The organism is Mycobacterium sp. TH-M82 (assembly GCF_057473605.1).
The window spans coordinates 1-56,253 of record NZ_JBYCKY010000239.1 but is presented as its reverse complement, the minus strand read 5'-3'; the positions used below and the strand labels follow the sequence as shown (position 1 = coordinate 56,253).

52 protein-coding genes, 1 pseudogene and 1 other annotated feature (1 of these 54 only partly in view) are annotated in these 56,253 nt (G+C 66.3%); of the genes and pseudogenes, 29 read left to right on the top strand and 24 right to left on the bottom strand.

Annotated elements, in window-relative coordinates:
• The 4 genes from AC2VON_RS07315 to AC2VON_RS07300 form a co-directional block, all read right to left on the bottom strand.
• A protein-coding gene (locus AC2VON_RS07315) for an IS3 family transposase (protein WP_486952342.1) occupies window positions 1-885 on the bottom strand; the annotation gives its coding sequence in 2 pieces (ribosomal slippage) (window positions 1-612 and window positions 612-885; 1,272 coding nt in all) (it extends 386 nt beyond the left edge of the window).
• Window positions 485-616, bottom strand: a sequence feature (AL1L pseudoknot). It overlaps the preceding gene by 132 nt.
• 51 nt (window positions 886-936) lie before the next feature.
• Entirely contained in the window at window positions 937-1,461 is a 525-nt protein-coding gene (locus AC2VON_RS07310; RefSeq protein WP_486952341.1) for a hypothetical protein, read from the bottom strand.
• Window positions 1,462-1,564: 103 nt separating this feature from the next.
• Window positions 1,565-1,963, bottom strand: coding sequence for a hypothetical protein (locus AC2VON_RS07305; protein ID WP_486952340.1), 399 nt, complete (start codon window positions 1,961-1,963; stop codon window positions 1,565-1,567).
• Window positions 1,960-2,934 (bottom strand): hypothetical protein, encoded by a 975-nt coding sequence (locus AC2VON_RS07300; protein ID WP_486952339.1) that lies wholly within the window; start codon window positions 2,932-2,934, stop codon window positions 1,960-1,962. The genes AC2VON_RS07305 and AC2VON_RS07300 overlap by 4 nt, the downstream gene beginning before the upstream one ends.
• A 400-nt stretch (window positions 2,935-3,334) precedes the next feature.
• Here AC2VON_RS07300 and AC2VON_RS07295 point away from each other — a divergent pair, with 400 nt between their 5' ends.
• From AC2VON_RS07295 to AC2VON_RS07280, 4 genes are read left to right on the top strand one after another with little or no spacing between them, the layout of a single operon-like run.
• Window positions 3,335-4,324: an ArdC-like ssDNA-binding domain-containing protein gene (locus tag AC2VON_RS07295; protein WP_486952338.1), complete on the top strand. Its 990-nt coding sequence runs from the start codon at window positions 3,335-3,337 to the stop codon at window positions 4,322-4,324.
• A 26-nt stretch (window positions 4,325-4,350) separates the two neighbouring features.
• A complete protein-coding gene (locus AC2VON_RS07290; protein ID WP_486952337.1) occupies window positions 4,351-4,500 on the top strand; it encodes a hypothetical protein in 150 nt (49 codons plus the stop codon).
• Window positions 4,481-5,086 carry a hypothetical protein gene (locus tag AC2VON_RS07285; RefSeq protein ID WP_486952336.1) on the top strand — a complete coding sequence of 202 codons (606 nt, stop codon included), beginning with the start codon at window positions 4,481-4,483 and terminating at the stop codon, window positions 5,084-5,086. Before AC2VON_RS07290 ends, AC2VON_RS07285 begins: the two co-directional genes overlap by 20 nt.
• A 5-nt stretch (window positions 5,087-5,091) precedes the next feature.
• Complete coding sequence (locus AC2VON_RS07280) at window positions 5,092-6,012, top strand: hypothetical protein (RefSeq protein WP_486952335.1); 921 nt, start codon at window positions 5,092-5,094, stop codon at window positions 6,010-6,012.
• Here the strand turns inward: AC2VON_RS07280 and AC2VON_RS07275 are convergent.
• From AC2VON_RS07275 to AC2VON_RS07265, 3 genes are all read right to left on the bottom strand, one after another.
• Entirely contained in the window at window positions 6,002-6,271 is a 270-nt protein-coding gene (locus AC2VON_RS07275; protein WP_486952334.1) for a helix-turn-helix domain-containing protein, read from the bottom strand. The genes AC2VON_RS07280 and AC2VON_RS07275 overlap by 11 nt on opposite strands.
• Before the next feature lie 175 nt (window positions 6,272-6,446).
• A complete protein-coding gene (locus AC2VON_RS07270) occupies window positions 6,447-7,121 on the bottom strand; it encodes a chymotrypsin family serine protease (RefSeq protein ID WP_486952333.1) in 675 nt (224 codons plus the stop codon).
• A complete protein-coding gene (locus tag AC2VON_RS07265; protein ID WP_486952332.1) occupies window positions 7,118-7,294 on the bottom strand; it encodes a hypothetical protein in 177 nt (58 codons plus the stop codon). Before AC2VON_RS07265 ends, AC2VON_RS07270 begins: the two co-directional genes overlap by 4 nt.
• 483 nt (window positions 7,295-7,777) lie before the next feature.
• Between AC2VON_RS07265 and AC2VON_RS07260 the strand changes: the two genes are divergently transcribed.
• Genes AC2VON_RS07260 through AC2VON_RS07245 form a run of 4 tightly spaced genes read left to right on the top strand, consistent with a single transcriptional unit; the run spans window position 7,778 to window position 12,468 of the window.
• Window positions 7,778-8,521 (top strand): TnsA-like heteromeric transposase endonuclease subunit, encoded by a 744-nt coding sequence (locus AC2VON_RS07260; protein ID WP_165757716.1) that lies wholly within the window; start codon window positions 7,778-7,780, stop codon window positions 8,519-8,521.
• Window positions 8,522-8,526: 5 nt separating this feature from the next.
• Window positions 8,527-10,602, top strand: a complete 2,076-nt coding sequence (locus AC2VON_RS07255) for a Mu transposase C-terminal domain-containing protein (protein WP_234807287.1) — start codon at window positions 8,527-8,529, stop codon at window positions 10,600-10,602.
• Window positions 10,590-11,615: a TniB family NTP-binding protein gene (locus AC2VON_RS07250; protein ID WP_013828995.1), complete on the top strand. Its 1,026-nt coding sequence runs from the start codon at window positions 10,590-10,592 to the stop codon at window positions 11,613-11,615. The genes AC2VON_RS07255 and AC2VON_RS07250 overlap by 13 nt, the downstream gene beginning before the upstream one ends.
• Before the next feature lie 34 nt (window positions 11,616-11,649).
• On the top strand, window positions 11,650-12,468 hold the full coding sequence (locus AC2VON_RS07245; RefSeq protein ID WP_163705330.1) for a TniQ family protein: 819 nt from the start codon (window positions 11,650-11,652) through the stop codon (window positions 12,466-12,468).
• Window positions 12,469-12,479: 11 nt separating this feature from the next.
• Here AC2VON_RS07245 and AC2VON_RS07240 read toward each other — a convergent pair whose 3' ends face one another.
• Window positions 12,480-13,259, bottom strand: a complete 780-nt coding sequence (locus AC2VON_RS07240) for a TetR/AcrR family transcriptional regulator (RefSeq protein WP_013828997.1) — start codon at window positions 13,257-13,259, stop codon at window positions 12,480-12,482.
• Window positions 13,260-13,474: 215 nt separating this feature from the next.
• Here AC2VON_RS07240 and AC2VON_RS07235 point away from each other — a divergent pair, with 215 nt between their 5' ends.
• The 4 genes from AC2VON_RS07235 (at window position 13,475) to AC2VON_RS07220 (ending at window position 20,536) form a co-directional block, all read left to right on the top strand.
• Window positions 13,475-13,909, top strand: a complete 435-nt coding sequence (locus AC2VON_RS07235) for a DUF6188 family protein (protein ID WP_041317922.1) — start codon at window positions 13,475-13,477, stop codon at window positions 13,907-13,909.
• Window positions 13,910-14,019: 110 nt separating this feature from the next.
• Window positions 14,020-17,097: an MMPL/RND family transporter gene (locus AC2VON_RS07230; RefSeq protein ID WP_407663421.1), complete on the top strand. Its 3,078-nt coding sequence runs from the start codon at window positions 14,020-14,022 to the stop codon at window positions 17,095-17,097.
• Window positions 17,098-17,678: 581 nt separating this feature from the next.
• A complete protein-coding gene (locus tag AC2VON_RS07225) occupies window positions 17,679-18,635 on the top strand; it encodes a hypothetical protein (protein ID WP_486952331.1) in 957 nt (318 codons plus the stop codon).
• 1,097 nt (window positions 18,636-19,732) lie between these two features.
• Complete coding sequence (locus AC2VON_RS07220; RefSeq protein WP_486952330.1) at window positions 19,733-20,536, top strand: ParA family protein; 804 nt, start codon at window positions 19,733-19,735, stop codon at window positions 20,534-20,536.
• A 175-nt stretch (window positions 20,537-20,711) separates the two neighbouring features.
• On the opposite strand, the gene AC2VON_RS07215 is transcribed toward AC2VON_RS07220, so the two are convergent.
• Entirely contained in the window at window positions 20,712-20,918 is a 207-nt protein-coding gene (locus AC2VON_RS07215) for a hypothetical protein (protein WP_486952329.1), read from the bottom strand.
• Between AC2VON_RS07215 and AC2VON_RS07210 the strand changes: the two genes are divergently transcribed.
• Complete coding sequence (locus AC2VON_RS07210) at window positions 20,917-21,072, top strand: hypothetical protein (protein ID WP_486952328.1); 156 nt, start codon at window positions 20,917-20,919, stop codon at window positions 21,070-21,072. The genes AC2VON_RS07215 and AC2VON_RS07210 overlap by 2 nt on opposite strands.
• 648 nt (window positions 21,073-21,720) lie before the next feature.
• Here AC2VON_RS07210 and AC2VON_RS07205 read toward each other — a convergent pair.
• The 14 genes from AC2VON_RS07205 to AC2VON_RS07140 form a co-directional block, all read right to left on the bottom strand.
• Window positions 21,721-22,962 carry a C40 family peptidase gene (locus AC2VON_RS07205; protein ID WP_486952327.1) on the bottom strand — a complete coding sequence of 414 codons (1,242 nt, stop codon included), beginning with the start codon at window positions 22,960-22,962 and terminating at the stop codon, window positions 21,721-21,723.
• A gap of 2 nt (window positions 22,963-22,964) precedes the next feature.
• Window positions 22,965-24,194 (bottom strand): transglycosylase SLT domain-containing protein, encoded by a 1,230-nt coding sequence (locus tag AC2VON_RS07200; protein ID WP_486952326.1) that lies wholly within the window; start codon window positions 24,192-24,194, stop codon window positions 22,965-22,967.
• Window positions 24,184-25,530 (bottom strand): hypothetical protein, encoded by a 1,347-nt coding sequence (locus AC2VON_RS07195; protein WP_486952325.1) that lies wholly within the window; start codon window positions 25,528-25,530, stop codon window positions 24,184-24,186. Before AC2VON_RS07195 ends, AC2VON_RS07200 begins: the two co-directional genes overlap by 11 nt.
• An 83-nt stretch (window positions 25,531-25,613) precedes the next feature.
• Window positions 25,614-27,890, bottom strand: coding sequence for an FtsK/SpoIIIE domain-containing protein (locus AC2VON_RS07190; protein WP_486952324.1), 2,277 nt, complete (start codon window positions 27,888-27,890; stop codon window positions 25,614-25,616).
• Entirely contained in the window at window positions 27,887-28,096 is a 210-nt protein-coding gene (locus AC2VON_RS07185; RefSeq protein WP_486952323.1) for a hypothetical protein, read from the bottom strand. The genes AC2VON_RS07190 and AC2VON_RS07185 overlap by 4 nt, the downstream gene beginning before the upstream one ends.
• Window positions 28,097-28,269: 173 nt before the next feature.
• Window positions 28,270-29,088 (bottom strand): ESX secretion-associated protein EspG, encoded by an 819-nt coding sequence (locus tag AC2VON_RS07180; protein WP_486952322.1) that lies wholly within the window; start codon window positions 29,086-29,088, stop codon window positions 28,270-28,272.
• A 43-nt stretch (window positions 29,089-29,131) separates the two neighbouring features.
• Window positions 29,132-30,541: a C40 family peptidase gene (locus AC2VON_RS07175; protein WP_486952321.1), complete on the bottom strand. Its 1,410-nt coding sequence runs from the start codon at window positions 30,539-30,541 to the stop codon at window positions 29,132-29,134.
• The gene (locus AC2VON_RS07170; RefSeq protein WP_486952320.1) at window positions 30,538-31,731 is read right to left on the bottom strand and encodes a hypothetical protein; all 1,194 of its coding nucleotides are present in this window, start codon (window positions 31,729-31,731) and stop codon (window positions 30,538-30,540) included. Before AC2VON_RS07170 ends, AC2VON_RS07175 begins: the two co-directional genes overlap by 4 nt.
• Window positions 31,731-33,776 (bottom strand): hypothetical protein, encoded by a 2,046-nt coding sequence (locus AC2VON_RS07165; protein WP_486952319.1) that lies wholly within the window; start codon window positions 33,774-33,776, stop codon window positions 31,731-31,733. Before AC2VON_RS07165 ends, AC2VON_RS07170 begins: the two co-directional genes overlap by 1 nt.
• On the bottom strand, window positions 33,773-36,286 hold the full coding sequence (locus AC2VON_RS07160; protein WP_486952318.1) for an ATP-binding protein: 2,514 nt from the start codon (window positions 36,284-36,286) through the stop codon (window positions 33,773-33,775). Before AC2VON_RS07160 ends, AC2VON_RS07165 begins: the two co-directional genes overlap by 4 nt.
• Window positions 36,283-36,699 carry a hypothetical protein gene (locus AC2VON_RS07155; protein WP_486952317.1) on the bottom strand — a complete coding sequence of 139 codons (417 nt, stop codon included), beginning with the start codon at window positions 36,697-36,699 and terminating at the stop codon, window positions 36,283-36,285. The genes AC2VON_RS07160 and AC2VON_RS07155 overlap by 4 nt, the downstream gene beginning before the upstream one ends.
• Window positions 36,700-36,733: 34 nt before the next feature.
• Window positions 36,734-36,985 carry a hypothetical protein gene (locus AC2VON_RS07150; protein WP_486952316.1) on the bottom strand — a complete coding sequence of 84 codons (252 nt, stop codon included), beginning with the start codon at window positions 36,983-36,985 and terminating at the stop codon, window positions 36,734-36,736.
• A gap of 42 nt (window positions 36,986-37,027) precedes the next feature.
• The gene (locus AC2VON_RS07145; protein WP_486952315.1) at window positions 37,028-37,810 is read right to left on the bottom strand and encodes a conjugal transfer protein; all 783 of its coding nucleotides are present in this window, start codon (window positions 37,808-37,810) and stop codon (window positions 37,028-37,030) included.
• A gap of 857 nt (window positions 37,811-38,667) precedes the next feature.
• Entirely contained in the window at window positions 38,668-39,843 is a 1,176-nt protein-coding gene (locus tag AC2VON_RS07140) for a hypothetical protein (RefSeq protein ID WP_486952314.1), read from the bottom strand.
• Between the two features lie 162 nt (window positions 39,844-40,005).
• Here AC2VON_RS07140 and AC2VON_RS07135 point away from each other — a divergent pair, with 162 nt between their 5' ends.
• The 14 genes and pseudogenes from AC2VON_RS07135 to AC2VON_RS07070 all read left to right on the top strand — a co-directional run bounded on the left by AC2VON_RS07135 (window position 40,006) and on the right by AC2VON_RS07070 (window position 54,443).
• Window positions 40,006-40,314, top strand: a complete 309-nt coding sequence (locus AC2VON_RS07135) for a type VII secretion target (RefSeq protein WP_486952313.1) — start codon at window positions 40,006-40,008, stop codon at window positions 40,312-40,314.
• Between the two features lie 101 nt (window positions 40,315-40,415).
• Window positions 40,416-41,165 carry a helix-turn-helix domain-containing protein gene (locus tag AC2VON_RS07130; protein ID WP_486952312.1) on the top strand — a complete coding sequence of 250 codons (750 nt, stop codon included), beginning with the start codon at window positions 40,416-40,418 and terminating at the stop codon, window positions 41,163-41,165.
• A 317-nt stretch (window positions 41,166-41,482) separates the two neighbouring features.
• Window positions 41,483-42,094, top strand: a complete 612-nt coding sequence (locus tag AC2VON_RS07125) for a WhiB family transcriptional regulator (RefSeq protein ID WP_486952311.1) — start codon at window positions 41,483-41,485, stop codon at window positions 42,092-42,094.
• Window positions 42,095-42,207: 113 nt separating this feature from the next.
• Window positions 42,208-42,471, top strand: a complete 264-nt coding sequence (locus tag AC2VON_RS07120) for a hypothetical protein (protein ID WP_486952310.1) — start codon at window positions 42,208-42,210, stop codon at window positions 42,469-42,471.
• The gene (locus AC2VON_RS07115; RefSeq protein ID WP_486952309.1) at window positions 42,468-43,049 is read left to right on the top strand and encodes a transcription elongation factor NusA; all 582 of its coding nucleotides are present in this window, start codon (window positions 42,468-42,470) and stop codon (window positions 43,047-43,049) included. Before AC2VON_RS07120 ends, AC2VON_RS07115 begins: the two co-directional genes overlap by 4 nt.
• Window positions 43,049-43,366, top strand: a complete 318-nt coding sequence (locus AC2VON_RS07110; RefSeq protein ID WP_486952308.1) for a WhiB family transcriptional regulator — start codon at window positions 43,049-43,051, stop codon at window positions 43,364-43,366. The genes AC2VON_RS07115 and AC2VON_RS07110 overlap by 1 nt, the downstream gene beginning before the upstream one ends.
• Complete coding sequence (locus tag AC2VON_RS07105; protein WP_486952307.1) at window positions 43,363-46,440, top strand: Helicase associated domain protein; 3,078 nt, start codon at window positions 43,363-43,365, stop codon at window positions 46,438-46,440. Before AC2VON_RS07110 ends, AC2VON_RS07105 begins: the two co-directional genes overlap by 4 nt.
• A gap of 251 nt (window positions 46,441-46,691) precedes the next feature.
• On the top strand, window positions 46,692-47,570 hold the full coding sequence (locus tag AC2VON_RS07100; RefSeq protein WP_486952383.1) for an alpha/beta fold hydrolase: 879 nt from the start codon (window positions 46,692-46,694) through the stop codon (window positions 47,568-47,570).
• A gap of 798 nt (window positions 47,571-48,368) precedes the next feature.
• Window positions 48,369-49,793, top strand: a complete 1,425-nt coding sequence (locus tag AC2VON_RS07095) for a hypothetical protein (protein WP_486952306.1) — start codon at window positions 48,369-48,371, stop codon at window positions 49,791-49,793.
• A gap of 53 nt (window positions 49,794-49,846) precedes the next feature.
• The gene (locus AC2VON_RS07090; protein WP_486952305.1) at window positions 49,847-50,077 is read left to right on the top strand and encodes a hypothetical protein; all 231 of its coding nucleotides are present in this window, start codon (window positions 49,847-49,849) and stop codon (window positions 50,075-50,077) included.
• Between the two features lie 59 nt (window positions 50,078-50,136).
• A pseudogene (gene dnaB, locus AC2VON_RS07085) lies at window positions 50,137-51,459 on the top strand (replicative DNA helicase); the annotation flags it as partial.
• Between the two features lie 85 nt (window positions 51,460-51,544).
• Window positions 51,545-51,844 (top strand): hypothetical protein, encoded by a 300-nt coding sequence (locus AC2VON_RS07080; protein ID WP_486952304.1) that lies wholly within the window; start codon window positions 51,545-51,547, stop codon window positions 51,842-51,844.
• Window positions 51,841-53,709 (top strand): hypothetical protein, encoded by a 1,869-nt coding sequence (locus AC2VON_RS07075; protein ID WP_486952303.1) that lies wholly within the window; start codon window positions 51,841-51,843, stop codon window positions 53,707-53,709. The genes AC2VON_RS07080 and AC2VON_RS07075 overlap by 4 nt, the downstream gene beginning before the upstream one ends.
• Before the next feature lie 2 nt (window positions 53,710-53,711).
• Window positions 53,712-54,443: a hypothetical protein gene (locus tag AC2VON_RS07070; RefSeq protein ID WP_486952382.1), complete on the top strand. Its 732-nt coding sequence runs from the start codon at window positions 53,712-53,714 to the stop codon at window positions 54,441-54,443.
• A gap of 49 nt (window positions 54,444-54,492) precedes the next feature.
• On the opposite strand, the gene AC2VON_RS07065 is transcribed toward AC2VON_RS07070, so the two are convergent.
• The gene (locus tag AC2VON_RS07065; RefSeq protein ID WP_486952302.1) at window positions 54,493-55,047 is read right to left on the bottom strand and encodes a hypothetical protein; all 555 of its coding nucleotides are present in this window, start codon (window positions 55,045-55,047) and stop codon (window positions 54,493-54,495) included.
• Between the two features lie 258 nt (window positions 55,048-55,305).
• Here AC2VON_RS07065 and AC2VON_RS07060 point away from each other — a divergent pair, with 258 nt between their 5' ends.
• A complete protein-coding gene (locus tag AC2VON_RS07060; protein ID WP_486952301.1) occupies window positions 55,306-55,494 on the top strand; it encodes a hypothetical protein in 189 nt (62 codons plus the stop codon).
• Window positions 55,495-55,524: 30 nt separating this feature from the next.
• Window positions 55,525-56,031, top strand: coding sequence for a hypothetical protein (locus AC2VON_RS07055; protein ID WP_486952300.1), 507 nt, complete (start codon window positions 55,525-55,527; stop codon window positions 56,029-56,031).
• The last annotated feature ends 222 nt before the right edge of the window (window positions 56,032-56,253 follow it).

Here is a 56,253-nt window from a genome sequence, read left to right as displayed (position 1 = left end):
GTGCGGCGTGGCGGATCGCTTGGCGCACGAAGCGGTCCTCCTTGCTTGCTGAGCACGTCCACCCGACGATCCGGCCCGCGAACGCGTCGATGGCGAATGCGGTGTACACGAACGCTCCGTTGGCTAGCCGGACGTAGGTGAAGTCCGCGACCAGCAGCAGGTTGGGGGCGGGTACCCGGAACTGGCGTTTGACCAGATCAGCTGCCCGTGCCGCGGCGGGATCTGCGATGGTGGTGCGGACCTTCTTGCGGCGGCGCACGCCCTGCCAGCCGTGGGCCCGCATGAGGCGTTCCACGGTGCAGCGGGCCACGGCGACGCCCTGTCGTTGCAGGTGGGCCCACATCTTGGTCGCACCGTACAACGCTTCGGGCTTGCGGCGTCCGTGCTCGTCGGGTTCGTAGTAGCCGGCCAGCACCTCGGTGATGACCGTGTCCCAGAGGGTTCGTGCGGACGGGGGTCGGGCCAGCCAGGCGTAGAAGGTTCTCGGGGCGATCTGGCAGCCGTGCTCGGTGAGCACGCGGCAGATCGGAGCGACCCCGAACCGAGCACGATGCTCGGCGATGAACGCACAGATCAATGGTGTCGCGGGTCGCTCTCCCGCACGAAGAAACTTGTTGCCGCCTTGAGGATTTCGATGGTTTCCTCAAGCTCACGGTTCTTGCGTTTGAGTTCGCGCAACTCCCGCACCGTATCGGTGGGCACCCCGTCACGCTGGCCGGCGTCGACCTCGGCCTGGTTGACCCAGCGGCGCAGCGATTCGTAGGACACTCCCAACCGCTTGGCCACCGCGGTGATGCAGGCCGTGCGGGTGTCGTACTCCTCGGCATGATCGGTGACCAGCCGCACCGCCCGGGCCTTGAACTCGTCGTCGTACTTCCTCGGCATGATGCGAACAACCTTCCCTCGAAAGAAGGTGTGCATCAAACCCGGGGTGGTTCAGACTTCGGTGATGGGGATGCTGGCCTCATTGTCGTTGTTCGAGGCGTAGATGGTTGCGGGGCCTGCGGCGGTTCGCAGGACCCATTCATTGCCGGCCGCGGAGTTCGGTGGGCCGAAGCGGTCGACCCAGGCGTGATAGGCAATACCGTCGAAGGTCACCCGGCGGTCGTGCAAGGTCGGCTGGTTGGCGTCTGCGATGACACCTCGCCATGACCCGGCGAAGCGTTGGCCCATCACAGCCTCCGGCGCGGCGATGGTGGCGGTGTCTTTGCCTTCGATGCCACGAAAGGAGTCGGCGGCGGACTTGAGCAGGTCGCGGGCCTTGCGGAGCAGGAGGTATAGCTCTGTGGTCGTCGTTTCGATGGTGTGGGTGGCGGCGGTGAGGTCGGGGGTTCGACCGGGTAGGTAGGCGGATTCGATCAGTGCGCTGCGGACGCCGTTGAGATCGTCCATGGCCTCGCGGATTCCGCTGCGCAGCCCGGCGAAATACGTGGCTCTGCTGATCTGCTGCGTGGTCGTCATTGTTCCTCCGGGCTCCGGCGGCACTGTGCCTTTTCGGCCTAGACATTTCAGGACGGACATTGGGTCTTCAAGAGGACCTGTGGGCACTGGTGCGGTGGTGTGTTCAGGGCGGTGGTGCCGTGGATCCGTCGTCGGTGTAGTCCGTCTCGTCGAGGTCCCACTCCTGGCCAGCAGCGTCGAGGACGGTGTCGTGGCCGCAGTCTGGGCACCGGAATGCCGACATGATCCCGACGAGGTGCTTGCCGCGGCGAAGCCGGGCTACGCCGATGGCCGGCGGAGCGGTCTGTGGATCGGTCCAGACGCGGCCGACGTTGAGCAGTCGGGGTCGGTGACTGCCGCACCGATCGCATCGTTGCGGTTTGGCCGGCGGGCACACGAACACCGCCCCGGTGTCGCTCCAATGGCCCCACTGCACCGGTAGTCCGTCCCAGCGTGGCGGCAGGTCATGGTCTCGTGGCCACAGTTCGAATTGGCCCTGTTCCGGCGCTCTGCCGCCCGTCATGGCGAGCGGTATCCCTCCAGCAGGGGGCGGGCAAGTTCTGATGCTTCGTCGACGATCGTTTGTACGCGTTCGATCAAGCCGGCAACGCTGATGCGGGTTGCGGCAGCGCCGGCGGGCAGTTCGGTACCGGCTGGCGTCCAGTCGGACTCCAGCCATTGGGTGACGTCGCGCAGATCGTGGCTGGCTTCGTCGAGCGCATACGTGATTTCGGACAGCACGTTGAATCCACCGTTGGGCGCATCCACTGACGAGATGCGTTCGCGCGTCTCGAACGGGACGTCGGGTGTCAGGGTGCATTCGAGGTGCCAGATCACTCTGTCGGCGTGGGCGCCGATGTTCCACGTAGTAGTTCCGCTGATCGAATTACCTTCCTCGGTGCCAGATTCCGTCCTGTAGATGGTTGCGGGGCCGGCTGTTGTTCGTAGGACCCACGCGGTGCCGCCGTTGGAGTTTGACGGGCCGAAGCGGTCGACCCAGGCCTGGTAGGGAACGCCGTCGAGCACCGCGAGCACGTCGCGCACAGCCGGCTGCGAAGAGTCCGCCAGGACCCCGTGCGGGGAGTCGCCGTAGCGTTCGCTAAAGGTGACCTGCGGGGCGGGGATCAGGACGTCGTCTTTGCCGGAGCTATCAGCGAAGGCGGTGGACGCTGCTCTGAGCTGCTCTCTGGCGTTCCTCAGCAGGAGCGATGCGTTCGCTATGTCGGAGCTGATCCTCCCGCAGCAGTCGTTGACCTCTGCGGTCACGTTCGGGATGTAGTAGGCCTTGTTCGACGCGATGCGCGCGTCGCCGAGGTTGTCTGCGGCGCACAGGATCGCGTGACCCAGGTCGGCGAAGTACCACCCTCGGCCGACTAGACGATCTGCGGCCGGCGTTGTGTGGGCGTTGGCGACGTGGCGGAGTGCTCGGGTGTAGGAAACTCCGGTATCCCGCTGGTGTTTGCGCGCGGCACTTTTTGCTGCGTTGTCGGTCATGGTGATCACAGTCCCTTCCAGAACTGCTGCGGCAGCCCACATCTGTCGTGCAGCGTCCTTGGTAGAGGCGGTGAGTGCGGGGCCCTGGGGGTCTTGTCCCGGATTGGTTGTCGAGTCGATGTGGGCGACTCGAGCGGTTCGGGAGTCTGGCCGCCGCAGCGATGGCCGCCACTGACTCTTCCGGGTCTCCTGAGCCTTTTCAAGTGGACTTACGTGCCGTGATCACGCGCAGGGTCAACTCCTCTTGAAGATGCCGGTGGCCGTGACTGATGCTGAGCCCGGATGTTGGTGACCAGACGGGAAGGGGCGTGCCGGGGTGTGTCGAGCTGAGAGTGAGCCGGGTGGGCCGCGGCGCTGCCCTGGTGACGCGCGGGCCTCCTATGGTCGGGCGGCCGCGGCGGTGGTTGACCTGGAGCAGGCCGAAGCGGCGCTGATGCAGGAGTTGGCCGATCTCGGCGGCGCCGACCCGATTGAGGCGGGATCTGGTGCGGGTCGGCAGGTGGTGAGCTTTCCGGACAAGGAAACGCGGACTGAGGATATTCGCAGGGAGATCGACGCCGCGCTCACCGATCTGAATACCGCGGAGAACTGGCGGGAGTGGCTGGAATTCTCGGGTCAGTTTCACCGGTATTCGTTGAACAACCAGTTGTTGATCTACATGCAGAAGCCCGATGCCACGCAGGTTGCGGGGTTCCGGAAGTGGCAGGAGGTCGGGCGCTCGGTTCAGAAGGGCGAGAAGGCGATCTGGATCTTCGCGCCGATGTCACGCAAGGTGCGTCAGGAGGATGGCAACGGCAAGCCGATCCTGGGTGCCGACGGCAAGCCGAAGTATGCGCAGCAGTTGATCGGGTTCAAGCCGGTGCCGGTGTTCGATGTGTCCTCAACCGATGGGGATCCCCTCCCCCGGCCGCCCGTTGTCTCCGTGGATCGTCTCAGTGGTGATGCGCCGGCGGGGATGCACGAGGATCTGTGTGCCCAGATCGCCGATCACGGCTATCGCGTTATCTACACCGATAACGGTGGAGGGCCCGGAATCCCGGATGGAAGTACAGATCCGGTGAATAAGACGGTGACCATCAACACCCACTACTCCCCGGCCCATCAAGCTGTTGTGGCGGCGCATGAGCTGGCTCATATCGAGTTGGGGCACACCGAGCGGACCGGTGAGTATCACACCGGCGCTGGTGGGCAACGGTCCACGATGGAGGTCGAAGCCCAGAGCGTTTCCTACGTCGTGAGTCGGCGCTATGGGTTGACCGACAACAACTCGTTCTCCTACATCGACGGCTGGGCTCGCGGCGATAAGGAGAAGGTTCGTAAGACGGCTGAGGCCGTGATCAAGGCGACCGATCGGATCATCGGTCGGATCAAGCAATTCGGTTCTGAATAGCCAGTATTGGATCAGGGAGGTACATCATGTCCGCAGCGGTTCGTGTTGAGGTCATCGACCCGGTTGATGAGGTCGTGCACGTCTTCGAGGGGCCCGACGAGGCGTCGGTTGATCAGCAGATCGATGAGTTCTTCGGTGTCGACGAAGCGCAGGCGCGTGAAGACAGCGGCAACTGAGACCGTCGCGGCCAAGCGGCAGGCCCTTGTGGCTGTTCGCCGGCAGTTGGTTGCAGCGCGTCTGCGGTTGGGACAGTCCGAGATTGAGTACGCCTCGACTCCTGACGGTGCGTGTGAGACCTACCGGCGTTTGGAGCTTGCCGCCGGTGAGGACCGGGTACGGATCCGCAAGGTGTATCTGGCCGGGTTGGCTATGGCGGCCAGTGAGTATGAGCGGCGGCTTGAGTTGGGGCATGCCAATGAGGCTGACGGGCCACTGGATGCCCTTGCGGTGGGTTCCGTCGATGATCCGTTGGCGCGTTGTCTGGTGGCTCATCAGGTGATGGGCTGGGCGCGTTCAGGGCCTGAAGCGGTGGTGTCGGGTCGTGTCCCGGTCGGGTTGATTCGGCTGCTTGCTGATGGCAGTCGGAAGCGGTTCCGGCTGAGCTGCCCGGTCGATATCGATGTTCGTGTTGTGACGGCGTCGTTGAGCACGATTGTTCGGATGGCGTGGGCCGATCCGAAGCGTCGGGGCGGGCTGGATCGGTTCTTGGGGGCGGCGGCGTCCGCTGCGGTTGGGGATGCGATCGGTTCGGGGGCACGGTGAGCACGGTGTGTGTGGCTTCGGCCGATGATGTCGAGAGTGCGCCGGAGCGGGCCGCCCGGCGGGTGATTGAGCTGGGCCGGGCTGTCGGGGGCGTGTTGGAGATCCTGGCGGTGATCTATCGCGATGAGGATTGGCGTTACCTGAGCGACCGTGCTGGAGAGCCGTACCTCGATTTCAGTGGCTTCGTCCGGGACCAGCTCGGCGGGTCGGAATCGAATGCGCGTCGGTACCGGCAGGGCGTGGAGACGTTGGTGGTTCCGCTGCTGGAGATCACTGGGCCGGGTACGCGCATTCCGGTGACGCCCAACGATGTCGCGCTGCTCGGTGTGGCGGGCGCCGGCGAGGTCCTCGATGCGGCCGCCGGCCAGCTGGCCCGGGTCGATGCGGGTGAGGCGCAGACGGCGGTGATCCGCGGGGTTATCGATTCGGTGATCAGTGATCGGCGTGCTCGCGCCGCTGCTCGGGAGGGCGCGCTGACCCCTCCGGCGCTGCCGGGCTCCCCCGGTCCGTGGTCTGCACCCGATATGGGCGCCCAGGAGCCCGCTGACGGACCGTTGGGTCTGACGGCGGGTTCGCGGGACGGCGAGGCCTGGGGCGACGGTGGTGGGCCGTCTGGCCGTGATTTCGGCGATGACGGTGATGGCTTCGATCCGCCGACGGGGCAGCTCGGGAGTGGATCGGGGGAACATGACGTTGGCGGCGGCCCGGCGTCCGGGCTGGAGGACCTGCAGGAGCCGGTGCTGGGTGGGCCCGGTGGTGAGGGTTGCGCTGGCGATCTTCAGTCGGCGCTGGCGATTGTGTTGCGGTTGGATCCTGCCGCGCTGGCGGAGAGCCTCGGTGAGGGCGTCAATGTGGGTCGTACGGCGCATGAATGTGCCCTTGCCGCACAGCGTTTGGCGCGGTTGAGTGCCCTGCTCAAGTTGTGACGGTGTCGCCGTTTTTCGGTGATGGTGCTTTGACGGTGACTTCGACTTGTAGGCCGCATCGTGCGGCGAGGTTGAACAGTGCGTCGACGGAGAAGCGGCCGACGTAGCCGCTGGCCAGGTGTGAGATCCGGGGTTGGCTGACGCCGAGCCGCTGCGCTGCCTCGGCTTGGGTCCATCCTCTGCGGCTGATTTGCTCGTTGATCGCATCAACCATCTGCTGGCGAACGTTGTCGCAGATGGGGTTGATCTGTCCGGGCATCCTGGGCGCTTCCTGAGGGTCGACTGTTGGCCCAGTGTACCGAGGTCGAGGCCCTGCAACGGGGGATGTTGCTGCTCCGATTGGCCGGATCGGGCCACAGTTGGGCCCCTGCCTAACCAGGAGCATGGGTGCCGACCCTGGTTAGGCAGGGCTTATCGGCCAGGTTGGCCTGGGTTTAGCCTCGGGTCGCCTGCAGGATCTGTGGCCAGCTGACGCCGGCTGTGCGAGCGCCGTTGCGGCCGCGGAGCAGGCCGATGAGGACCGGCTTGCCGCCGTAGGTGTCGGAGTAGGTGTAGATGGGTCCGCCGGAGTCGCCGTGCGTGGTCGGCATGGTCCCGGCCTTCATGGTGAACCAGCCGTCGTAGACGGCGGCGATCTCACCGCAGGAGTCGCCGCTGGCTTCGCCGTAGTGGCAGGCCGCCATCCCCACCTTCGGCGCGATAGCCGGGTCGCTGAGGATAGTGGTGGCCAGTTCCGGGCCGAGCCGCGAGGTGATGGTGACGTCGGGGTCGATGCTGATGACTTCGTAGTCGACGACGGTGTCGCTGGGGCCGGTCGCACTGTGGTTGCCGCGGTTGTTCTCGGACTCTATAACGACGCCGATGCGCTGTCCCTCAGCGTTTTTCACGATGCGGCCGTCATCGCAGTGGCCGGCCGAGTACGCGATCCGTTCCACGGTTTCGAGGTAGCCGAGGGTGCAGCGGGAGCCGCCCTGGATGATGGTCATCCCGGCGAACGCGTACGGTGCCGTCACGGGCCGGGCGGCGGCGACCGGCATCGGGCCGATCGCGACCGCGGTAGCGGCGGCGATCATTGCTGCGATGAGACTGAGGACCCGGGTTCTGGTCATTCTCGTAGCCTATTCTCTTCGTCGATGAACTCGCGGAGCATTGCCGTAAGCACCGACACCGCCGTTGCCTTCTTCTCGGTCCGAAATGCCCGTAACACCAGGGCGAGCTCGAACTCTCGCTTCAGTTGCGGCTCAACGCGGAAGCTAATTTGATAGTCGCCGCTGGTCGCCATCGTCTCGACTCATTTCGGTTACGGTCCCCTGCCTAGATGCCTGTTTGCTGACTTACTCGCAGGCTATCCATCTCGATAGCTGGTTTTCTAGAGGACCTAGCTTGCACGTTTGCTTGGTTACGTGCTTGCTTGGTTGAACGCTTTCCATGCTTGTGGTGTTGCTTGCTAGCTATGTAGTTGTTTCTCTAGCTTGCACAGACAGTAGCGGTGCTGTCAAGCATGGCTTGCTACGTTGCTAGCAAGGGAGCGTTGATACCTGCTGCCGGGAAACGGTTTCAGGGTTGCACTCCCGAGGCCGGATTGCCTGAGGACGTTTCGTCACTGTGACGCCACAGGGACTCCGGCCTCCGGGAGGGGCCTCGGGGGTTGCTCGCGGCGCAGGTCACTGTCCGTTGACATCCGACGTTGGGCATTGTCGCGATATCTGAGGTATCGGCGTGTCTTTGCCAATCTATCTGAGGTACCGCCGGTAGCGTTATTTAGGTGCGTACGGCTCCGGCGGCGCTGTGGCCGCAGGTCAACGGTGGTGTTGAGCTTGAATTCAGCTCCACCGGAGGAGGGCGCTCGCGCTTGCCGCTAGCGGAGTGCGCCACGGCGGACTTTGAGTTGGACTGTTCACCTATCCGCGGTTTCCCGTCGTTTCGTGGACAGAGTAATTATCCAGGGATGTGGTGGTTTTCGACGACTCGTGAACACATCGGGTATGAGTCGTGGGTGGAGCGTGACCATTTGATGGCGCTGGATGCTGACCCCGCGGTCACTGGCGTTGCGTCGCAGCCGTTCCGGTTGCACTGGGGTGATGGCAGGCACCACGTGCCTGACTACTTCGTGCGTTTGTCCGACGGATCCGCGAGGGTTCTCGACGTGCGCCGCGATGACCGGATATCGGATGCTGATGCTGAGTTATTCGCTCGATCGGATCAGGCGTGCCGGTCGCTCGGATGGGCCTATCAGCGTGTGGGCGAGGCAGATCCGGTGGTGACGGCGAACCTGCGCTGGTTATCTGGGTATCGGCATCCACGGGTGTACCGCCCGGCGGTCGCTGCGGCGTTGGAAGCGGTGTTCGACTCGGCGCGGCCGCTGATGGCCGGTGTGAGATCGGTCGGCGAAGCGATCATGGTGTTGCCGGTGCTGTTCCACCTGCTGTGGCATGGGCGGCTGGGTGTTGACCTTTGCGGGGCCGTGTTGGCCGAGGAGTCGATCGTCGGCCCCGCCTTGTGGCGATGACGGGTATGCGTTCAGGTGTCATCCGTGAAGGCGATGAAATCCGTTTATCCGACGGGGTGTTCACGGTTGCCACACTTTCTGGTGGCGCAGCCAGGCTGACCGATGCGGTCGGCGGGCAGTCGGTGGTACCGCTGTCTCGGCTGCTGGGTGACACGACGTTGGAGTTGGTGTCGGGGTCGCGACCTGCTCTGTGTTCCGAGGAAGCCTTGGCCGGTGTGCCGGAGGCTGCCGCGGAGCGGGCCCGCTGGTGGGAACGGCACTTGATCGAGGTGTTGACGGGTCGACGGGTTGATGCCGAGGCAGGGAGTCGGCCGCGACCCGAGTTCGATCCGACGTCGTGTTCGCTGCGGCAGCGCGAGCTGACCAAGCTCGCCGAGCTGCAGTCGGCCGGCCACGAGATCAGCTTGAACACGTTGCAGCGGCAACGCTATGCCTACGAACGAGACGGCCTATTGGGCGTTGTCGATCGTCGTCACATCCCCCGCCGGCCGGTGTTCGGCCGCGTCGACGAGCGGCTGGTGGCCGCGATCCGGCAGGCAATCGATGACGAGACCGACCTGTCGACCGGGACGGTCAGCCGCTTGCAGCGACGGGTGACAAAATCGTTGGTGGCTCAATACGGCGCGCAGGACGCTCCGGCGATGCCCTCGCAGCGCACTTTCTATCGCCTGGTGAAGAGGTTGTCGGCGGGCCGGCACACGTTCGGGTCCGCGCGCACCCGCCGTTCGCTGGCCAAACAGCCAGGTAGCCCGTTCGGTGTGCTGACGGTGGCACGGCCCGGTGAGATGGTCGAGATTGATTCGACTCCACTGGATGTGCGGGTGGTCCTCGACGACGGGACGGTCGACCGGGTCGAGCTGACCGGCATGGTTGACGATGCGACCCGCTCAGTTCCGGCGGCGGTATTGCGGCCCACGACCAAAGCGGTCGACGCTGCGCTGCTGCTGGCGCGGGCACTGACGCCGGAGCCGATGCGGCCGGGATGGTCCGATGCGCTGCGCATGTCGCGCTCAGTGCTGCCGCACCGCTGCTTGACCGAAGTGGATCAGCGGTTGGCCGATGCGGCCGCCCGGCCAGTGATCGCCCCGGAGACCGTGGTGTGTGACCACGGGAAGGCCTATCTGTCGCAAACCTTCCGCCAGGCTTGTTGCACGCTGGGTATCAATCTGCAGCCCGCCCATCCCGACACGCCGACCGACAAACCCAAGATCGAGCGGACGCTGCAGTCGGTGGCCACCTTGTTCGCCCAGCATGTCGCCGGGTATGTCGGCTCCAGCGTCGAGCGGCGCGGCAAGAACGCCGAACAGGACGCGGTGTGGTCGATCGTGGAACTGCAAGCCCTGCTGGACGAGTGGATCGTCGCAGTCTGGCAAAACCGTCCCCACGACGGCTTGCGTGACCCCGTCACCCCGGGAAAACCCTTGACTCCCAACGAGAAGTACGCCGCTTTGGTCGAAGTCGCCGGGTATGTTCCGGTGCCGCTGTCGGCCGACGATTACATCGAGTTGCTGCCGTCGTGCTGGCGACGCATCAATTCCTACGGCATTCGGGTCAACAACCGCACCTACGACGCCAAGGCACTCAACCCCTACCGCCGCCAGCATTCGGGGGTGGAATCCAAGAAGGGCCAGTGGGAAGTGCATCACGACCCTTACGACGTGTCGCGGATCTGGGTGCGCAACCATCACGACGAGGGCTGGCTGGCCGCGACCTGGACGTATTTACGCACCCACCCGGTGCCGTTCGGCGAATCGATGTGGCAGCATGCGCGTACCGTGCTGGCCCAGCGCGGGCAGGATCAAGCGACCGAGGCCGAGATCGCCCGCGCGGCCGACGAACTGCTCGACCGAGCCGCACAAGGCCCCGAACCCTCCCGACAGGAATCGAAGGATCGCCGGGTGGCGGGCCGAACGCGGGCGACCACGGCGCCGGCGTGGCCACGGCCGGACGCCGCAGCACCCTCCGTTGAGGCAGATGCGCCGTCAGACGACGAAGACGACGGCGAGGACGCCGAGACCGCGCAGGTCATACCACTTCCGGTGTTTGATGCACGCAAGGAGGCTGAATCGTGGCGGCTGTGAACACGATTGCCCCGGTGAGCCAACTCGAGGATCGGCGCCAACCCACCACCACGCTGGAGGGTTGGCGCCGTTTCGTTGATGCGGATCCACCCGAGTTCATCCTGTTGCCCGATGCGCAGTGGAGCGCCCTGTCGGAGGCCGAGCGGACCAACTACAACGAGGCCCGCGTCGCTCATCACAGTGAATTGGTCGTGGTCACCACGTCGGCGATCCAGCGCATCACCAACGAGGGCCGGCTGCTGACGCTGCTCAACCAACGCGAGATCGGCGCCCGGCGCGGACTGATCATTTCCGGGGCAGCCGCAACTGGGAAGACCACCGCGGTCAAACAGCTCGGTCGGTTTCACGAACTGCGTATCCGGACACGATTCGCCGACAAGTCCCGGATTCCGGTGGTGTATGCGACGGCGCCGCCGAAAGGCTCGCCGCGCAAACTCGCGATGGAGTTCGCCCGATTTCTGGGCCTTCCGATGATACAACCGCGGATGAACGTCACCGACATCTCTGATGCTGTCTGTCAGGTCCTCATCGACGCCCGCACCGACATTGTGATCGTCGATGAGATCCACAACCTCAACCTCGACACCCGCGCCGGCGAAGAACTGTCCGATCATCTGAAGTACTTCACCGAACACCTACCGGCCACCTTCGTCTACGCTGGCATCGACGTCGAGCGCTCCGGCGTGTTCACCGGCACCCGCGGCCGCCAGCTCGCCGGGCGCTGCGGCGTGATCAACACCAGCTCGTTCCCATACGCCGGAGAATGGAAGTCGCTGGTGGCCGCGATGGAAGGCACCCTGCGGCTGCACCGTCACAACGCGGGAACGCTGGTCGCCGAGGCCAAGTACCTGCATCAACGCACCGGCGGCATGATCGGCAGCCTGGCGCACCTGATCCGCGCGGCGGCGATCCGCAGCATGCTCGACGAAACCGAAAGCGTCACCCGAGAGCTGATGGACACCGTGCTCATCGACTACGCGGCCCAAACATCGGCACAACGCAGTGCCAGCTGAGGTGTCTACCGCCCCGGCGTGGCCCCAGGGGCCCGTGGCGCCGTTACCCCGAACCGTCACACCGTTTCACACCGAGACCGTCCAGTCCTACCTTGATCGCCTCGCGCACGCCAACCATGTGAAACCCCGGCAGCTGCGGTGCTACCTGGCCGACGGTCCCGCGATCTGCCGTCCCAGGCCGGACTGGTTGGCAACCGCCAGCAACCACCCTTTAGTCACTCTTGATGCCCGACTAATAGGGCTGGCCGACCGCGACCGCCACACCACCCGACAACGCCGCCACGCCCGGCCCGCATGCCGGCTCTGCATGGCACGCCGCGGGGTCTACGAGCCCGTCTACTGCTGGTTGCCCGACTACGCCACCGTCTGCCGCCAACACCGCAGATGGATCGGTCCGGGCACCCACACCCTCGATGATCAACGCGATCTGCGCTGTGCACCCGTCGTGATCGCCGCCGCGCAGCGCCATGCCCGACTGCACCGCCGCCACAACAACACCGCGCGCTTCGCGGTCAAGGATGCCGCGCGGATCCACCGCTGCTGGTCACGCAGCGCGGGCCTGTTCACGCTGCCGCCCGCCCACGCCGACGTCGACGCCCACATCGCCGCCTACCCCGATCTGATCGCCTTGGCCGCCATCCTGGCTGACGCTCGCGTCCGGATCTGGAACACCGTGGCAGCAACACCCGCGCGAGCCCGCGCCGTCGATGCGGTCTACGTCAGTATCGGCGGCCGGTTTCCCCGGCGCCGCGACCACACCCGCCCCATCGAACAGTGGATCTATGATCAGCAACTCAGCGCCACACGCGTCAACCGGCCCGACTCCAAGGCAGGGAACGAGCCCGCAACGTAGTGCAACGTCGGCTAATCGCCCTCATTCGGCCGAGAAGTGGGTGCGCGTCGGCCACGGCCAGCGCGGGTGTCCGTTCTCGTTTGACCTGAGGCACTGTTTGGTGCCTGACCTGCGGTGAAATTATCGCCGACCTGTGTGGTTGCGGGTTCGCTGTCGTTGTGACGGTGGGCGGTGAGGAAGTCGTCGACGATGCGTGTGCAGTCGTGGGCAGTCATGGTGCGTAGGCCGGTCATTCGCGCGAAGGCGAATGGCCCGATGAGTTGGCACAGTACGAGTTCGACGTCGAAGTCGCCGAGTTCGGCGCGGGCTTCGGTGCTTTGCAGGATGGCGTCGAAGGGTTGTCGGTATTGGTCAATGACTCGTGCGCGTAGCGCCCTGGGGGCGTGCTCACCGCTGGTGTGATCGGTGGTTGCGGTGGGGCCCAGGGCGAGCCAGGCCAGCGCGGTGACGTGCAGCGGAGCGTCGGCGAATAAGGCGGCCTGGCGGGTGAGCAGTTCGATGAGCCGTTCGCGCAGCGTTCCACTGGCCGGTGCGGGCGGGGTGACTTGAGGTAGCAGCCGCTCGAAGGTCGCTGCGAGCAACTGCGACGAGTTGTTGAAATGGCGGTAGAGGGTGGTGCGAGCCACCTTGGAGGCTTTGGTGACCGCATCGATGGTGACGGCCTCAATGCCGCCGCTGGTGAGCAGTGCGGCCGCTGCGTCCAGTAGGCGATTGCGGGATCGGATCCGGCGGGGGTCGATGTTGTCATCGTCGTTGCCGTCGTCGTGGCCGAACTCCAGCCGGCTGCTCACCCTCGCTCACCTCGCTGCTTCCGCGTTTTTGGCCGGCGTTGCGCGCTTAGGCCGACGGTTATGGCACTAACGGTAGCGCAGCGAAACGGTTCGTAGTGGGAGCGCCGTAGTGTCCGTTCGGCCTCCGTGGCTCGCAGTTAACGCTACTACTAGTAGCGGAGCGCTACTAGTAGTACTATTTGTGCATCACCCGAGGATGTGTCGACGGAGGCGCCATGTACCCCCAATGGATTCAAGCGTGCGTTGTGCAACGCGTGTCGCTGCGTGATGGGCTGGTGTTGGACTTCGATGACTGCAATGAGGTGGTCATTTACCGCCCGCTGCGGCTTACGCTGCCCGCCGTCGGTGACTTTCCGGTCGAGGCAGTGTTCATCGATCCCGGCCGGGTCGCGACTCATGAGCGCCCACTGCTGGATCTCGCCGGCGCGGTGTGCACGCAGGCATGGTGCGGCGATGGTGGTGGGCTGCACCTTGGTTTTTCCAGCGGACACCGCATCGATGTTGACGCCCACCCGCAGGTCACCGCCTGGGAGTTGTACGGCAGGCACCACGGCTACATGGCGTGCCTGCCGCATGGGCGGGTCCGGGTGGTCCGCTATGACATCCCCGAGGCCGACGACGCCGAGGTAGATCTCGCCGCACGTCGTTAATGGTCTATTCCGCGCTGCGTCGCGCGTGCGCCGCTGAATAGCGCATGTATCGACGATGTGGTACTGCGAGTAGCGTAGCGATATCGATAGTTTCGTTTGATGGAGGTGTGGTGGCCGACGGCGATCGGGACTTCTCGGGTACCACGGCGACACTGCTGAAGCGCAATGGTCGTTCGACCCCTACGGCCGATTCCAGCGAGTACAGCGCGCGGTTGGCGGCGCTGGCTGGGTTCACGGTGCGGCACAAGGCGCTGGTGATGGGGGCATGGGTCGGCGTTGCGGTGGTGCTGGCGCTGTTGTTTCCCCAGTTGGAGACGGTGGTGCGGCAGCAGTCGGTGAACCTGCTCCCGCGCGATGTGCCGTCGTTTCAAACGGTGGACCGCATGAGCGCGGCGTTCGGCGAACAGGGTTCCAAAACGATGGTGTTCGTCGCGATGGAAGACCCCGCCGGGTTGACCCCCGCGGCGCGGCAGCACTACGACCAGCTGGTGGCGCGGCTGCGCGCCGACACCGATCACGTCTTGCTGGTTGAAGACCTGCTGGCCGACCCGGTCACCGCGGCCCACGCGGTCAGCCACGACCACCAGGCTTGGTATCTGCCGGTGGGCGTGGCCGGCACGCTGGGTGATCCCACCGCGGCCGCCTCCGTGCAGGCGGTGCGTGGCATCGCCGCTGGGGTGTTCGCCGGCACGTCGACCACGGCGTATGTGACGGGGCCGCCGGCGACGTTCAGTGACATGATCGCTTCTGCCGAGCACGACCTGCTGCTGATTTCGATCGCGACTGCAGGTCTGATCGCGCTGATCCTGCTGATCGTGTACCGGTCGGTGTTCACCGCGCTGCTGCCGCTGCTGGTGATCGGGGTGAGCCTGGCCGTCGGGCGCGGTGTGCTGTCCGCACTGGGCGAGATGGGTATGCCTGTCTCGCAGTTCACCGTGGCGTTTATGACCGCGATCCTGCTGGGCGCGGGCACCGATTACACGGTGTTTTTGATCAGCCGCTATCACGAGCAGCGCCGCGCGCAGGTGCCCGCCGATCAGGCCGTTATCCACGCTACAGCCAGCATCGGCCGGGTGATCCTGGCCTCGGCGGCCACCGTCGCGTTCGCGTTTTTGGCGATGGTCTTCGCCCGCCTGAGTGTGTTCGCCGCGCTCGGCCCGGCGTGCGCGGTCGCGGTGCTCGTCGGATTCGCAGCCACGGTCACGCTGCTGCCGCCGGTGCTGGCGCTGGCCGCCAAACGCCGTATCGGCGAACCAAAATCCGATCGGACCCGCCGGTACTGGAACAGCGTCGCCGTCGCGGTGGTCCGGCGCCCCGGCCGGTTGCTGATCACCAGCCTGGTCATCCTGCTGGCTCTGGCAGGAGTCGCGGCGACGATGAAAATCAGCTACGACGACCGCAAAGGCCAGCCCACCAGCACCGCCAGCAACCAGGGCTACCAGCTGCTGGACCGCCACTTCGGCAAAGATATCGTCATCCCCGAATTCCTGGTCGTGGAAAGCCCCACCGACATGCGCACCGGTAAGGGGCTGGCCGACCTCGACGAAATGGCCTCCCGCATCTCCCAGATTCCCGGCGTCAAAAAAGTTTCCGGGGTCACCCGGCCCACCGGAGAGCGCCTCGAGCAGGCCCAACTCTCGTGGCAGAACGGCCAGATCGGCGACAAGTTGGCTGGCGCCGTCGCCGACGGCAACGAACGCAAGGACGATCTCGCCAGGCTCACCGACGGCGCCGACCAACTCGCCGGCGGGCTCGCTCAGCTTGACACCACCCTGCGCAGCGCTTTGACACCACTGACCGGGATACTGGCTCAAGCTCAGTCCGCCGGCACTCAGGTTCAGCGGTTCCAGCCTTTGCTGCAACAGCTTTCAGCCACCGCCCCGGCCGTCGACAAAGCCATCCAATCCGGCCCCGGGCTGCGGCCCCTGGCCGAACAAGCCCAAAACGCCATCGCCATCCTCAACCCCCTCGTCGGCGCCCTCAACACCTCCCCGTGGTGCGCCACCACACCGCAGTGCGCCCAAATCCGCGATCAAGTTCAGATTCTGGTGAGCTTGCGCGACAGCGGATTCTTCACCGAGGTCGCCGACCTCGGCGACCACTACAACCCCGACACTAATGCCACCGTGGCCGGCACCCTCGCCAATGTCCAAACCGCGGTCACCGCCTTGGACAAGGCCTTCGGAGCCCTCGGTGATCCCGCCGACCTGGCCGGCAACATCAGTCGACTCCAAGACGGCATCAGCCAACTCGCCGCGGGCGCCCAAGCACTGGCGACCGGCGTGCACACGCTGGTCGACAGCAACATCGAACTGCTGTCCGGGATGAACCAGATCGCCACCCAACTGCAGAACTCCGCTCGCGCCAGCGCCTCCTCGGACTCCGCCAGCGGCTTCTACCTGCCCGCCAATGTCTTTGAGAACCGCCGATTCGCCGATGTAGCGAAACAATTCCTGTCAGCCGACGGCAAAACCGCACGCTTTGCCATCGAATCGACCCCCGACCCCTACAGTGGCGCAGCAATCCGCCTGGCACACAAGATCGTCGACGTTGCCAACGCGGCGCGGCCCAACACCTCACTGGCCGACGCCTCCGTCTCGGTTGCCGGGTTCCCCGCCGTCAACTCCGACATCCAGCGATTGCTGCGGGCGGACTTCGCCCAACTGGCCATCGCCACCCTGCTCATTGTCGGGCTCATCCTGGTGGTGTTGCTGCGCGCCATAGTGGCCCCGTTGTACCTGCTGGGCACCGTCGTTTTGAACTACTTGGCCTCACTAGGCATCGGCGTTCTGATATTCCAATGGGGCCTCGGATACGAAATCGCCTGGCCGGTACCCCTGTTGGCGTTCATCATCCTGGTAGCAGTCGGCGCCGACTACAACATGCTGCTCGTCTCACGGCTGCGCGAAGAATCCGGACCCAATATCCGCGTCGGCGTACTACGCACCGTCGCCAACACCGGCTCCGTCATCACCTCAGCCGGCCTGATCTTCGCCGCCAGCATGTTCGGCCTCACCACCGGCTCGATCGCCATCATGATCCAGGCCGGACTCATCATCGGCTGTGGGCTACTCCTCGACACCTTCCTGGTGCGCACCCTCACCGTCCCCGCCATCGCCACACTGCTGCGCGAAGCCAGCTGGTGGCCCAACGTGCGGCACCGTCATCGCGGCCGGCGTGCCGCATGAGTTGCTGATCGTACATCCACTGGTGGACTGGCCAGGCATGGTCAGGGCGTTCCGGGAACCGGTGAGCGAGGCTGACGTGGACTGTGTCGACGGCGCGAGCGCGGGCCGGGGTTTCTGGCGGCATCTTCAGGTCCCAGCCGGACCAAGCAGGACCCGCTGATGGCTGACAAACCCCGGCCGCGCGCTGGACCAGGCGTTCGGAATCCTCCCGCCCCTACCCCACAGGCGACTCCGCTCCAGAGACAACTGAGACCCCATCAAGCTCGCTCGCTGCCACGAAAGTCGACCTACCCCAGTTCAAATGGCAAACCGTCCGTTGCCGGTCGTCACTTGATCTGAGGCACCGCAGGTCAGGGTCCCAGACCTGCCCCAGATAGATCGACAACGGACAGTCACGCTTGCAATCCCCCATGGGCCGCCGCCGCCCGCCACTTCGAGCAGTTGAGGCGAGGCCGTGACGGCAGCCCAGGTGCGCCACTCCTCTGCGCAGGCGGACTCCCGACGCTTAACCCTGGTCAGTCGACGCCTACGCCGCTGCGCATTTGGCATCATGTGATTCGTCTTACGCTACACTCTTTGGCATGGAGACTTTGCCTGATCTGATCGGCCAAGTCCTTGCCGCGCGCGATGAGACCGTGACAGCCTTTGCAGCCCGGATCGGGGTGAATCGACTGACGGTGAACCGATGGAAGGAAAGCCTGCCCGCGGCCGCCACCCTGCGACGCGTCGCCGACGATCTGGCCGTCCCGTACTCACGGGTCCTGATGTCCGCGCTGGCATCGGCGGGCTATGCCTCTTCACCCGCAGACCTCCTCGCCGGCCAACAGGTGCACGTCGTCACAAACTCCGGCGGCGACCCCTATGACGAAGCTCCCGACATCGCGATCGCCGGAGTGTTCACCGATCCGGAGCGGGCAGCCGAGTACGTTACCGTTGCTGACGCCATCTCGGACGGCGCGGAGATCGAGTCCCGCGCGGTGGTTATCGACAGCACCGCGGTCCCCCACACCGTCGAGATCTTCAACACCGTCTGGTCAAGTCGTACCGACGCGATCCGACAGAGTTCTAGCCTCGCCGGATCGGCGCCTGCCCGCCTGCACGATCGCGACGTCACCGGCGTGGAGGCCACCGCGTTCACCAAAACTGGTGAGATCTATTTTCTGCAGGTTGACAGCCTCACCCCCGAGGCCGGCCGCGAGGCACTCACCGCGGCAGTTGACGCGCTACGCCGCCAGGGCCGGCTCCTGCCGCCGGGAATCGACCCCCACCCAGGCGTCGCCGGCTGGATGGCGTACATGGTGGATCACCTACAAGCGCCGCCTTCCCCACCTCAATCCGACCAAGCGTCGTCTACCTCGCCCAGCCCCCTGATGCAGGAAGTACCGGCAACCCTGAGTGAAGCGCACGGCCGAGTCCTGGACGCCGCCCGCCGAGCCATCGGCACTCCCTACTCCTCGGGTGACAGTCGCACCTCGGGCGTCGAGCCGGAAGCGGTGTGGGAGCCTACGCGACGGTTCATCGTAGACCCGGTCGGCTAACATCCGGCCGGCGCAGTCCCGAGTCGGCCCAGGCATACCGTCAGCGACAGACTCGCCGCTGCGCGGCACACCAAGCCTCGTTTGATCCCCCCCCCTGGGATCGTCGGATTGGCGCCAGGCCGCGGGTGCACGACATCGCCTTTCCCCGGCATCCCTCAGGCTGGCACTCGTACTGGCGCCCGCCGGCCCCCGAGTCGCGGGCTGCCGCTCCCCCTGCCATGACGCCTTTGCTTGCGCTCACCGTCATCGCGTGTTTTTCGATCGGAAGCTTTGCCTGCTGGCCGGTGCCATCGTGCACCGCGCCGGCACGACTGCTGGGGTCGCCGGCATCTCGCGCGGGATCGGTGGGCTGCTCTCGGCGTTTCATCTCCGTCCCCCGTTTTTTGGGGTTCTCCCCTTCCCCGGGCGGGTACTGCGCGATCCCGTCGATTGCGGGTTCTTGGGCCTTAGTGCGTTCACAGTGCGCGGCTTCGGCGGATTCGGCGCGTTGCGTGAGCCTGCCGAGCCGTCCGGTACGGCTCGGGCGGTCGCGTCTCGGCGCCCGGCGCGGGCGGTTCGGGGGTTGTCTTCGTCGCGCTCGCGCGTTCATGGGGTGCCCGGGTCGTGTCGAGGCGCTCTCCTAAGGAGCCTGGCGTGGGGCGGGCGGGGCGCTCGTTCAGTCGTTTCGGCGTAATTTCAGGGCTTGACGGAGTGGCTCCGGGGCGGTTTGCGTCCACGATTCGGGCGTTGGGGCCCGTCCTGGGAAAACGCTTCAGAATGGCCGGAGCCTTGCGTTTGTAGGTTCGGTCGGGGGATTGTGCCGGATCCGGCCGTTCGTGGCTCTGCGGTGACGGTGGGTGGCCGTACGAGGCTTGGTCCTTTTGGGCGCGCGTCCCGTCGGTGGATTTTCCCATATGGGTTATGCTGTCCTGGTATATAACATAATGTTCTGTACCGGTAGCTATTGAACCCCTATAGTATCTCATGCTATCTTTTATACCGTGCTGTTCCGTAAGCTCCTGGAATACAACCCCCGCTTATGGTGGGTAATATTCCATACGCTGCGCTAATGGCCCGTTACATACGGTAAGACAATGGCTCCTAACGTAAGGATTCCTATGGCCATCCATGTTTTCGGGAATTTGAAGGGCGGCGTCGGCAAGACGCTCGTGGTGCTCGGGTCCGCCCATGCGGCGGCCGCCATGGGGTTGCGGGTACTCGTCGTCGACACCGACCCCCAGGGCAACGCGACATCCCAGCTGACCGAGTTCAGTGCCGACGAGCCGCCGCCCCTGACGCTGGCCGATGTCCTGGATCGCCAGACCCAGGCGTCGGTGGAAGACACTGTGATTCCGACCCGCCGTCCTGGCATCGATCTGCTGCCGTCGGGATTCGACGGTCTGCAAGCGGTCCAGGATGCGCTGTTCGGCAAGCCTGGCGCGGAGAACTCGTTGAGTAGGGCGTTGCGGCCGGTGGCCGATCGTTGGGATTGCGTTTTCATCGACACCCGGCCGGCAACCGACCTAGTCACCCGCAACGCCTTCATGGCCGCGGACAGCCTGGTGTTGATTCTCGAACCGGAGGTGCCGGCGATCCGCGGCGGCGACCAGACCATGCGGGCTGTCGACGAGTTGGAGGAGTACCTCGGCAAGTCGCTCCCGGTTGCCGGCTGGGTTGTGAACCGGGTGATCAGCAGCCGGCGGGATCACGAGGAGTGGCTGCAGAAGATCCGCGAGCTCGCAGTCGACGATGAGGTGGAGATCCTTGGCGATCCGATACCTCTGATGGCCGATCTCGCACGGCTGACCGTGGTCGGCATGGGCTTGGATGAGCACCCGCGCCCGACTGCCCGAAGTCGGGGCCTGGCAACGAACTTCGCCGAAATCGTTAAGTCCATCGCTCAGGTAAGGATGCCAGCATGACCACCATTCCCAGGCCGAGTTTCCCGAGTCCGCGCCGGCGTAGTTCGATCGGCCAGGCGGCAGCGGCGAACAGTGGGGTAGCCGATCCGGTCCAGACTGCGAACACCCAGCCCGATCGCCCGACTGCGGCGGCGGAAGCAGTAGCGCCGGCGGCGCCTAGCGTTGCGCGAGCAACTCACGTCGAGCGCCCCGTCGAGCAGGAACCGCCGGTGGCTCCTCCGGCCGAAACTCCTGGCCCGACGACGACTCGCGGGCGCGCCCGGCGGGCGCCGCAGAAGCAGCCCCCCCAGGAGATCACCACCTCCAGCACCACTGCGGCGAAGCGGCCCGTTGCCTCGAAGGACATCTTGCTGTCGCTTCCGGAGGATGCTAAGGAGCGCATGGTCAACACCATCACCTGGACGCAGCCGCACACCGGTATTGGCCAGCAGCAGAAGTTCATTCGCAAGGCGATCAATGAGCTGTGCGACCGGTTGGAGCGCGACTTCAACAGCGGTCAGCCGTTCCCTGCGCCCGCTGTGCCGGATGGCGACTAGGTCTGACACCTTGGACCCGAAGACCCATCCTGCACGAGATGCCACAGCGTTCCGCCGCATCGTCGCGGCGGTAGAGGCCGTCCCGGTAGCCGATTCAGAGCTGGTGGAAGTTCGCGCAGCCCGCCGGGCCGGGGATTCTTGGACTGCTATCGCAGTAGCTCTGGGTACGACCCGCCAAGCAGCGCAGCAGCGATTCGCCGAGTTGGGAGACTAAGCCCCAACCGCCCCTTATGTCCCATATGGGTACTAATGGGGGAGTGGGGTTGTGCTTGGCGCACCGTGTTGGGGCGGGCCGCCGATCCTGCCAGGAATTGGTTTCTGCGGGGCCAGGGGTGGCTGTCCCTGTCTCGCGGGCTCGTTCCGCTTCGTGGGGTGTTGACGTTGTTGCCGAACTCCGGCGGATGCTCAAAAAGCCGTTTCGGGTCTTGGCGGACGAGGCCGGGGAGGGCCGCGGCGCGCGGACTTTGGTCCACGGTAAATGCTCGCTTACCTGCCTCATTGGCCCCCGTTGGGCCGATTGCCTCTCCCGGCTGGCCCCTGTTGCGCAATGTCGGTTTCGTGCGCGAGCGGGCCATTCAGCGTGTTTATGCTGGCCAGTGACGGTCTAGGACGCCTCGCGGATGCGTGATCGACACTCTGGGGTGTGGTTTAGGTGACCCGTTTGATGACGATGTGTCCTGAGGGTGCGTTGCTGTATTTGACGGGTACGCCGTTCTGTTGTGCCTCGATGACGCGGCCGTCGCCGGCGAAGATTTGGACGTGTTCTGGGCCTCGGGAGGAGAAGTTGCTGAAGATGAGGTCGCCGGGTCGGGCGTCTCCTGGGGCGATGGTTTGGCCGACTCTGATTTGGTCGTAGGTCTGGCGGGGCAGCATTACCTCGCCGCCGGTGGCTTGGGCTACGGCCCATTGGGCCAGGCCGCTGCAGTCGAAGCCGCCGCCGGTTGGGCCGGTGGTGTTGCCGCCGCCCCAGACGTAGGGCAAGCCGAGGGCGCGGTCGGCGTTCTTGACGACTTGGGCGCCGGTGGACGGGTCTCGGTCGCGGTCGGTGTCGCCCTGTTGTGCGGTATCGCCGTTGCCCAGTGTTTCGGCGGCTTGGGTGAGGGGTTGCAGCATCGACTGCAGGCCCTGGGGCATACCGCCGCCGGCGGGCATGCCTCCGCTAGGCATGCCACCGCTAGGCATGCCGCCCATGGGTGAGCCGGCGCCCATGGGCATTGCTTGCGGCATCATGGCGGCCTGGGGCTGGCCCGCGGCGGCACTGTGCAGTAGGTCTGGTTCGGAGCTGGCCATCAGGGTTGCGGCGTCTGGTGGAGCGTCTCCGGGGCTTTTGGGCCTGTCGTCCTCTGGCAGGTCGGTCGCGTCGGGATCGGTGGGGTCGGCGTCCTCCGGGGCCGGGGCATCGCCTGGTGCGGTGGGCTCTTCGGGGTCAGGTAGGTCGCCAAGGGCTTGTCGGACTGCGTCCCCAGCGATGCTGTACTGGCCGCTCGTCTCGACGACAAGTGATTGCGTCTCGCCGAGGCGGTCCATAGCGGCAGTGATCAGGGCTGCTTGGCCTTCGGGGGTGTCGCTAAACGGGCCCAGGCGGTCTTTGTCGGCTTGCCAGTCGGCCTCAATGACGTCGAGGCCAGTGTGTCCGGTGTGGGCGATGTCGGGGCCGGTTGACATGGCGATAATGGCGCGGGTTTGGGCGTCGGTGAGTTGCCCGCGGGTCACGTGCAGTAGGTCGGAGACGGTGGAGGCGTTGGCTGCTGCGGTGCCGTTCCATTGCTGGGCCTGTTGAGGGGCGCCGCTCGGCGCAATCGGGGGTCTCGGGGTGGCGGGCTGGCCGGTGCCCAGCAGGGTGCGGGCCTGGCTGATTGTGGCGTCGACGACGTCGATGATGCCGGTCATGGTCAGTACCCTCCGCCGGTGGAGTAAGGGTTGGCCTGTGGGATTTTCGCCGCGAGGTCGACCCCACTGCGAGAGACGTGGTAGTGGTGCAGGGCGTAGTTCATGGAGGCGGCGATGTTGGCGACGGGGTCGAAGATGTCGTCGCTGGTCCCCGGGACGTGGTAGGCGCGGAAGGTGCCGGGAACCATCTGGGCCAGGCCGCGTGACGATCCCGCGTGGCCGCCGTCGGCGAGGATCGGGCCGACGGCGTTCGAGTCGCTGTTGTTGATGGCGTGGGCGTCGAATGTCGACTCGCGGCGAATCAGCGTTTGGTAGCCGTCGCGCCAGTGTTGCCGGGCGTCGGGGTCTGTGATCCCCAGGATGTCGAGGGCTTGCTCGATCGCGGCGGTGACGGTCCCTGGCTTGCCGATGTGGGAGCCGGCAGTGGTGCCGTGGGCCTCGTTGGATGAGGTGGGGGCGGTGGGCCAGTCGGAGGCTTTGAAGAAGGGGCTCAGCATGCCGCCGAGCGGGACCATGGCGTTGGCGGGCAGGGATGTGGCCATCGGCAGCAGTGTCCCTGGTAGTTCCATCGCCTGGGACATCATGTCGGGTGCCATGCCGGCCATGGCGGCTAGCGACGAGGCGGGATTGGCGGCTTGGTCAGCGGCGGCGGGTAGGCCGGCGGCCAGGACGGGCATGGTGGGATCGCTGAACGCTGTGTCCTGATCGTCGAAGGCCTCGCCAGCCGGGGGTTCGCCGGCCGTGGCGGCCGCGGTCGGGGAGGGCGGTTCGAGGGGTAGGTCTGCTGTGTGGGTTCGTACGGCGGCCGCGGCGTCGGCGTATTTGGTGGCCGTGTCGGTGATGAGTGTGACGGCCTCGTCGATGGTGGATTGGGCGGCCGGAATCAGTGCGGCCTCGCGTAAGGAGGCTGGGGTAATGATGGTGGTGGCGGCTTTGGCCTGGTCCCATTCGCCGTTGATCACGTCCAGTTGGGTTGTGGCTTGCTGGGCGATGTGGGCGGCGGATTTCGTGAGCGTTGCCACGCCGTTGGAGGCGCTGGTCAGGCGTTGGCGGGACCGTTGCAGTTGTTCGGTTGCGGCCCCTGCGGCGCGGCTTGCGGGGCCTGCCCAGCTGGTGGGCAGGTCCAGTTTCGGAGGTGGCGCGACGGTGGTCGTGCCGGACGGTGTTGGGCCGGTGCCGACGATCCGGCGCACGGTGGCGAGGTAGTCGTCGATGAGGTGTTCAACGCTCATTGTGTGGCGTCGCTGGCAGGCCGAAACCGGGGCTGGCGGGTGCGTGCGTGGTGCCGGCCCCGGCCGGTGTCCGGGCCGGTCCGGTGGCCAGGACCGTGGCGTCGGATGCGGGTGTGGTGCCGGTGGGGGGTGGCTGCGGTGCTGCGGCAACGGGGACGGCGGCCGTGCTGCCGGCGGCGTCCGCCGAGGCGGTGGGATCGAAGAACCCTTTGAAGCCCTGCCAGTCGTTGATCACGCCCAGGGGCTGCAGCTGGCCGTCGGGGCCGATGAGCTGTCCGTTTCCGGCGACGATGGCTGTGTGATCGTCGCAGACTGCGATGTCGCCGGGCTTGACGTCGGCGGGGTCGACCTTGTGGCCCGGGTCGGCGCCATCTGTGGGGATGTCGACGCCGGTGCCGGCGTATGCGGCGGTGGCCATATCACCGGTGCCGGTGGGCTTTTCGAGGGCATTGCGCACCGCCTGGGCGCCTTCAGCGCTGCGGGCGGTGACCACCTGGCCGCCCGGCAGGGTGATCTCCTTGCTGGTGGATGGCGCGTCGGGTTTCGGCTTGGTCTCGGGGTTCGGGGTTGTGGCGGTCCCTGGCGGCGGTGGCGTGTTACCTGCCGGCGGGGCCGTGGCGGCCGTGCCGGCCGCGGGTGCGCCGCCCGGCGCGTTTGAATCCTGAATCGGTGAGGGCTTGAGCACGTCGTCGCCGAGCTTGGACACTTCGGCGGGCTTCATCGCGTCCCCGTCAGAGGCGCTGACGGGGGCGGGTGCGCCCAGTCCGGATCCGCCCAGGGGGCTGAGCCCGGCTGGCATGCCCATGCCGGGGCCGCCGCCGAGGCCCGGCATGCCGCCGCCGAGGCCCGGCATGCCTCCCATGCCCATGTTGCGCAGGCTGTCGGCGATGTCGTTCGCCTTGTTCGCCTTGTCCTGGACATTTTTGGCCAGCTCGTCGACCTGCTGTTGGATTGCGGCCATCCGGCCGGCGTCGGCTTCGGGAGTGGTGCCCTGGGCGGCCAGGCCCGGGTCGAGTTGGCCGCCTTCAGACAGGATGCGTTCGGACAGCATGCGGCCGTCGGCGGAGTTCTCGCCGGCCGCTGCGGCGGCGTTCTCGCCAGCCTTGTGCAGCTCGTCGAGCTGCTTTTTCATCTCCTCCAGTGCGGCGTTGACCTTGTCGATCTCCTCGTGAGCAGGTCCCTGCCCATCGGGGGCGGGCTGGAGTGTCTTTTTCGGGGGCGACGGCAGCAGCAGCATGCCGCCGGCGCCGAAGAGGCCGATGTGAGCAAGTACCTTCAGCTTCTCCAGCATTGGTGCTCGGAACAATGCCAAAATCGGGCTCTCGATGGGTGACATCGCGCGCTCCAGCCCCTTTCGCGTGACCCGCCTACGTGTGGGGCGGTCTTGGCTATGACGCTAAGGCGATTTGCTGGGGGTTCTCAAGAGGAGTTGCGCTGGACCTCGAGCCTGTCGCTGGGGTGTAGTGCGGACACGCAAAGGCGACCGCTGTCCTCGTCTTGCCACATGACCGTGACGGTGCCGTCCTCGCCGATGTCGATCCCATCGACCTCGCCGCGGTGGTCCGCATCGAAGGTGACGTCGTCGCCGGGCTGCAGCTCGCGGGCCTCCACGATCAGGTCCTGCAGGTCGCGATTGCGCACGTCGTCGCCGAGGTTGGCGAGGATTTCGCGCATGTCGAAGCCGAGGCGGGAGTCGCCATCGAACTCGGTTACCTTGCGGCGGAATCCGATCGGGTCCAGGTCGGGGCGCTGGGAGAGGTCAAACCACGGCGCGTTGGCGATCTCATTCCAACTCGCCCCGGCGAGGTCGGGCGGCAGTTCGGGGACATAGCGGGGCACCAGAGCGGTGGGGGGCCGCAGTTCGGCGATCACCTTGGCCTCCTCCTCCTTGGTGCTGTTTGCCGCCGGAGTGAAGTAGTACTGCGTCTCGCGGGGGTCCTGGTGGGTTCCGGTGGACATGCCGCGGCCTTTGATGCGGGGCACGTAGCGGCCGGTGAAGCTGTCCTCGAACAGCATCTCCGCGGCGATGCGCGAGATCGGCCCGACGGAGATCCTGTTGCCGAAGTTGTCGCGGCTTTCGGTGTCGATGAGCGTGGCGTCGGGGCGCTGCATACCCATTACCAGGTGCACGCGAGCGGTTCGGCTCAGGCGGGCCATCTCGTTGACTTCGGTGACGGTGGGGGGATCTTTGGGGCCGCCCTTGGGCTTCAGTCCGGCGTTCCAGAGCCGATCGAGCACGACGCGGAACTGCGCGGCTTCGTCGATGACGACCAGGTAGGGCAGGTTGTCGTCCCACTGGGTCTGGTCCCAGCGGGCACGGGCGTTGCGGTCGTCCATCAGCTTGTACATGCGGTGGATCGTGGCAATCGACTCGAAGGGGTCGCTGCTGATGATGTGCACGTTGGGCCAGCCGACGAAGTCGGAGTACGAGCCGCCCTTGAAGTCGACCAGCACCACCGCCCAGCCGCGTAGGGCGGCCATCATGATGAGCGTGCGCAGGCAGACGGTCTTGCCGGCGCCGGTTTTTCCGCCGACCAGGGTGTGGGGGGAATCCAGCGGATTCCATTCCTGCACACCCAGATCCAGATCGACGCCGTAGGGGAAGCGCGTCTTGGGATATTCGCGGATGGCTTCGGTGATCGATCTAACTGCCGGAACCGGCTTCGGGTAGACCATGGTCGGAAGTTCTGGCTTCGGGGTGAACATCGCTGCTGATGCCGGCATGTCCCACTTGACGCGCCAGTTGCCGCCGACGAGCTCGATCAGGTTCTGCTCGGCGACGCGTTTGCGGAACTCGCCGGTGAGTTTCTTGCCGATGGTGTGTTTGACGGTGAAGCCCTCGGTGAGGTCGCCGGTGACTGCGGCCGTTGATTCGAAGATGTCGCGGACCTTGCGGGTCAGGTCGGCCAGGTCCTCGTCCATCTGCTCGGGCACGAACTCGGTGGCGGTGAAGACCATGCCTGATGGGTCGGCGCTGACGCGGTAGTAGGCGCTGCAGTGGGTGCGCAGCATTCGGCGGATGGTGCTGGCGGGGTCTAGGCGGCGGGCGGCGGGGCCCGCTGCTTCGTCGAGGTCGAGGTTGGGGTCGTCGGTGGGCAGGCTTGCCGACAGGGGTCGGCTGGCCCGGATGGTGATCTTCTGGGGCGTCGCAGACGCCTTGTCCCACCGGATGGCCGGTACTACCCGGGGGGAGGGGCGTTGGTGGCCCAGCGGGGCGTAGAGGGCCTGAATCAGGGTGCTCCGGAGTTGGGTTCGGGCGGCGCTGAGGCGGTAGCGGTCCACGGTCAGTGCTGCGGCGCCGATGGCGGCGGCCAGGGTGAGGCCGGCTGCCGGGATGAGCGGGACGCCGGCGACCCACCGGGTGGCGGCTAGGACTGCTGCTGCTGCTGTGGCGGCGGTGGCGATCGTCGCCGAAGCGGCCGGGGTGGTGATGGCCCACTTCTCGGGCTCGGTGTCGCTGGGGGTGCCGGGGTGGGTGGACGACCAGGTGTGGGCGGCAGCGGATGCGGCGATGAGCAGCGTGGTGGCGACGCCGGCGGCGGTGGGGATGTCGAGGGAGGTAAGCGCGGTGGTGTTGGTGGCCAGGTAGCGGTAGGCGAGCCATCCGGCGCCGGCGATGATGACCAGCACGGCCAGGGCAACCGCGCCGGCGCTCTCCTCGTTGCCGGTGGCCTTGCTCGTCGTCGGGGTGCTCACCGGAATCGTCCTGGGGTGGGGCGCCACACCACGGCGTCGGCAGTGGGGTCCCACGCCACCAGGTAGGTGGGTGCGCTGGGGTGGCGGAGGCGGTCGAGGACACGCCGTGGCAGCTGGTCGGCGGTGGTGTGGAACTCGGTGTGGGCCGCGGCGATCTCAGCCGTTTGCGGACGGCTGGCGAGGCGGGCCAGGAATGGACGTTTCATCATGTCCACCTTCGGGCGCTGCGCAGCCGTTCTCAAGAGGACCAACTGGACCGTTGCGCCGGGTGCCGTAATGAGCTGCGCTGCACGCGTTTTGCCACACAGTGCGTTCGCAGTCCGTGCCCGGGAACCCGGTGGCCGGGGGCTCGCGTGTGGTGGTGTTGCGCGGGGATTCGTCAGGCCGTGTCGAGGCTGGCCAGCAGGGCTCGGATCGCGGATGCGAGGCGGCTGGCGCTCGGCGGTGCGTAGGTGATGTGGGTGCGGTGGTCGGGTCCGACGTGGGGCCAGGCGAGCACGCGTCCGTACTTGTCGGTGTCAAGCAGTGATACGGCGGTCTTGGTGCGGCGGGTGACGCCGTCGACGCGACGCAGTGCGGTGATCTCGGTAGCGACGTCGGGCTTAGACGATGCGTTGAGGATCTCGGCGTCGTGTGTGCTCAGTCCGTAGTCGAGGAGTAGGTCGGTGACTTGGCCTGGCGCGTTATCGCTGATGCGGCGTACGTCGGCGCCTGTCAGCTGTACGCCGCCGCTCAGGGCTGCCGGGGTGTGGCTGCCCAGGACTGCGTCGAGGACGGCGGTGGCGGCGTCAGGCCAGTCGGCCGCCGGCACGAGTTGTGCAAGGACGATGTCGCGGGTGCGGCTGACGGCGACGAATCGGTCGTGGAGTGTGGCGATGGCGACGCGCAGCATGACGTCGGGTGTGCGCAGCGGGATGATGCGGATGGCTAGGGTTTCTTCGGCGTCGGCGACGGTCCGCATCATTCTGGTGATTTCCGGGACGACGCCGGTGGGGGTGATGATGCCCCGCTCGGTGAGCCGGTTGCGTTGGAGGTTCTTCCAGGAGTCGGCGAGGTCTGGGCCGGTCATCGGGTTGTAGAGGGCGAGCACCTCGGGTAGGCGGCCTGAGAGGTCGAGGTGTTCGACCAGGTAGGCGGCTTCGTCGACGCTGACTTCGAAGCCGTCGGTGGTGGTGTCTTCACCGCTGGTGGCAATCATGGGCTGGGGGCCTTCCCGGTGGTGTTCGGTGCGTGTGTGTCAGTTATAGAACGCGGCGGGCCTGGGCGCCTGAGGGGACCTGTGCGACGCGGACGGGGGCGCCGCGGTGCGGTGCTTCGATGACTTGGCCGTTGCCGATGTAGATCGCGACGTGTTCGGGGCGCCCGGGTGCAGAGAAGTTGCTGAACACCAGGTCTCCCGGGACGAGCCGGTTGAGGGCTACGGCGCGGCCGGAGTGGATCTGGTCGTAGGTCGTGCGGGGCAGGATGAGTCGGCCGTGTGTCCCTTTGGCGATGGCGTACGAGGTCAGGCCGCTGCAGTCGAAGCCGCCCTTGCTGGGGCCCAGGGCGCCTCCGCCTCCCCAGACATACGGGATTCCCAGGGCGCTGCGGGCCGCCCGGACGGCGTCTGCACCCATACCGCTGCCGACTGTGCCGGCGTGCAGTGTGTCGGTGGGAGCGGTGGCGGTCAGGTAGTCCTGGATCAGGGATCGCACGAATTTGGCGTCGGTCAGTTTTTCACGGGCGGCGGCGCTCACAATGCCGCCGGCGTCGTCGAGGGCTTTGCGCATGGCGGTCATCACGGCGGTTTGGGCTTCTGGGGTGTTGCCTTGTGCTCCGGCGGAGGTCAGTGCGGTCTCGACGTCGGTGATGACGTTCTTGATCTTCGCGCGATCAGCTTCGGTACGTGCCGAGGAAAGGCCGAGGACCTCGCCGAGGCGCCGTTCGACTTCACGCAGTGCGTCGACCTGGCGGGCGAGGTCCTGATTGTGGGAGCGGGCGGCGTCGCCGGCGATGCCCTCGCCGGCCAGGTCTCCCAGGGGGCCCGCTAGTGCGTCTGCAGAGTCGGAGGCGAGGCGGGCGGACGGTGTTGCGGGTGGTTGGCCTGTGCCGAGTTGGTTGGCCAGCTGGGCGAGCTGGGGGAGGACGGCGGAGGCCAGGGAGGGTACCAGTGAGCCGAGGCCTTGCAGTGCTGCTGCGGGGAGTCCGGTGGCGGCGGCCATCAAGGGGCCGGTCAGTTGGGGTCCGAGGTTGGCCAGGCCGTTGAGGGCACTGGCCATGTCGGGCGGCATGGTCGCTGCTGGATCGGTGGGCGTGTCCGCATTCTCCTCAGGTTTCCCGTCGGCCTTGCCTCCTTGCCCTGGATGGTCGGATTTGTCGTCGCCTTCAGCTTTCGCGTCGATGGGGGCAGTGTCCGTCGTCGGGTTGTTCCCTGGCGTCGCGTTGCCGAGGTTGGCGGCTTGCGGGGTGGCGGTGGCCGTGGTGGTCGGTGCGGTGGGGGCGGGGCTTGACAGGGGTGGCGTTGCCAGCGGCGTTGCCCCGGAGTCGCCGTTGAGCGAGAAGGGCTTCGGCTTGCCGTTGGTGCCGGTGCCGGCGTGGGTTTCGTCGCTGGCGAAGTCCCCGGTGGTGGGGTCGACGGCGGGGGCGGTGATGATCGGGGCCGGGTGGGTCACGAGGTTGCTCCTTGCTGGATTCTGCGGATCAGCCGGTTGGGGCCGATCGGAACGGTTTCGGGGCCGGGGTGCCCGGGCAGCACGGTGACCATGACGGTGTCGGTGAGGGCGATCCCGGCCAGGTGTGGTCCCTGTTTGGCGCTGATGTCGGTGTAGATGATGTCGCCGGGGTCGGGTGCGGTGTCGACGCGGTAGCCCAGGCGGAGCTGGCCGGTGATGTTGTCCGGGATGGGCGTGCCCAGGGTGTCCGTGAGCAGTTCGGCGACGAACTGCGCCGAGTCGGTGGGGAGCCGCTGCGGCTGTTCGGGTGCTCGGGTCGGGGTCTCGCCGTCTTGCGGTGTCGGGTCGGTGGCGATGGCGTGTTGGGCGTGGGCAGCGATCGCCGGCCCGTCGGGGTTGCGACGGGTGGCGATCGGGGGTAGTTCGGCGGTCAGGGCTGATAGACAGGCGGCGGCGTCTGGGGCTGCGGAGGCTGCTGCGCTCGCCTCGCTCGGGTTGAGCACGGTGGTGGCCACCGGTGGTAGAGGGCGCTGGCGGGGTTGGGTCGTGTTCGTGGTTGTGGTCGGTGCCACCGAGGTCAGCAGGGGCACTGTCGGGGTGGACGTTGTTGTGGCGGCGGGGATGCGGGCCTCGGCTTCGCTGGCCAGGGCCTCGAACGCGTCGGGGGTGAGTCCGGTGATTTCGGCCGCGAGTTCCGCGGACGTACGGTCACGCCACTGAGGGTCCGCATCGACCATGTGATCGAGTGCCAAGGCGGTGGAGACCTCCGGTGTCATCAGTTCGGCGGGACTGCCCCAGGACAGTGGCAGTCCCAGGGCGCCGGCGCCGGTGTCGATCAGGGCGCTATGCGCATAGCGCTGGGTTGCGGTGTCGGTTCGGTTCGCGGCGTTCGCCAGTCCGGTTGCGCGCAGTGCGATTGCCACGGTCACGGTTGCTCCCTGGTTGCCGAATCCCAGTGTTGTGGCGGTCTGGGCGATCTTCAACAGGACCTCGTCGGGGGTTGGGGCGGGATCCGGTGGGTTTGCCACGATGGCGCCGCGGATACCCAGGGCTGCGGTGCAGGTGTTGTAGAAGACTTGGGTGGTCTGGCCGGGCAGGGTGAGCATCGTGATGATGATCGGAAAGGCCACCAGCGGCCCCATTACCGCTGCCGGTACGGCGATCAGCAGCACCTTGGTGATGGTGGACATCAGCGTTGCTTGCTGCGGGCCATGCGTTGACCCCTGACATCGCCGTGGGATTCGAGGACGCCTGCAGCAGCGGGTTCCTGGGTCGACTCTTGGTAGTCGGCGATTTGGCGGGCGAGGTGGGCGATGGCCGGGTGGATACCCGGGGTGGGGCGTTCGGTTTCGGGTGCAGGGTCGTTGCTTGAGCTTGCGGGTTCCGCGCTGCGGCCGTTGCGGGTGGTGGTGGCTCCGGACAGCAGCGTCGACTGTTGGTGGACCTGCCCGCTGAAGGAAACGTCGGGAGCAGGTCCGGCCAGAGTTCCGGGCCCGGGGGAGCGGGGTCCTGCAGGGTTGGGTCGAGGACTAGGACCGGCGGAAGGCCTGGTCAGTGCCCTGCGTTGCTGGTGGGCTGGGTTTGCGGAGGACACCGATTGCCGCGTTGGGTCGGCTGACTCGGCAAAGGCAACGGTGGATGGCCCCGCGGCCGGGGCTTGGTTCGGGCTGGTGAAGCGTGGCGCTACATCAGTCGGGGTCGCCGCTGGCTCGTAGGCCGTGGAGGTGACGGCGTAGGGCGACGTGGGTGGCGACTTTCTGTTGCTGGTGCGTTTGTCGCCCTTGAGGCGCTTGGCGTTGACGCGGTGCTGAAGCTGGTCGCCAGCAGCCAGGTATGGGGCTGCCTCGGGCGCTACGACGCTGATGCCGTATTTGACGCCCGTCTTGACGGCGCCGCGAGTCAGACGGCCCACCTTCTGCGCGGTAGTGGGGACCGAGGCCGGCGCCTGGGAATGTCCCGATTCGCCACCGCCGTCGGTAAATCGTTGGACCGCCTGAACGGTGCGCTTGCGATGCTCGACGATGCTCTTGCGGACGAACCACATTCCGACGAGCAGGGCCACTATCAGCACGACCACCATGGGCATCGCTACGGCGATATCGCCGCCGACGGCATTGAACAGTGCTGATACGAGCAGCCCGGTGATCCCGATAAGTGCGAACATCGCTGTCATGCCGACGAAGCAGACCACTGCACCGAGCCCTGCCTTGATGGCCAAGGTCTGGTTTGCTCCCGGAATCCAGCCGGTCACCAGCGCAACGATGGCAACTATCAGCCAGATGATCGTCGCGATGCCCAGCACTATGGCGAGGATGCTTTCGCAGCCGTGGACGAAGAGCATCGTCGGGGCGAACAGGAGCGAGGAAAAGGCCACCGTCTTGCGGCTATCGGGGTCGCTCATCGCGTAGTCGTGCAGTTCCTCGCCGTGTGGGCAGCCCTTTTCGACGGCATCTTTGACTTTGTCGATGGGGCCGGTGGTGATGGCGGCCGACCAGACGGCACCGCAGTTGTAGGGGGCGGCGTCGAGGTCGGCACCGAAGTTCCAGACGAGGGTCGGGGTTCGGACGTAGTGGTCGGCCAGCTGTTGCGTCATCTCCTTCACCGCTTGATCCCCGCTCAGGGATTTTCCGGATAGCTCACTGACGCTTTCGGCTGCGATGTCACGGCCCATCGCCAAAAAGCCGGAGGGGCCGACCGCTTCGCCGATCGGTTTACTTCCCACCGTGACGGCGAGGCACGCCAGAAGAATGGCCACGGTTGCCTGGGCCGCGGCGCGGCCCACCTTGCCCAGGGCCACGTTGATCGCGATGAAACAGGTTGCGGCGAAGCCCACGGCCAGCAGTACTTCGGGTGAGTGCACCATTGCGGTCAACTGGGTGCCCATGAATTCGACAGGCCCGGAGATGATCTTGAGCCACCGCAGGGAATACGCGTAGTCGGGTAACCAGATTGCGTAGCCGATGACGGACTTGTAGAAGCCGTAGAGCCAGTGCATGCTCAGCGAGCTCGGGACAGCTGACGGGTCGGTGACGCTGCCGTTGTTCAGGGACAACCCGTAGAGGCCGATGGGGACATCTGCACTGTCAGAGATGCCGAGCCAGACGGCGCCGACGGCTGTGCCGCCGGCCGCCCAGGCCGGTGCGGCGTTGACGAGGCTGTAGGCCGATGGGGTCAGCAGCAGAGCTGTCCGACGAACCAGGCGGCGGGCGGCGGCGAACGGGTTCCTGTCGGTCACCGTGGCTCCCCGGGGGTGGTGTTGACCGCCGCGGCCCTGTCTGGGCGAGCGGGCAGGCGGATCTTGACTTCACCGAGCCGCCGGCGGAGGTCCTTCATGAGGCATTCGCCCGGGTTGGCGTTCGTGAGGTACTTGACCAGATCTGGGTTGCTCGCGGCGTCTTCGCTGGACATACGCAGGGCCTCGGCGGCCAGTCTTTCGTCAACCTGACGAAACAGGAACAACGTCGGGATCAGGCGGGCGAACCGCCCGTAGTGCGCGGGATCCTGTGAGGCCAGGCCGATGGCGCAGTCGTGTTTGCGGCCGTCGATGACGAAGTCGTCGATGATCGGGCCGCCGATGACTGAGCGGGTGAGGTGGCGGGCTTCGTCGAGCAGGAACAGTCCGAACCGGGCGTTGGGGTCATCGGGTTCGGAGAACAGGACCTGGCGGGCGATGGTGGCGAACAGGTTGTAGATGACGTCGCCGAACAGTTTGGTGGGGTCGTCGGCGGCGTTCTCGTTCTCGCTGGGCAGGGCGAGTTTGTTGGTGCGCAAGATGACCATCGGCGCATCCAGCGGCAGTGGTGGCAGGTCGCTGGCGAACAGGGCCCGGGCGTAGGTGCGCTGGGACCAGAAGCGCAGTTGCGCGGCCAGTTTCGCGATCACCTGGGGGTCGTTGTCGACCAGCGCGGCGGCCTGGTCTGGGTTCCGGGCGAGGCCAGCGGCATGGGTGACCAGTTCGGGCAGCCCGTGGATCTTGTGCCGGGCGCGGTAGTTGGGCTCGATCAGGTCGGAGAGCAGGGTTGATTCGGGGCTACCGGAGCGGATTTGAAACAGGCGCATCAGCACGGGTAGGACGCGCTCGGCTACATCGGCGCCGGGGACGATGCGCAGGAGGTCCAGTGTGTACTCGGGGTTGGTGGGGTCGATGACGACCGCGCCGGGCTGGGATTGGGCGATCGTGACGTATTCGCCGCGGGCGGACCGGTCGATCGCGAAGACCTGCCCTCCCAGATCCAGGGTCGCGTAGGTGATGGTTTTCAGACATACGGATTTGCCGGAGCCGAGGTCGCCGACGAGGGCGAAGGAGGCGGACTTGTCTTTCTCGGTGACGCCGAGCAGATCGAAGTAGACCGGTTCACGGAATCCGGACAGTTGGTTTTCGCCCAGGCAGGGGCCGTTGTCGTCGCCGATCTGGGAGACGGTGATGGGGGCGAACTGGGCGAAGATGTCGGTGGCGGTGAAGTGGGTGTAGTCCGCGGTCACGCGCTGGGGTGGGTATCCGGGTTGGCAGGCCGCCCATAGCTCTTCCTGGGCGCCTCTGAGGTCGGTGAGCTTGATGGGGATGTCGGTGAAGGTGCGCTTGATGTCGCGCACGCGGTCCTGGAGCTCTTCGAGGCTCTGGGCGGAGACGGCGATGATCGGGCAGAACCCGATTTCGGTCTCGGCCGCGTTGGCTTCGAGGTGGTTGTTGTATTGGGTCAGCAGCCGCCCGCGCGTGACGAGGAAGTTCTGGGCGAAGCTCATTTCGCTGTCGCGCTCGTCCATCTGCTCGGAGAGCCGCTTGAGCGAGGTGGTGTTGGCGGCCAGCGCATCAGCGCGGTTGCGGATCCAGGTGTGCAGTGTGTAGTCGATTCCGGCGCCCTCGAAGTAGTTGAGCAGCGCGAATATCTGGTCGGCCACGCCGGGCCAGCCCAGGGGTGCGGGGAAGTCGTCGACGACGAGGAAGGTCTGGAAGGTTTCGGGGATGTCGCTGTCGAGGAATGACAGTTTCACGGCCCGGGGCAGGCGTGGGTCCAGTGAGCCGTCGAGCCGGAAGCCGCGGCCGCGGCGCACGGGCTGGGCGGGGCCGGCGGAGCAGTGGGGGAAGGGGCGTGGGGCGGAGGGGTCCGGTTCGGCTCCGTCGAGTGCTGCGAGGTAGTCGCGGTAGTCCACGCCGCGGGTGTGGCAGCGGTCCCAGAGCCAGTGCATCTGCTCTTCGGTGGCGCGCCGGGGCGCGAAGGAGGCTGGGATTTTTCGTTCGGCTTCCAGGGCAAGGGGCAGGAAGTGCGCGATGTCCTTGGTGGTCGGTTGGTAGCCGTCGGGCAGTGCGCCGGCGCGGGCTGGGGCGCACAGTGGGACTGAGAGCCAGTGGATGCGTTCGGCTGGTGCCGGGTCTTGGTGTTCGATTTCGGTGAGTCGGGCCGAGGCCTCGATCGCGTAGTCGTTGAACTGGCGTAGGAAGTCGCCTGGTTGGCCGGCGGCGTTGGAGCGGCGGGCAGCTCGTCGCGCCGAGGAGATGATGTTCTCGGCGATGGTGGAGGTGGCGATGGGGGCTACGACGCTGGTCAAGGTCGCGGCGGGCAGATCGCTGAACAGGTGTCGGTGGTCGTTGGCGACGTCGCGTTTTTCGGCGGTTTCCTCGTGGCCGTTGGGGCGCGCGGTGAGCAGCCATTCGGCGTAGACGACGCCGGTGCGGGTCCATCGCAGGTTGTGGGTGACTGCGAGTGTGGGTTGTCCCAGGGACACCAGTTGTTGTGCCGAGATCATGAGTGCAGGAACTCCAGGTCGAGGGCGTGGGTGTCGTGGCCGGTCGTGGTTGGGCGGCGTGTTGTTGCGGGGCGGCCTCCGGTGCTCAGTGGTGCGCGGTAGAGCAGGGGGCGGACCAGCCAGATCAGTCGCGAGGTAGTCCGGGCCATCGAGAACCCGATGCGGCGGGCCATGATCACCGAGGGGATGGCGATCGCGAAGCCGACGAACAGCGTCGCCAGGATCGGGGGGTGGAACAGTTCGAAGATCGCGAGGATTCCGATGGCGGATGCGGCGATGACCCCGATTTGGGTGTAGCTGAACGGTCCGAAGGGGATCGATTGGCCGTTGGGGAATTTTCCGACCAGCTTGGGGAATTTGCGGGCCAGGGTGTAGACGACGACGAAGGAGACGAACTCCCTGGCCTTCTTCATCGTTGCTCGCGTTCTGTTGCTGGTGGGGGCATGGTCAGTAGCGGCTGGTGATGCCGGTAAGCCCGCTGGTGTCGCTGGCTGCGCCACGGAGCAGGTCGGGCAGGATCACCACGGTGATCACCGCGGCGATGGCGCCGGCGACGACGACGACGATTTTCGTGACAGACCCCTGATGCTTGGCGTAGAGCAGTGCGATCAGTCCGAGGGAGACCAGGGTGATGAGCAGAATGATGGTGGTTTTTCCTTGGGTCACAATGTTCAGCAGAACCTGGTTGAGGTAGTTCATGGCCTGTGCCTTTCTCTTCGGGTTTTTCTGTAGGGGGTTTTGTTATCGGGGTTGTTGTGGGGGGCTGCCGGCGGGGGTGTTTGGTGTCGGCTTGCTGATCCGTTGCGCGAGACGCGGTGCCAGGTCGATGTCGGCGACGAACCATTTATCGCTTTGGCGCACAATCGTGAGCGGGAAAGTCAGTGTCTGTTCTGTGGAGTCATTGCCGGTGCCTTTCGCGGTGACTAATATCCGGGTTGTAAATCCGTTTTTCGCGGTGGTGGGGATATTTGTTTGTGCGTTCATTGTTTGGATCGTGATTTTGGCGAACGGCGCGTTCTCGAATCTGCGTATCTGTTGCGAAATGCTGTAGCGGCCGATGTCGCCGCTGCCGGGATTGGTTATTGTTCCGGTGAGCCAGGCTGTCAAGAAATCTGCGACAGTTTTATGTGCGTCGCTATCCGTTGATACCTGCGTGGGATAGTCCAATTCGATGTCGAAGCCGACATCGGGTCCGTTGATGAACGCCGGCGCGGCGGTCGCGCGCGGCAGGCCGTTCACGACGGCGACGGGTACTTGGTAGAAGCGCAGTTCTGGGGTGCTGGCCAGTGGCTTGACGAACGCGCCGATCACCACCGAGTAGTAGTCGACGTTGGAGAAGCCGCTCGGCTCCGGCTTCATCGACCAGGTGTTGGTCGCCAGCACCATGGTCGGCAGGGCTGAGGGGTTGATTCGGGCGCTGGTGCATTCCGTCATGGCGCCGGCGCTGTTGGCGGTCAGCAGTGTCCGGACGCAGGCGTCGGCGAAGCCGCTCACGGCGGCGCTGCGATTCATCAGGTCCGCCACTTGGGCGGTGCTGACAGTGGAATGCGGCGAGCAGCTCGTGGCGATCGCGTTGACTCCGCCCAGGGCGCCGAGGCCCAGGCAGCCAAGAACGGCTGCGCGGGACAGGGTGCGGGGCTCGGGCCGGTTTCGGCTCCATATGTCGCGTGCACGGTCGCGGGTGCTGGGTCGGAAACTCACAGGTCAAACGATGCAGGCACACATGGGGGTTTTCCAGAGGACCGCCGGCGACCTGCGATAACCCTCGTGTAGGTGCTTTGTGGCGGCCGGGGTGCGCGAGTTGTTGTTGGTGGGGGTGGTGGTGCGCGATTTTCGCTTTGCTGGTCTTGACACCCTCTGCTACACTCGGCGCACCGAGCCGTTAGGCGAAGGGGCGCCGAGCTTTTGCTACGGATGAAACAATTGCTTTGCTGGTAGCTTGCTAGCTTTCTTGGTAGTCGGCTACGGGGGCTTGTCGGCTTGCTTCGGCGGTAGCTTGCCGGACGCGCTGGCTTCCCAGCGGCGGTATCTAGCTGGTTGACCAGCGGCGTTAGGTTGTTACCGACACGGCTTGCGAGCGGCGGTAGGCGGTTACCACACCGGGGTGGTAGTAGGCCGTACGTCGCGTCGGCGGCCAGCGCGCGCTGGCTTCGGCCACCGATGCGGCGGGGCCAGGTCCTCGCCTGGGGCGCGGTGGCCCGCGCAGGGGGTGCCGGCGGGCATCGTTCGGTGTGAATCAGGCACGACGATGTGGCCGGTTACCTGGCTTGGTTACCGGTGGTGACCTGGTGTGTTAATGCCTACTGCCTGTGCATGCGCGCAGGGAGGTAATTGATTACCGCGACCTGCGGCATGGGGCGGGGGCGGCGCTGCCGCGGGGGTTATCCGGCGGGGTGGCCGATGATTTCGAGGCGACTGACGGCGAACGCGGTGTAGTCCGAGCCGCCCGGGTCTGAGGTGCGGCCGCCCAGGGTGTTGGGGTTCGAGGGCTCAGCGGTCTTCTGGATGGTGACCGATACGGCGCTGGCGATGACCGGTTGCCACGGACCCTTCTGGGTGCAGGTGGCCGGGGTGATGGTCAGGGTTGCCAGCTGGCGCAGGCTGCCGGTGTCCTGGGTGCAGCGAGTATGGGCTGCGTCGTTGAAGGCCCACTCCAGGCGTTCGACCGTGCGGTACTTGGCCCACTGGTCTTGGTCGCCTTCGGTGCTGTTGGCGCCGGGCATGATGCTCACGGCGGCGATGACCGACGCCTTGTCGAAGGCCAGCTCCAGGACCTGGCCGTCGATCTGCCAGGCCCGCACACAGGTCCAGGGCTTGGCGCTTTGCGGTCGCACCGCGTTCATCGGATCGGAGCTCGGGGCGGGGCAGCGTGCTGTCGCCGTCGAGACCGTTATTGGTTCGTCTGAGCGCACCGCCGGCGCGTCGGTGGGCCCGGGATTGGGGTCGCTGACCGAGGCGGTGATTTGTGCGGTGGGCCCTTGGGTTTCGGTGCTCGATCCGAATGACCAGGCCAGTAGCGAGCCTGCCGCAATGGTTGCGGCTGCGGCGATCCCGAGGGTTCGTGGGCTTTTCCAGTCGCGGTCTTTGAGCCATTGTCCGGTGGAACCGACTGCGGCGTTGAAGACCTTGGGTTTGGCGGCGATGTCGTCAAATGCCAAGGGTGTCGGTATGGGTCCCGCGTCGTCGTCCATGCCCGGGCTTTCTGCGGCGGGCTCATCTGCGGGGTCTGGGGGAGGGTTCTGCCGTTGTGCGGTGCGGTCGCCGGCGGTGGTATCTGCGGCGGGCTGCGGTGCGGGATCGAATCCCAGGCGCATGCTTTCTGCGGTGGGCGGCGAATACTCGTCGTTGTTGTCGCGGTCGATCAATTCTCTGATTTTTTCCGCGGCCGGCGCGTATTGCTCATCTGTGGGCCGCGCGGATTCATTATCTGCGTACGCCTGCGGTAAATCGGCGTCGTGGTCGAGATCGCCGTCAGGCGGGGCCGGCATCGTTGTCCGGTATTGCGGCCATCCGCTCAGTTCAGGATCGGCGAGGATGGTGTGCAGCAGATCGGTCATGGTCTCAATGCTGGCAGCAGGTGATCCTGTTCTCCAGTGCCATGCGCGACGGGTGGTCTGTTGGCAACGTGGTGGGTGTCTCTGTCGATCGGGCCGGTTAGCGGCGGGGCGGGTGGGTGTGGTGGTCTTGCTCGGGCCGATGCCCGGCTATAGCCTTTTGACATGGCACTACGAGTGAACGACAGCGAGATTTTCGAGTTCGCTGCAGCGAATGACCGCATCGCCGGGGAGATCGCGGCGGGCTGTCAGCCCGATCCTGACCTGATCGCGCAGATGGAAACGGGCTATGGGCCATGCGGTGCCGACTTCACGGCTGCTGTTGGCGAGTTTCAGGCGGCGTTGCAGGCCTCTGGGCAATCGGTGTCTCAGCGCTACGCCGCGCACGCCGAGAACCTTCGGGCGGCCGGCAAGGGCTACGTCGAGACAGATCAGTCTGGAGCTGAGGGCGTAGCCAACAGCGCGTCAGTGTGAGCTGGCGGGTTTTCGGTGGCGCATGCTGGTCGGTCGCTGGTCTGTGCGGGTCTTCTGGCGTGCGATGAGACTGTTGGCCACGCTTCCGGATGTGAGCGGTAATGGCCGACAACACCTCGGACTTCTTTGCCGTCGACGCGCTTCGTCGTGCCTGTGATCGCGTCGGTGGGACTAAGCGTTCAATCGCGGCTCAGCTGGGGGTGACGCCTACGGCGTTGAGCAGTCTGCTCAACGGCCGGTCCACGCCGTCGATGAAACTGCTGCACAAGATGGTTGACGTCTTCGGTGGCCGCATCACGGACTACCTGGAGCTTCCCGCCCCGCAAGACTGGGAGATCAAGCACTACCGCTTGGCAGCGGGACTCACCCAGGCCGCGCTGGCTAAAGCCCTGGAGTCGGCCCCGGCCGCCGTGTCGGGGTGGGAGTTGGGAAAGTACTCGCCGAGTGCCCCGATGCTTCCGCGGATGGCCGAGGTGTTCGGAGTGCCCGAGGAGAGGGTGCAGGCGGCGATCGCCCGGCAGTTCGCGCCGGCGGAAAGTGCTGCACCGCTCAAGTCTTCTGCGCCGGAGGGCGCCGCGCAGGGCCAGTCTTCGGTGGCGACGCTGGTGCTGGCTCAGACGCTGGCCGAGACCGTGCTGGGTTTTGCGGCCAGTGCCACGGCGGCGATGGCGGATCAGGGCATTCCCGTCGAGGCGCGGGATCAGGTCAATGCCGAGATTCGAGCCCGGGCGCAGGAGGCGCTGGGACTGTTGGCTACTTTGATTCCTCAGCTGCCGGAAGAGGCGCGAGCTGGGACGATTCGCCTTGTGGGCAAGCTTTCTGACGTGTATGAAGCAACTCTTTGCGCGTAAGTGTTGCCAACACGTTTACTGCTTTGATACTTTCAGGGGGTTACCGGCCCCCAGCGTCACTTGAGGGCCTACCCGGATCGAAGGGAGCAGCCCCTGAGGACCTACCCGTAACCACCTCTGGCGGCCCCCACCGCAGTGAGTACTTCACCGGTTAGACCGCCATATCAACCGCTTAGCTCCGCGAATCGCCCGAAGACTAATTTCCCAGGGCAGCGCAGCAAAAGTCACACGCGGCACGCGTTAATCCCCCACTCATCAACATTTTTGGGTGCTCGCCGCGCATTTCAAACCCACTGCATTCCTTGAGGAGTATTTCTGTGTCCATTTCCGGTTCTCCCGAGACTTCGAAGTCCAGCACCGTAGACACTTTCGGGCGCGGACGCCCGCATCAGGCCGTCTTGGCCCACCGTTACGAAGAGCCTGAACAGACCACCCCGTGCTTCTACGACCCCGAGCGCTGGCACCCCGACGAGCAGCGCCCAGACCCCACCGCGATGGCCGCGTGCTGGTCGTGCTTCTTCCAGTCCCGTTGCGCCCTTAAGGCTCTCAACACCGAAGCGGAATTCGGTATCTGGGCCGGATACCGTTTGGCGCCCGGGCCCGGCCTGGAGCGAACCCGCAAACAGCTGGCCATCATCGCCGGCCTCGAGTACGGCCCCGCGGTCTCGCCTGGCGCAGAGACCGATGCGGTTCTGGCCGGTGGCATCGCGGCCGTGCCCAACGGCGATGACGAAGCCGCACCCGAAGAGCGGCCGGCGGTGGTCGACCTCGACATCGACGCCCTGGCCGATCCCGACGAACTCGACACCGGCACCGTCATCGACCTGGCGGACCTGCCGCGCCGGTCAACGGCTCCGCGGCAGCGCGCGGCCGGCGTCAATCAGCTCGCACTGTTTACCCCTCGGCTTGCTGCGGCGCACGCCGGGTAGTGCCCGCCAACCCGACAACACCACGGATCGGCAGTTCTTCCATGACGTTATCCTCGAATCAGCATGTGCCAAGCTCGGCACCATCGGCTGACTCCTTCACTGCAACACCGGTATTGACCCGATCTGACCTGCAGGGCTTCCTCCTTCGGGAACTGTCGGCCACCGACCGTGCTGTGACCACATCAGAGCTTCGCTGTCGCGCGGGCCAGGCCGGCTATCCCGCCACGCTCGTTGCCGCGGTGTATCCGTGCCTGCGCGCCATGGAGAACTGCGGGCGTGTGGGCCGGGTCTCGGCGCAGGGGCGGCTGGTCTATTGGGCCGCGGCGAAGCCGGGGAGCCATCCCGCGGCAGCGATCGAACGCAGGTTGTCGTCATGAGCGCCGATCCGCGCAACTGTCGGATCTCCGTTAACGGCTATGCCGATCGCGACCTGTTCGCCGGGTTGTTCGCTCGCAGTGTTCCGGAGGTCGCCGCCGGTCATATCTGGATCGTCGACGTCGTTCGTGAGCCGGGCCGCTTTGCCAAGGTGGCCGTGGACGCCAAGGAGGGCTTGAATGCGGCGTCGCGGTGCATCGGCCGGGGCGGCTCCCGGATCCGCGACATCGAGAACTGGCTTCCGGGCGAGCGGATCTCGGTGCTCAACTACGACGCCGACATCGTCGGGTATGTCACCAACGCCCTCGACGTCGACGTCGAGTCTGTGGTCGTGACCTCCCAGGCCCGTCACGATATTCGGGCGGTGGTGTCGGTCGGCCAGTTCGCCGCGGCGATCGGTCGCGACGCCCACAATGTGCGGCTGGCCAGTGCCCTGACGGGCTGGCGGATCGCGATCTGCACTCCCGGCTGTAGCGGTCGTCGCCACGTCCATCCCCGATTTGATACCGATACCGACCCGTCGGTCTGGGATGTCGGCCCGCGACGGGGTGTCGCCGAGCTGGAAGGCAGGGCCGGCTGATGAGCACGGGTACTTTTGAGATCAGCGCGTTGCGCGATGCGCTGGCTGTCGGTACCGCACAGCAGGATTGGGCGGCCCACGCGGCCTGCGCCCAGGCTAACCCCGCGGTGTTCTACCCCGGGCAGGGTCAGCGCTCTCGTGCTGCCAAGCGGATCTGCCTGGCATGCCCGGTGCGCCTCGATTGCCTGACATGGGCGCTGGGCCGCAACGAGCGCTACGGCGTATGGGGTGGGCTGGGGGAGAGTGATCGGCGGCGGCTTCGCCGGGAACTGCGAGGCGCCCAGGTGACCGAGGCGATGCAGGAGTTGGCCGGATGAGCGCCGTCGTCGAGCTGACAGCGCCGGTCCCTAGCGAGATCGCCCCGGAGCAGCGGCGCCCTCGACCGCATCAACTCGAGGCGATGGCCTGCCTCGACGAGGCCTTCGCCACCGACCGGCGAGCACAACTGGTCATGGCCTGCGGCACCGGGAAAACCCTCGTGGGCCGGTGGTACGCCGAACAGCTCCGCCCCGCGATCACCGTGGTGGTCGTTCCTTCGCTGAACCTCGTCGCGCAAACGCTGCGGGTGTGGCGATCAGCGGGCGGATGGCCTTTCGAAGCTGTCATCACGTGTTCGGATGCCAGCACCGCCGACGGTGTCGGTGAGCGGGCCCCTGACGACGGCCTGGACATCAGCTCGCTCTACTGGGAGAGTCTGCGCGCCAGGGTCACCACCAATGCGGCGGTCGTCGCCACCCGGTTGGCCGAGCACACACCAGACCGGCCCCTGGTGATCTTTTCTACCTACCACTCGGCACACGTTGTCGCCGAGGCGACCAGGACCGCCGATGTCACGGTTGATCTTCTGGTTGCCGACGAAGCCCACGTTCTGGCCGGCCGCCCACGGCTGGAGTTCCGGGTTGTCCTCGACGACAGCCTGTTTCGGGTCGAGCGCCGCGTCTTTATGACCGCGACCGCGGTCAGTGTCGACACCGACGATGACACCGATCGGGACGAGGCGGCGGAGCCGGGCTTGTCGATGTCGGACGCCGGACTGTTCGGTGCGGTGGCCTACCGCCTCAGTTTTGCCGACGCGATCGCTCGGGGGCTGTTGGTCGACTACCGCGTCCTGGTCTACGAGACCCCCGGCCAGAAGCTGCAGCCGGATCCGATCGCAGCCCTGGCGGCTGCGGCTAATCACGGGGTCTCCAGCGTCTTGAGCTTCCACAGTCGCGTCGCCAATGCCCGGGCCTTCGCCGGCGCCATCGATGGCCACGTTCTGGCCGACGGCCGTACGGTGGTTGCTCGCGCTGTCGCTGGTGTAGATCCAACCCGTCAACGCGAGTTGGCGCTTGCATTGCTGGCCGATGCCCGCCCGGATCAGCTTGTCGTCATCAGCAGCGTGCGCTGCCTCAGCGCCGGCGTCGACATTCCCGCGGTGGACGGTGTGCTCTTCGCTGACCCCAAGTACTCCGATGTCGATGTCATCCAGTCCGTCGGGCGATCGCTGCGAACCTCTCCCGGCAAACAGTTCGGCCTGGTGATGATTCCGGTCTGCGTTCCCGCCGGGCTCGATGACGACACGGCGTTGTCGACGGGGTCGTTCTCGGCCGCGTGGCGGATCCTGCGAGGCCTGCGCAGTATGGACGGGCGCCTCGCCGCTGAGCTGGAGTCCCTCGTGCGTAAACCATCTCGGCGTGGAACTCCCGATGACTCGCGGCTGTCGCGAGTGACCTACGACATCACTTCCTTGGCCGATCCGGACGGTCTGCATGCCCGCGTCGTCGACCTGCTGTCGCCGGCGTGGGATCTGGCCGTGCGGGACCTGGAAGCCTTCGTCACCGACAACGGTCACGCCCGGCCGGCTTCGGCTAGCCAGCTGGGGCGCTGGTGTGAACGTCAGCGCTGCGCCTACCGCCGCGGCCTGCTGCTGCCCGAGCGTGCGGCCAGGCTCAGCGCCCTGCCCGGATGGGCCTGGAGCCTTGCCGAGCAGCGTTGGCTCAGCCAGTACACCCAGGTCTTCGATCTTGCCAATGTCGGTGGCCGGCTCGATGTCGGTGTTCCTGAGGTCGCCGATATCGCGTTGACTCAGCCGGAGCCACGCTCAACGGTCCGCACGGTGGGCCGGTGGTGTGCACTGCAGCGCCAACGTGCTCGTCGTGGTGAGCTCGACGATCGGCAGCGTGATCGGCTGGAGCGGGTCCCGGGGTGGACGTGGTCGGCGCTCTCACCTGCCGATGAGCGAGCCGTGGGGCTGTTCGCTGAGTATGTCGCCTGGAAGGGGCACGCCAACCCCGGGGTCGAGGTCACCGAAGATGGTGTTGCACTGGGCAAGTGGCTCAACGGTGTGCGTCGGCGGCGGGCTATCGGAACGCTGCGGCAGGAACTCACCGACGAGCTCGCGGTCATTTGCCCGAGTAGGTCGTCGGAGGGTTCGCTGCGCTGGCATCGGGGTGCCACCTTGTGGCTGGTCGGCCTGGAGGCCCTCAAGCAGTTCGTGGCGCGCGAAGGCCACTGTGTGCCGCCGGATTCGCACGTGGAAGATCTCGCTGATGTTTCCGTGCCGCTGTTCGATTGGTGCACGCGCCAGCGTTACTTCTATCGACACGGCCGGTTGATCTCGGCGCGGGTGCAGTTGCTCGGCGCGGTGGCGGGGTGGCGGTGGGAGTGCCCGCCGGCGCCGAGGGTGCGGCGTGACATCGGCGTAACGAAGCACGGCAGCCCCGCCGGCTACACGAAGGGTTGCACGTGCGAGCTGTGCACGGCCGCGAATCGGGATCGCAAGCAGCGCTACCAACAGAGGGTCGCCGCTGGTGAGCCGATTGCGCAGTGCGTCGATACCGGTGCCGCACGGGCTCATCTGCTCGATTTGATCGAGCAGGGTGCTGCGCAGAAGGAGTTGGCTCGGGCGTGCGGGCTCAATGTGAGGACGCTGCGACTGATTCTGAGCGGGAAAGCCCAAATTCGGTCTGAGACGGAGGCTGTGATTCTCGCGGTCGATCTCGCCGGTGCGCGGGCGGCGAAGGCCGCTGGGTCGTGTGTTGAGGCTGGCCCGACGTGGCAACTGCTCGACTCGATGATCAGCCGGGGGTGGCCCAAGTCCTGGATCGCTCGCGAGCTCGGGTTGGGAAAGTCGTTGCAGATCCGGCGCAGCGCGGTGACGGCGGCCAATGCCGCCAAGGTCGCTGAACTCGACGCTCGTCTCGGCGACCGCGTGCCGCCACCCACGCCGCGCAACACACCTGTGCCGACGCTCGATGAGCTCCTGGCGGTCGAGGTCGTTGTCCAGCCCGCTGATGGTTCACGCCCGCGGCGTGCGCTGCTCTCGGCCGCACCGGGATACCGGGGCCAGCTCACCCGTGAGGCAACACCGTTGTCCCAGAACGTATTCGATGACCAACGCACGGCGTAGTGAGGAGGTTTGAGGATGTGGCATTTCACAGCACTCGACTCGGCAGCATGGGCCGGGCCCCTGGAGGGGACGCAGTCATGGTCATGATCAAGTCCGCGCCGCCGCAAACCAGCTCTCGGGCGCCCGCTGGCGATACTGCCGGTGCCGCTCGATCCCCGGGTGGGTCTGCGCAATCATTGGAGGTTCGCACCGACGACGGGGTGCGGTTAGCCGTACGTGTCCACGGCGAGCCTACGGCTGCCTGCACCGTGGTGTTCTTGCATGGGCTATGTCTGTCGCAGGCCTCGTGGGTTCACCAGATCGCCGCGGTTACTCGGCGATTCGGGTCGTCGGTCCAGGTGGTCAGTTACGACCATCGTGGTCACGGCGAATCCGCGCAGGCGCCGACGGCCACCTATTCCATCGACCGCCTCGCAGCCGATCTCGGTGCGGTGCTCGATGCCGTCGCGCCGCGGGGCAAGGTGATCCTCGTCGGACACTCCATGGGCGGCATGGCGGCTGTGACGTACTGTGCGCAGGCTGCCCAGCGGCGAGCGATCGACCCTGCCGGCCTGATCCTGGTGGCCAGCGCGGCCGGGCACCTGACCCAGTTCGGGCTCGGCCGGCTGCTCACAACACCGGGGGTGGGGGTCCTGTTCCAGGGTGTCGAGCATGCACCGACGGCGCTTCTGGCTCCGTTGCGGCGTTTTCTCGCCGGTCCGGTTTGTGCTGGGCTGTCGCATTTCGATGGAACCGGCGGAGCGCTGGCGGCCGTGGCGGCCAGCGCCTTGGTCAGCACCCCCTTGCGCACGGCGGTGGGTTTTTTGCCGGCCCTACGTGACTTCGACCAGTACGGCGCACTGGGGGCAATCCATGCACGCACCGTCGTACTCAGTGGGGGAGTCGACGTGCTGACGCCGTCGGCTCTGGCTGCCGAGCTCGTTTCGGGAATCCCGGCCTGTGAACATGTGCATCTGCCGCGGTGCGGGCACATGCTGCCGCAGCAGGCCGCCGGTGAGCTTGACGGTGTCATCGCGGCTGCCATCACCGCGCTGTCCCGACCACGGCGGCGGCGGTGGCAGCGGCCGGTCTTGAAGGCACCTGGTCGGCGCACGTGGTCGATGACGGCCGCAGCCGGGGCCCTGCTGTGATCCCGGGGCTTCGCGTGATCTTGGTGCCCGGCGTCGTGCAGACGTTGACGCCGGCAATGGCCCTGGCGGCGGGGTCTGGGATGCGGGCCCCATATCGCGGATATCCGCGTGTCGTGCGCGGATATCCGCCGGTGGTCATGCAACCATCCCGATGGACGCGCTGTCACACCTGTCACACGAGGCCCTCTGACCTGGAAGTTTCGCATATGGACGCAAGACCCGGCCGGCGTGCGACAACACCCCTGCCTGACCTGCGGCCACGGCGCACCAGCCAATACAACTCGTCCTGCAACACCAGGCTGGGCGCATCTGGACTCAACCCGATGCGGCTCAACGTCCGCCCGATTCCGGTGGCTCACAACGCCGCCCGAAGCTCCCGTATCCCGAATCCGGTGATGCGGATGCTCGACGCCCCATCAACCACCAGGAGGTGCCTCACCAGCTGACCGCTGGGCAAACCGCCACGTAACCGGCAGCCCTAGCCCAACAACTCCATAGCGGGACCAAACGGACAGGGATTCCCCCGAAGGGGGAGTTCAGATTCCAGAAGAACGGCCCGGAGCTGAGCTCCGAATCCCTTTTCGAATGAGACCGAAGCGCCAACTTCGCTCTCAAGGTCCCCTCTTTCGAAGGGAATACCGTGGAAGGTCTTCTCAGGGTACCCGTTTACCCAAAACGGGTGCAAGACCACTTGCTAGCAAGTCTGCATCGCGACATCGCGGCGCAGCGCACACCACGCCATCCGGCGCACCTCGCCGCAGTCCAGACCGCGGCGAACGACGCACATCAGGTGCGGCCATGACACGCCGCGCTGAGGCACGCCCCCGGATCCCCAGCGCTGACGCCGTACTGGTGCGATCACGCGTCGAGACGGCCGCTGAGAGCCTCGGGCTGCGCTGTGGGCTTCTCGCCGTCCTGACCGCAGTCCTGGCGCTGCTCGTCGGTTACAAGCGCCTCCGCGATGACCAGGTGGCGATCCGGCACATCACAGCCCGCTTCCCCACCGGCGCGCGATCACTGTCGGCCACCACCATCGGGCGTCGGCTGAGCCAGCTGCACGCCCTTGAGCTGATCGTCTACGAACCTGCCCGCGGCCGCGGCCGCACCGCTCACCTCGCTATTCACCCCCGATTCTGCGAAGGCGTCAGCGAACTCTCCCGCGATCGAAACGGCAAGGTTATTGCTCCCGCCCGGGCCACCGCCACACCCCCGCACGGCGGCGCCCACACCCCTGTTGATGCGGCGGCCAATCCCGACTCTCACGGGCCCGCGGACACCCGACCAGAGGAACAAAATGTCGAGTTTTCTTCGCGCCCCTTCCTCTTAAAGAGATTTCCAAGAAAAACCCCTCCACTCACCAGTGCCATCGACGCATCGTCAGACGGCCGGTGCGGACCGCGACCGATCGAGATCGATGTCGAATCCGGAGCGGTCAACCGAGTACTGGCCAAACTTCCGGACTGCTACCGCAAAGTTCCCTGGGCTGTGCGCCAGCACCTCCACCGCGCCATTCGCACCCAACTGGCCCGGGGCTGGCGCGAAGAGCAGATCATCGAGGTGCTCGCAGCGCCCCTGCCTGAACAGGTCCGCAAGCCACTGGTGCTGGCCCGCCTGCGCTTCGCCAAATCGCTCATCGGGCCCGGCCCCCGACTGCGGCCGCTGCAGCGCAGCTGGGACCGCGCCGCAGCCGCAGCCCGCCAGGCCGACTGGGCTGCCAGCCTGACCAGCCGGTACGCCGCCATCGTCGCCGAAGTAGGACCTAGCCTGGCGCAGCGCATGGCCATCGCGGACCGCTACCGCACCAGCGGCATCACGGTGGCCGCAGGGGCACTCGACGAGACCGCCCAACAGCGGGCGACCGTCAACGCCGCACGTGCCGTGCGGCGCGAATACCCGCACGAATCCCTGCCCGTAGCGACCCGGCGCTGGCTCACCGTTCACGAGCCCACGCCGCAGCTGCCGGTACAAACGCCGGCCGCAGCACCGGCCGGTGATCTGTGGGCCGCTATCGAGGAACTCGCCGCTGCGGTGCCAGTCGGGCAGTGCGTCTGCTGCGGAACCTCCGGCGCCAGCACCCGTGAAGAACTGCCCGCACCGGCTCCGGTCTGCGACGGCTGCTGGGAGCTCGTCAGCACCGAAGACGATGACCCCACCAGCGGGTCGTCAGCACCCACAGCCGGACAGCTCACCGACCAGACGGGAGGGGTGTTGTTGATGTCGTAACCGCCTGTAGGCCAACGCAGTTCCATACCAATCAATCCGAGAGGAAACCCCAAATGTCTGCTTCCGCCGCACCCCGCTCCGGCTGGCTCATCGTGATGCCCGACGGCCAGCGTTACACCTGGTACGCCCGAAGCCGGTTCGCTACGAAGAGCGCCGCCTGGAAGGTCTTCGAGCCCGACACCGCCAAGCGCAACGCCCTGATCGCTCACGGGTGGACCGTGGTCGCCGGCGACGCCGTTGAACTCATGGCCGCGAGTGTGCCGACCCACCGGGCCAGCGCATGACAACCACCGCCGAGGTACGGCCCCGCCGGCAGCGAGAGCCGGCAGGCTACACCGGTCTCGACGATCCGCGGCAGCCACCACATGACATGGCCGCCGAACAGTCGGTGCTCGGCGGCATGCTGCTGTCCAAGGACGCCATCGCCGACGTGCTGGAGCGGCTGCGGCCCAGTGACTTCTACCGCCCGGTGCACCAGAACATCTACGACGCCATCTTGGACCTCTACAGCCGCGGCGAGCCGGCCGACGCGATCACCGTCTCCGCCGAACTCGACCGGCGGGGACTACTGGCCCGGGTCGGCGGGGCGCCCTATCTGCACACCCTGATCTCCACGGTGCCCACGGCGGCCAACGCCGGTTACTACGCCGGGATCGTCTCGGAGAAGGCGATCCTGCGCCGCCTGGTGCAGGCCGGCACCCGGGTGGTGCAATACGGCTACGCCGGTGCAGAGGGCGCCGATGTGGCCGAGATCGTCGACCGCGCCCAGGCCGAGATCTACGACGTCACCGAGGGGCGGCACTCGGAGGACTTCGTTGCGCTCGAGGAACTGCTGCAGCCCACCATGGATGAGCTGGACATCCTGGCGTCGGGGCAGAATGCCCGCGGGGTCCCGACCGGATTTACTGACCTCGATGAGCTGACAAACGGGCTACACCCAGGACAGATGGTTATCATCGCGGCTAGACCTGGTGTCGGGAAATCCACGCTCGCAATGGATTTCATGCGGTCATGCTCTATCAGGCACAAGTTGCCGAGCATCATCTTCTCGCTGGAGATGAGCAAATCCGAGATCGTGATGCGACTGCTGTCCGCCGAGGCCCGGATCCGGCTAGCCGACATGCGGGCCGGCCGGATGACCGACGAAGACTGGACCCGGATGGCGCGCCGGATGAGTGAAATCAGCGAAGCGCCGCTCTACATCGACGACTCACCGAACATGACGATCATGGAGATCCGCGCCAAGGCCCGACGCCTCAAGCAGAAGGCCGGGTTGCGTCTGGTGGTCGTGGACTACCTGCAGTTGATGACCAGCGGTCGGCGGGCCGAATCACGCCAGCAGGAGGTCTCCGAGCTGTCCCGATCGATGAAGCTGCTTGCCAAGGAACTGGAGGTGCCGGTGGTGGCGCTCAGCCAGCTCAACCGAGGACCGGAGCAGCGCACCGATAAGAAACCGATGTTAGCTGACCTACGCGACTCGGGTTCCCTGGAACAAGATTCGGACGTGGTGATTTTGCTACACAGGCCCGATGCGTTCGATCCGGATGACCCGCGCGGCGGTGAGGCTGATCTGATCGTGGCCAAGCATCGCAACGGTCCGACCAAGACCGTACCGGTCGCCCACCAACTGCACATGTCTCGCTTCACCAGCATGGCGGCTCACTAGACACATCACCCCTCAATCTATTTACGCAAATGGATTGAGGCGGTACGCTGGAAGACCAGTCGCAGGGCAGTAGGAAGGACGCCAGATGGCGGATCGCAAGCGGTCGAAGAGTGAGCGGCAGCGCTACACCGCCCGCCGGGCCGAGCGCACCGCACCCACCGCGGACAAAGCCGGCACCCGATGGAGTATCGCCGACGCGCGCACAGCCCTGAACACCGAGTTCACCGTCTCCGAAGCCGCCCTGAAGATTGGCCGCACCGCCACCGCAGTCCAAGTGCTCCGGGCGAAATGGCGCGAAGGGCGCCTCCCCGCCGGCCTCGTCGACCAAGTACCCCCACCCCCAGGCCCACCCCGCTTCGTGTCTGGAAAGGACTCGCGCGCATGAACTACCGCATCACCCGTGGATCTCAGACATGGATCATGCGCACGGACAACGACGAGGCGATCGACATTATGGACTGGCTGGTCGCCGACCACACCGACGAGGTTCAGGGGCCCCAAGTTGCCCTCTCGCGCCAGCAGGTCGTCTCTGCCCTGGGTCGCGGCATCCCGGCCGACTTTCCTGCACCCAACGTGATCGTCGGCGACCCCGAGCAGGCGGGAATCCGCGGCTGGTGGGACACCACCGTGCAGGCCTATCTCGCCGGCGCGCGGGCCAGCTCCAGTGAGAACGAGGAGAGCTCGGTCGACGGCGCAGCGTCGTCGACCCGTGCGCCCAAGGCCGCGGCCGGGCAGTGGCCGGCCAGGAGCCGCCAGTGGGACGACGTCGACTACTCCGGCGCCGATGACCGCGTGCTGATCATCACCACGCACGGCATCGTCACCCCCGCCGGCGCCGTCGTCAAACCACCCCTCGGGGACCCGTCCAACCTGCTCAAGCTGGCCGTTAAGTACCCCTGGGCCAGCACCGAAGGCGAACCCAACCCCCAGATTTGGATCACCGGCCAGGCACTGCGTGCCCTGAAGTTCCCGGCCCCAGCCGCCGGTGCCGCCGTGAAGCTCGAGGACGTCATCGGCGAATTCTTCGACTGCCACATCACCTACTCCAAGTCCGGGTACTTCGCCTGCGAATTCACCTCCCCGGACCCGGTGGCCTGGCCGGACCGCAAGGTCGACGTCATCTTGATGCCGTATACCCACAGTGATCCCTCGAAGTCACGTCCGGCCGACCGAGGTGTCCTCGGAATCGTCGACACTCCAACTATTTTGCCGTCCGATGAGACCGAGGCCGCACACCTTTTAGGTGACCGTATCGCCTGGCTCTACAGCCTCGACGGAGCGCTGCCCGGGCCTCGCTGGGCCCGCGTCGGCGCGGCGATCGCCACCGCCCGCATGCGCAAGGCCCGCCCCAACGCCAAGAACACCCCCGACGCCCGCCTGGTCCCGTGCCCGTTGCCTGATCGCATCGCCAAGCGAGGCAAGCTGCCCACCGCCTGGTGGACCAAGGACAGCTGGTATCGCCAGCACCGTGCCGGCGGCAAGGGAGTCGACGTTCAGGTCGACCAGCAGGCCGCCTACCTGCCCTCCTCGGAGGGCCTCTACCTGGGCTGGGGCACACCGGAGTGGCAGACACCCGACCCGAGCGTCTTCGATCAGCAGCGCCCGCCCTTCGGCGTCTTTCAGATCACCGTTCCGCCGGCCAAGGACTTGGACGGGCTGTCGCGCAAGTTGCCAGTGCCGCACCCGGGAATGTCGTGGACGCGTGAAGCCACGTTCTGGGCGACCACCGTTGATGTGCAGCAGCTCATCGCGCCGGTGGAAAGCGGGGGAGCGGGCCTGGCCATCGCCGAACTCGAGGTTGCCGCTGCCTACGTCTGGCCCGAGCAGCACCAGTGGCTGCGGCAGTTCGCGACACTGCTGCGCACCAAGCTCGCGGCCGCCCGCGCTGACGAGCGCCTGGACTACGAGGAGATGGTCAAGGCGCTCTACAAGGCCTTCCTGGGGCGCCTGGAGGCCGTCGGCGACACCGCCTGGAAACACCCGTACCTGCGGCTGCAGCAGCCGGCCTGGTTTACCTCGATCGAGGGGATGACGCGGTGGCGGGCCATGCGGTACGCCTGCCGGATCGGGCGTGAATTCGACCTGTACCCAACGGAATGCCTCGTTGACGCATGGTTCTACCGAATCCCCGAAGACATGGATCCGCACCTGCTGGAAGACCCGCTCGTCAAGGGAGTACTTCCCAACGGGGGCTACCGGCTCAAAGACATCCCCGCCGGCGACACACCCAGCGAAGCTGACGTGCAGTGAGCATGGAGTTCTGGGGCCTGCCCTCCGACAGCGGCGGCCCCGAAGAACCGGAATCGACAGCGTTCCGCGACGCGCTGGACGCCCTGCAGGAACGCCGCTACAACGAGCTCGGCGGGAAATGGCGGACACGGCCCGAACGGATGAGGCGCGCCGAGGCCGGCCGGCGAGCGCGTCACGAGATGGCCCGACGCATCGGGCAGCACACCGGACGTGATCCGCTCTCGGAGCGCACCATTGCCCGGCGGGTCCGCGCCAACAACCCCCCGGCTGGCGTGGACAAGGCGTTCCTGGATCGCTGGGCAGCGATTGACCGCGCTGGTGGTGTCCGGAAGCTGGCAGAACAGATCGGTGTCAACGAGGGCCGGGTGCGGCGGTGGCGTGACTCCCCAGACCCCGAGGCTCCACTTCCTGGGCGCCGGCCACCGGGTATGCCGGGGCTACCCGGTGCGCCGACCCGTCGCATCGGCATCGCCGTAGACGGCTACGTGGTGATCAACGCCAAGGAGTACCCCAAGCGGATACCTTGGGGCGGCCAGGATTACGACCTAATCGACGTCGACCCCGCCGGCGAGCTGATCCAGGCGTTCTTCGACGGTGACAACGAACTGCTCAAACAGCTCCTCGGCGAGGAGATCGCCATGCAGATCGTCGTCCCCACGTGGGCGAATCTGCCCCGCACCTATCGAGTCGGCTACCGCATCGAAACGCTGCTGGACTTCCTGCTCGACCCGTAGCCCTGCAGCCCTGGGCGGCCGCGTTGCCGGCAGACCCCGAGTGGCGAGGTTAGGGCTGGGCGGGCGGCGGCAAGGTGCCCAGGTGGCCGGGCAGACTGTGCTGGCTCAACGCGTCGCCGTAGTTGTCCAGCACCTCGTTGAGGCACGCGTTGCTGGTCTGCAGCTGCGAGGTGGCGCGCTCAAACCCCTGTGCCGCTGCGCGGTATCCGTCCGCGGCGTCACGGAAGCCTGATGCGGCCGAGGTGATTTCGACCGCGGATTGCTGGTAGTTCTGCAGGGCTTCACGCATCTGGGCCTGGCTGGCGAGCAACAGCCGATTGGTCTCCTGCGCGGCCAGCAGCTGCGCCTGAAGGTCAGCGCGATCGGCGCGCAGGTGAGCGACTTCGGCGCGTAGCTGGCTCAATTCCCCAGCGTAGGGATCGGTGAGGACCTGGTCGGCGTAGACGTACCAGCGGGGCTGCTTCGGGCCATGGTGGACGCCGCCGGCGAGCTCGCCAGTGGTGATCTGTTTCTTCACGGTGCGTGGATCGAGGCGCAGCTGGCGGGCGGCTTCACGAGCGCTGATGACGGGCCGGCCCACCTGGGGACGCGTTTCCAACGCCATGACATACGCCTTCAGTGAAGTAGCCGCTACGACAGATCGTCAGCCTAACCCTAACCCAGCAGGGGAACACGCTGGAACAGCGAGAATGGCGGGAAAGTAAGCATTGTGTGCGCATGATTTGCGACACGCCGCGCGCGGATAGCCGCGCAGGGTCGGTGGATGGCATATCGTGGGCGAAGATGTTCGAAAAGCGAGCATAACAGCAGGGTAACGACCGGTTCGGGTTGGTGCGTTCCGGTGAGACTCAGGAGGAATCTGATGAGCCGCAGAGGATCTGAGAAACGTCAACTCGACAAGATCCTGCCGCTGCGCATGACGGGAACGGACCGCAGCATCTTCGACGAGCTGGCGCGGCGGGAAGGCTTCAAAACCACGCAGCAGTTCGTCTTGTCGCGGTTTCGCGCCGAGCTGGAGGCGGCAAGGGAAGCCGGTCTCGCGGCCGTGTAGGGCCGAGGTCCCCGACCGCGGTCCTTGCTGGTGATGATTCGAAGCGACCTCTGGTCGCTTGAGGCGCTTCCGTGGCCGGCTGGGTTGGGTAAAGGTGAGTACCCGCAGCTGCGCGATGAGCTCAAGCAGCTCCTCGGGAACCGCTACCACGACCCCGCCGGGCATGAGCGGGCATTTGCCACCAGCGCGGCCTATCGCGAATGCGTCGACCGATGGCTCAGCACGACCGACTGGAGCCACACGCTCGTCGCCAACGTGCAGGAAGCAACGAACGCCGCGCTGGGCATGGAGCTGCTCGGCCGGGCCGTCGACACCGCCACCTGGGTGAACTTCGCCGCCGAATACTGCCGGGCCGTCGGCATGCCCTACGGCCTGCGCACGAGGGGCGGCCCGTTCACCGCCGGTGACTACCTCCTGAACCCGATGCTGATCACGGCCGACGGGCAGATCGTCGAAGGCCGACACCGGATGGCGTATCTCAGACTCCGATCGGCCGAGAGGGCAGTGGGGCCTGTGCTCATTCAGGTTTGCGAGTAGGCGCCGGCGCCTGGTTGAGGAGCTCCTTGCGGATCGTGAACGGCTAGCCGGCGGGCACCTAATGCCCCGGGCCCGGGCCGTCGTCGAGAAGGTGCCGGCGGCCGGCTGGGCCGGGCAATTATCACCCCTGTGGAGCACCCTCATCCCCTCCCCACCCGACACCGGGTGGGGAGGGGATGAGCTTTTCGGTTGTCGGCGTTTGTGTCGGTGGTGCGCGGTAGG

What these genes read in the sequence shown, in the direction of transcription:
- AC2VON_RS07310 (WP_486952341.1), bottom strand. Translation starts at nt 1,461, where the DNA reads ATGACGACCACGCAGCAGATCAGCAGAGCCACGTATTTCGCCGGGCTG.
- AC2VON_RS07305 (WP_486952340.1), bottom strand. Translation starts at nt 1,963, where the DNA reads ATGACGGGCGGCAGAGCGCCGGAACAGGGCCAATTCGAACTGTGGCCA.
- AC2VON_RS07300 (WP_486952339.1), bottom strand. Translation starts at nt 2,934, where the DNA reads ATGACCGACAACGCAGCAAAAAGTGCCGCGCGCAAACACCAGCGGGAT.
- AC2VON_RS07290 (WP_486952337.1), top strand. Translation starts at nt 4,351, where the DNA reads ATGTCCGCAGCGGTTCGTGTTGAGGTCATCGACCCGGTTGATGAGGTC.
- AC2VON_RS07275 (WP_486952334.1), bottom strand. Translation starts at nt 6,271, where the DNA reads ATGCCCGGACAGATCAACCCCATCTGCGACAACGTTCGCCAGCAGATG.
- AC2VON_RS07270 (WP_486952333.1), bottom strand. Translation starts at nt 7,121, where the DNA reads ATGACCAGAACCCGGGTCCTCAGTCTCATCGCAGCAATGATCGCCGCC.
- AC2VON_RS07265 (WP_486952332.1), bottom strand. Translation starts at nt 7,294, where the DNA reads ATGGCGACCAGCGGCGACTATCAAATTAGCTTCCGCGTTGAGCCGCAA.
- AC2VON_RS07255 (WP_234807287.1), top strand. Translation starts at nt 8,527, where the DNA reads ATGCGTTCAGGTGTCATCCGTGAAGGCGATGAAATCCGTTTATCCGAC.
- AC2VON_RS07235 (WP_041317922.1), top strand. Translation starts at nt 13,475, where the DNA reads ATGTACCCCCAATGGATTCAAGCGTGCGTTGTGCAACGCGTGTCGCTG.
- AC2VON_RS07225 (WP_486952331.1), top strand. Translation starts at nt 17,679, where the DNA reads ATGGAGACTTTGCCTGATCTGATCGGCCAAGTCCTTGCCGCGCGCGAT.
- AC2VON_RS07220 (WP_486952330.1), top strand. Translation starts at nt 19,733, where the DNA reads ATGGCCATCCATGTTTTCGGGAATTTGAAGGGCGGCGTCGGCAAGACG.
- AC2VON_RS07210 (WP_486952328.1), top strand. Translation starts at nt 20,917, where the DNA reads ATGGTCAACACCATCACCTGGACGCAGCCGCACACCGGTATTGGCCAG.
- AC2VON_RS07215 (WP_486952329.1), bottom strand. Translation starts at nt 20,918, where the DNA reads ATGCGCTCCTTAGCATCCTCCGGAAGCGACAGCAAGATGTCCTTCGAG.
- AC2VON_RS07205 (WP_486952327.1), bottom strand. Translation starts at nt 22,962, where the DNA reads ATGACCGGCATCATCGACGTCGTCGACGCCACAATCAGCCAGGCCCGC.
- AC2VON_RS07200 (WP_486952326.1), bottom strand. Translation starts at nt 24,194, where the DNA reads ATGAGCGTTGAACACCTCATCGACGACTACCTCGCCACCGTGCGCCGG.
- AC2VON_RS07195 (WP_486952325.1), bottom strand. Translation starts at nt 25,530, where the DNA reads ATGTCACCCATCGAGAGCCCGATTTTGGCATTGTTCCGAGCACCAATG.
- AC2VON_RS07185 (WP_486952323.1), bottom strand. Translation starts at nt 28,096, where the DNA reads ATGAAACGTCCATTCCTGGCCCGCCTCGCCAGCCGTCCGCAAACGGCT.
- AC2VON_RS07180 (WP_486952322.1), bottom strand. Translation starts at nt 29,088, where the DNA reads ATGATTGCCACCAGCGGTGAAGACACCACCACCGACGGCTTCGAAGTC.
- AC2VON_RS07170 (WP_486952320.1), bottom strand. Translation starts at nt 31,731, where the DNA reads ATGTCCACCATCACCAAGGTGCTGCTGATCGCCGTACCGGCAGCGGTA.
- AC2VON_RS07160 (WP_486952318.1), bottom strand. Translation starts at nt 36,286, where the DNA reads ATGATCTCGGCACAACAACTGGTGTCCCTGGGACAACCCACACTCGCA.
- AC2VON_RS07155 (WP_486952317.1), bottom strand. Translation starts at nt 36,699, where the DNA reads ATGAAGAAGGCCAGGGAGTTCGTCTCCTTCGTCGTCGTCTACACCCTG.
- AC2VON_RS07150 (WP_486952316.1), bottom strand. Translation starts at nt 36,985, where the DNA reads ATGAACTACCTCAACCAGGTTCTGCTGAACATTGTGACCCAAGGAAAA.
- AC2VON_RS07140 (WP_486952314.1), bottom strand. Translation starts at nt 39,843, where the DNA reads ATGACCGATCTGCTGCACACCATCCTCGCCGATCCTGAACTGAGCGGA.
- AC2VON_RS07135 (WP_486952313.1), top strand. Translation starts at nt 40,006, where the DNA reads ATGGCACTACGAGTGAACGACAGCGAGATTTTCGAGTTCGCTGCAGCG.
- AC2VON_RS07130 (WP_486952312.1), top strand. Translation starts at nt 40,416, where the DNA reads ATGGCCGACAACACCTCGGACTTCTTTGCCGTCGACGCGCTTCGTCGT.
- AC2VON_RS07115 (WP_486952309.1), top strand. Translation starts at nt 42,468, where the DNA reads ATGAGCGCCGATCCGCGCAACTGTCGGATCTCCGTTAACGGCTATGCC.
- AC2VON_RS07110 (WP_486952308.1), top strand. Translation starts at nt 43,049, where the DNA reads ATGAGCACGGGTACTTTTGAGATCAGCGCGTTGCGCGATGCGCTGGCT.
- AC2VON_RS07105 (WP_486952307.1), top strand. Translation starts at nt 43,363, where the DNA reads ATGAGCGCCGTCGTCGAGCTGACAGCGCCGGTCCCTAGCGAGATCGCC.
- AC2VON_RS07095 (WP_486952306.1), top strand. Translation starts at nt 48,369, where the DNA reads ATGACACGCCGCGCTGAGGCACGCCCCCGGATCCCCAGCGCTGACGCC.
- AC2VON_RS07090 (WP_486952305.1), top strand. Translation starts at nt 49,847, where the DNA reads ATGTCTGCTTCCGCCGCACCCCGCTCCGGCTGGCTCATCGTGATGCCC.
- AC2VON_RS07080 (WP_486952304.1), top strand. Translation starts at nt 51,545, where the DNA reads ATGGCGGATCGCAAGCGGTCGAAGAGTGAGCGGCAGCGCTACACCGCC.
- AC2VON_RS07075 (WP_486952303.1), top strand. Translation starts at nt 51,841, where the DNA reads ATGAACTACCGCATCACCCGTGGATCTCAGACATGGATCATGCGCACG.
- AC2VON_RS07070 (WP_486952382.1), top strand. Translation starts at nt 53,712, where the DNA reads ATGGAGTTCTGGGGCCTGCCCTCCGACAGCGGCGGCCCCGAAGAACCG.
- AC2VON_RS07065 (WP_486952302.1), bottom strand. Translation starts at nt 55,047, where the DNA reads ATGGCGTTGGAAACGCGTCCCCAGGTGGGCCGGCCCGTCATCAGCGCT.
- AC2VON_RS07060 (WP_486952301.1), top strand. Translation starts at nt 55,306, where the DNA reads ATGAGCCGCAGAGGATCTGAGAAACGTCAACTCGACAAGATCCTGCCG.